The sequence below is a fragment of the Nocardia cerradoensis NBRC 101014 genome (genome assembly GCF_000308535.1).
GTDB lineage: Bacteria > Actinomycetota > Actinomycetes > Mycobacteriales > Mycobacteriaceae > Nocardia > Nocardia cerradoensis.
Window position 1 is genome coordinate 1 of record NZ_BAFW01000063.1, and the last position, 47,202, is coordinate 47,202.

Below are 47,202 nucleotides of genomic sequence, written 5' to 3' on the forward strand. Positions count from 1 at the left end.
ACCGACCGCAAGGATGCGGCGGTCAAGGTCGAGATCCAGCTCGACGATCTCGACCGCGACATTCGCAAACTCGAGGGCGAGATCGACGCTGTGCGCAAACGTGAGGCGCGCGATCGCGGCATGCTCGAGGGCGGCAACGTCGGCGCGAAGCAGCTCTCGGAGTTGCAGCACGAACTCGGCAGCCTGGAACGCCGGCGCGGGGTCCTCGAGGACGAACTGCTCGAGGTGATGGAGCGGCGCGAGGCGGCCGAGGCCGATCACCAGCACGCGGGCGCCAACCTCTCGCGCGCCGAGGAGGATCTGACCCTGGCACAGAGCCGTCGCGACGACGCGGTCGCCGACCTGGACGTGGCCGCCCAGCGCTGCGGCACCGATCGCGAACAGCTGCTCGCCGGATTCCCGGACGAGCTGCTCGCGATCTACGACAAGCAGCGCGCCCAGCACGGCGTCGGCGCGGCGCTGCTGCAGGCCCGCCGGTGCGGCGCCTGCCGGATCGAACTCGACCGCGGCGAGATCGCCCGGATCGCCAAGACCGATCCGCAGGTCGTGGTCCGCTGTCCCGAATGCGGTGCGATCATGGTGCGCACCAAGCAGTCCGGATTGTGACGGCCCGGCGATGACGGTACGCACGGTGATCGTGGAGGCCGACGGCGGCTCGCGAGGTAATCCCGGCCCGGCCGGCTACGGCGCGGTGATCTGGGATTCCGACCGCGCCACGATCCTCGCCGAACGTCGCGAATATCTCGGCGTCACCACGAACAATGTCGCCGAATACCGCGGTCTCATCGCGGGTTTGGCGGCCGCCGCCGAACTGGGCGCCCGCACGGTCGAGGTGCGGATGGATTCCAAACTCGTCGTCGAGCAGATGTCGGGACGCTGGAAGGTCAAGCACGCGGCCATGATTCCGCTCGCCGAACGAGCCCGGCAGCTGGTCGCGGGCTTCGATCGCGTGAGTTTCCACTGGATTCCGCGCGAGCAGAATTCGCACGCCGATCGGCTCGCCAACGAGGCGATGGACGATGCGGTGGTGGTCGCGGAGGTGCGCGAGGCGGATACCGAGCGGCCGGTGATCGACAGTGTGGCCGAACCGGAATCGGCCGCCCAGGATTCGGCACGCGGCGTCGAAGCCGAGCTGCCCAGCTGGATCGACGAAGCGGCCGACGCCCGTGCCGCGCACGAGGATCCGGTCGTGCAGGAGACGGCCCCCGCGCCCGGTCCGGGCTGGACCGGCGCCCGCGGGCGGCCGACCCGGCTGTTGCTGCTGCGTCACGGTCAGACCGAATTGTCCGTGGAGCGACGGTATTCCGGCCGCGGCAATCCGGAACTCACCGCGCTCGGTCGCGAACAGGCCGCCCGTGCCGCGAAATACCTTGCCGCGAAAGGCGATATCGCCGCGGTCGTGACCTCGCCACTGGGCCGGGCTCGGGAGACCGCGCAGGCCGCGGCCCGAGCGCTCGACGTGCCGGTGCGGGTCCTGGACGCGCTGACCGAAACCGACTTCGGCGCATGGGAAGGTCTCACGTTCACCGAAGCGGCGCAACGGGATCCGCAACTGCATCAGCGCTGGCTCGGTGATCCGTCGCTGCCGGCTCCCGGTGGTGAGAGCTTCGCACAGGTGCGTGAACGTGTCGAGGCCGCGCGCCGCGATCTGCTGGCGCTGTATCCAGAGCAGAACGTCGTCGTGGTCAGCCACGTGACGCCGATCAAGACGCTGCTGCAACTGGCCTTGGAAGCCGGCCCGTCCCTGCTGTACCGGCTGCATCTGGATCTTGCGTCGCTGTCGATCGCCGAGTTCTACCCCGACGGCGGATCGTCGGTGCGGCTGGTCAACGACACCTCGTATCTCTGAACACCGGTCGGGGACACCGGGTTCAGGGGCGCAGCACCGACACCAGGAATTCGGTCTGGTCGTAGACGGCCTTCTCGAACCAGTCGTCGAAGTAGATGTCGAAGTGCCCGATGGGGTATCGCTTCACGATGCCGTGTTTGGTGCGTTCGGCGGCCTTGAGCGTCGGACCCACCGGTGCGACCGAATCGTTGTCGCACACCGCGTAGAACACCGGCACCTTGATGGCCTTCGTGCGCCGCCACGGTGAATCGAACATCACCGACATACCCACGCGGGCAGCCACTTTCGGCTGGTACTGCGCGCTCTCCTCGGCGAGGCGGCCGAAACCCTCGGGCACGTCGGAGGCGCTCATCAACGCCGCCGAACGCTTGCGCCCGGCCAGTCGCACGCCCACCGGCTTGCGGCGGATCGGGCCCACGAGGAGGTCGGCGAGCGCGAGGGTGCCGGTCTTGGTGAGGCTGATCGGCCCCTTCGCCATCGCCGAGGACCAGCCGCTGGTGAACGGGCACTGCGCCACGACCGCGGCCAGATAGTCGTCCTCGTGCGCGATGGACAGGACGTGCCCGCCGCCGAACGAACTGCCCCACAACGCGATTCGGGTCGCGTCGAAACCCTTGAGGGTGCGGGCGAAGGCGATCGCGGCGCGCCAGTCGTCGCGCTGGCGGGCGATGTTGATCAGCTGGCGCGGCTCACCGCCACTGGCCCCGAAATGCCGGTAATCGAAGACCAGCACGCCCATTCCGGCCGCGGCGAACCGGCGTGCGTAGCGATCCAGACCCATTTCCCGGTTCGCGCCCAGCCCGTGCCCCATGATGACCAGTGGACGCGGTTTGGGCGGGCCGTCCGGAAGATAGAGCCACGCTGCACACTGTTCGCTTCCCGAACCGAACCCCACCTCGACACGCTCCATGGGCGAATACCGTACCGGGGCGCGCGCCCGGCCGCAGACGTGGATCCCCGCTCAGGGCACGATTACGGGTGAACAGAACGCAAACACTCGCGAGTCAGATCCTTCGGTGCCGGATAGCCGTCGACCGCCATGATCAGGTCCGCTTCGGCCAGCAGAGAGCGCAGGACGTGCACGATTCCGTCCACGCCGCCGAGCGCCAGGCCGTAGGCGTAGGGCCGGCCCACCCCGACCGCGGTGGCGCCCAGTGCGAGCGCCTTGACGACATCCGCGCCGCTGCGGATTCCGGAATCGAACAGCACCGGCAGACCCTCGGCCGCGTCGACGACCTCGGGCAACACGTCCAGCGCGGGCAGTCCCCCATTGGCTTGGCGCCCACCGTGATTCGAGCAGTAGATGCCGTCCACGCCACCGTCGCGGGCCCGGCGCACATCGTCGGGATGGCAGATTCCCTTGACGATCAAGGGCAGATCGGTGAGCGAGCGCAGCCAGGCCAGATCCTCCCAGCGCAGCGGGTTGCCGAACAGTTGCACCCACCGCAGCACCGCGCTCATCGGATCCTCCTCCGGTGAGCGCTGCAGACCGGAGCGGAAGACCGGATCGGTGAAATAGTTGGCGAGGCAGTGCCCGCGCAGTTGTGGGAAGTTACCGGTGGACAGATCGCGCGGCCGCCAGCCCGTGATCCAGGTGTCGAGGGTGACGACGATGCCCTTGTAACCGGCCTGCTCCGCGCGATGCACCAGGCTGGCCGCGAGATCGCGGTCGGTGGGCGTGTAGAGCTGGAAAAAGCCCGGGGTGTCACCGAATTCGGCGGCGACATCCTCGAGTGGATCCACGGTGAGGGTCGAGGCGACCATCGGCACGCCGGTGCGGGCGGCGGCGCGGGCGGTCGCCAGATCCCCGTGGCCGTCCTGGGCGCAGAGGCCGATCACGCCGACCGGAGCCATGAAAAGCGGTGTGGGAAGCGTCATTCCGAACAGGTCGACCGACAGGTCGCGCTCCTTCGCGCCGACGAACATGCGGGGGATGAGCCCCCAGTGATCGAAGGCGGTGACATTGGCGCGCTGGGTACGCTCGTCGCCCGCGCCGCCGGCCACATACGACCAGATCGACGGCGGCATGGCCGCCTGTGCGCGCTCTTCTAGTTCGGCGAACGCGACCGGGTACTCCGGCACGACACCGCGCAGCCCCTGGAAGTAGATCTCGTTCTGGAAGTCGCCGAACCCCATGTGCGCTGCCCTTCTGTGCCGTCGGTTCGCCGGCGAGTATGCGCGCTCGCCGGCGAATGCGGGCTTCACTGTATGCGTAACCGGCGGTACCGCGCCACGATCTCGCCGTCGCCCGGGCCGAGCCGCGTTCGCCCCCGCGACACCGACGCCGGCCGTGGTCGTCGGCGGGGGACGCGACGTCCGAGCCGGTGGCGCGAGCACGCCGGTGCGATCGCCGGGGTGGCGTGCGCTCGGCGCCGCTCGCACGGCACAATGGTGCGCGACGAGTCGGTCGGGCGACCGCGTCGACGGGAACGGGCACGGTTGTGCCGCTGCCCGTCGCCGAGGAAAGTCCGGACTCCACAGAGCAGGGCGGTTGTTAACGGCAACCCGGGGTGACCCGCGGGACAGTGCCACAGAAAACAGACCGCCGGCGGTCTCTCCGGAGGTCCGCCGGTAAGGGTGAAACGGTGCGGTAAGAGCGCACCAGCGCCCCGGGTGACCGGGGCGGCTCGGTAAACCCCGCCCGGAGCAAGGTCGAAGGTCGCACTCTCGCGAGTGCGGCTGCGCAGGTGCCCGAGGGCTGCTCGCCCGAGCCTGCGGGTTGACTGCTCGAGGTGCCCGGTGACGGTGCACCCAGATGGATGGTCGCCTCCCGGTGCGAACCGGGAACAGGATCCGGCTTACAGACCGACTCGTCCCCTCCGGGGATTCTCGTTCGCGGCGTGAGACGCTGACCGCATGGATGCGACGCCTCGGCAGATCATCGTCACCGGTTACCTGCGGGTGGACCCCGCCGATCGCGACCGCTATCTGGCGACCTGCGTCGAGGTGGTGAACGCGGCCCGGCAGACCCGCGGATGTCTCGATTTCGCGTTGTCGGCCGATCTGGTCGACGCCGGGCGCATCAATATTCTGGAGCGGTGGAGCGATCGTGCGGCGCTGGACGCATTCCGCGGCGCGGGGATTTCCGGCGAGCAAGGCGCGATGATCCGCGAAGCGCAGGTCACCGAGTTCACGGTCGGCGACGAAACCCTGCTGCGCTGACCGGCCTTCCCGGCTAGCGTGCGCAGCCCTCGCCGTTGTCCGGATGTTCGTTCGGAGTCGGGTACGGCCCGTTGCACAGGGTGTCGTGCAAGGCGTCCGAGATCGCCGCCAGATTGGCGCCGGTGCGCTGGAAGGCGCGAGCTACAGCCGAACTCGGGTGACGCAGCGATGCGAGGACGAGATGTTCGGTGTCGAGGGCGGTGTGGCCGGCCTCGCGCGCGATCCCGGCGGCTTCGTCCAGTGCGCGTCGCAGGCCGGGGGCGTGCGGTAGCGGTTCCGCAGTCATGCCTCCATGATCACCCGCGCCGAGCACTTCAGCGCATATTTCGCGACTATTCGGCAACCGGAGGTTCGGCCGCCGACCGGTCGGCGTCGGACCCGCGTCTACGGGTGCAGCGGTGTGCGCCGAGGGCGCACGATGCGATGGGTGATCTTCCAGCCGGCGCCGATGCGCTGGATGGTGTCCTCGTAGGTGACACTGCCGACCGTGCCGTCGGTCAGGACGCCGAAGCCCTTGGACAGGGCGCGGACAGTGCCGTCGGCGACCTCGTTGACGACGATGTTGGTGACGTGGTGGGCGACGGGGTTGTTCTCGCCCAGTGCGAGCGCGGAGTCCCGGCACGCGGGGATACCGACCAGGACGCCGCCGCCCATGGCGGTGACGTCGTAGACGACGTCCTCGGCGAACAGTGCGGGCCAGCCGTCGAAATCGCCGTTGTCGGTCAGGTGGCCGTGCAGGTTGATCAGGTCGGTGATCGCGAAGCGGTCGTCCGCGGACAGCATGGCGGGTCCTCCGGTCGAGACGAGGGAGTGATCAGTGGAAGCCGGTGTCGGCGGCCCAGGGTTCGAGCTCGTCCAGATCGGTGAGGCGCTGGGTCAGGGTGGCGCGGATGCCGGCGAAGGCCTCGGGGCCGAGCGGCAGCCGCAACGGCGGTTCGTCCATGGCGACCGCGCGCAGAATGGCCTCGGCGGCGCGGGCCGGATCGCCGGGCTGGGCGCCGTCCTGAGCCTGGAATCGCTCGCGTTCCTCGGCGAAGATCGGTGTGTATTCGGGCATCGGTTCGGCCCACTGGATGGACCGGCCGGCGAAGTCGGTGCGGAAGGGCCCCGGCTCGACGATGGTGACCTTGATGCCGAACGGCGCGACCTCGTACGACAAACCCTCCGACAGTCCCTCGACCGCGAATTTGCTGAGTGCGTAAGGCGTTCCGCCGAGACGGGCACGCACACCGCCGACGGAGGACAGCTGCACGATATGCCCGCTGCGTTGCGCCCGCATGAGCGGCAGGACCGTCCTGGTGACCGAAATCAGGCCCCAGACATTGGTTTCCATCAGTGTGCGCAGTTGCTCGTCGTCGCATTCCTCGAGCGCGCCGCGCAGTCCGTACCCGGCGTTGTTGACCAGAACGTCGATGCGGCCGAACCGAACTCGCGCCTCCTCGACCGCCGCGGTGATCGACGCCGGATCGGTGACGTCCAGCTGTGCCACGAGGACCCGCTCCGGATCGCGATCTCGAAGGTCGGCAAGGGATTCGGGTGTGCGCGCGGTGGCGACCACACTGCCGCCCTCGGCCAGCACCGCCTCCGCGATCGCACGGCCGAAGCCGCTACTGGTGCCGGTGATGAACCAGACGTGATCGGTGGTCATGGTGGAGGCCTCCTGTGTCGGATCGTCGTCGAAGCCGGGCCTTGCGACCGCATGCGGTGCCCGCGGGGGCCGCCGGCACCGGTGCGGTCGCGCGATGATCAGCCGGCGGGGTTGATCACCAGAATCTGGGCCCAGTAGGCCGCCTGCTCGGGACCGACGAGAGGCAGCAGGTAGTCGAAGACGATGGACGACATGCGGTGTGGAACTCCTTGTACTCGAGGAACTATTACTCGACGACTCTCGCCGCGCGGCGCACTCTCGTTACTGCACGGACCCCCGAATCCGTGGGTACGCCGTGGCCTGTCACCATCGGCAACAGTAACAGCGCGCTCGGACAGTCGCAGGCCCAGCGGAAAACGGACTCGACGGGGGGATTCGGCGTACGGTAGCGTGATCTGGACGCAGGTCCGAGTCGTCTGAGTTATGACTGTTCGCTCTGAATGGTGCGATATTTCCTTCCGGAATGATCCGGTTCGGCGACCGTCGCGGGCCGTGTTCGAGCCGATTCGTCGACCCCCGTTGCGCTCGTGGAAACCGCATTGCCGCGGTCGCGGTGGGGAAGCGCGAAATCGCAGGCACCGACGGTACGGGCGGTCCACGCCTCGGTTTCGGCCCGGTGCGGTGGGCGGGCGCATTCTCGGCAAATGCGGGCGAATCGGCTGGTCTCGGCGTGTCCCGTGCGACGAACCGCCCCGGAGTGGCCGGAACCGTGATCGACGTCATAAAGTGTTGGCCGTTGGAAGTGTCGCTGCCGGGGGTGGCAGTGGCTATGGGTGCTACGAGTGTCGGAAAGCAGGTTCTGTATATATGCGAGTAGTTCGCAAGTTGGCGGCCGGTGCATTGATCGCCGCAGCTGCGTCGGGTGTTGCGGTGCTGGGCGCGGGATCGGCGTCCGCGGTCGCGGTCACTCCGTTGCCGGGTGGCGTCCAGGTGGACCTCAGCCCGGGTGACACCCAGTGGGTCCACCAGTCCCACGTCGGCCAGACGATCGCGGTGCTGCCGCACCCGTCGGCGGCCTCGTTCGGCCAGGCTCTCGATGCCGCGGCGACCCTGTCGTCGCAGTACCCCGACGGCCGCGTCGTCTTCACCGTGTACGGTCCGTTCGATCAGCTGAACGGCACCATGCTGGCGCTCAAGTAAGGTTCAGCGCCCCGCGTGGAACTGCATCCCAGGATCGTCTCGGCACCGGTGGACTTCGGTGTCGTGCGATCCGAATTCGGACTCGCCTCGGAATATCCCTCCGAGGCGGTCTCGGAGGCCCGCGACGCAGCCGATGCGTTCGCGGGCGTCCGGGCCGATCGCACCGACATCCCGTTCGTGACGATCGACCCACCCGGCGCCATGGATCTCGACCAGGCGCTGCATCTCGAACGCACCCCGACCGGATTCCTGCTGCACTACGCCATCGCCGATGTGGGCGCGGTGGTCGCGCCCGACGGCGCGCTCGCGCGGGAATCCCTCGCCCGGGGCCAAAGCTTCTATCTCCCCGACGGCACCGTGCCGCTGCATCCGCCGGTGCTCTCGGAAGGGTCGGCCAGTCTGCTGCCCGGCGCGGTTCGTCCCGCCGCCCTGTGGACCATCGACTGTGACGACAAGGCCGAACCACAACGCTTCTCGGTGCGGCGCGCCCTGGTTCGTTCCCGCGCCCGCCTCGACTATCCCGGTGTCCAGGCCGACGCCGACGCCGGCCGCCTGCATCCCTCGATCGCCGCACTGCCGGAATTCGGCCGCCTGCGCATCGAGGCCGGCCTGGCCCGCGGCGCGATCGAACTGCGGCTGCCCGCGCAATCGGTGATCCCCGACGGCCGCGACCACGACACCGAACACTGGCAGTTGGCGGTCGAACCGCGTACCGCCGCCGACGACTGGAACGAACAGGTCTCCTTGCTCACCGGCATCTGTGCGGCCCGAATCATGCTGGCGGACAACGGCTCCGACCCCCGCGTCGGATTGTTGCGCACCATGCCGGCGCCACCGGCCTCCGCGATCGCGTCCATGCGCCGCACCGCCGCCGCGCTCGGCGTGCACTGGCCGGCCGGGATGCCGGTGGGCCGGATGCTGGCCGGACTGGATCCCAACACCCCCGCCGCGCTGGTGCTCAACTCCGAGGCGACCAGTCTGCTGCGCGGCGCGTCCTACACCGTGCTCGACGGCGAAACGCCGGATGTGGTGCAGCACAGCGGCATCGGCGCGGCCTACGCCCATGTGACGGCGCCGCTGCGTCGCCTCGCCGACCGGTACGCCACCGAAATCTGCCTGGCTCGCTGTGCCGGCACCCCGGTACCGCACTGGGTTCGCGACGGACTCGGCGCCGCGGCGGACACGATGCGGCGCAGCGACGCGGTCGGCGGCAAACTCGAACGCGCCTGCATCGACCTCACCGAATCCACCGTTCTCGCACCACGTCTGGGCGACGTCTTCGAGGCGGTGGTCATCCGCGAGGGCAACGGCAACCGATCCGCCGAAATCTTCGTCGCCGATCCGCCGGTCCTCGCCAAATGCGCCGGATCGCCGCCGGAGGGGCAACGGGTGCGCGTGCGCCTGGACATCGCGGACCCCGATAAACGCGTAGTGGGCTTCACTTTTCCGGCGGAATGACTCGTTCGTCGCCAGGGGGTTGCTCCGGATCCAGCCACGGCATCCGGCTCACCAACTGATCCCGCAGGCGCGTCAACCGGGCGATGCGCTCGTTCAGCTCCGCCACCCGTGGCGGACCGACCACCGCGTATCCCGAGGCACACCGTGGTTCGTAGGGAAAGACGTCGGGCAGCTCCCTATCCAGATAGGGAGCGAAGGCCCGCACGTCCTCGACGGTGAACCCGAGATGAAGCAGTTCCCGGATGTTGCGCACCCGGGCCACCGCGTCCTCCTCGTACTCGCGGTATCCGGCGGCGGTGCGCCCGGACGTGAGCAGTCCCTGTTCCTCGTAGAAGCGCAGCGCCCGGGTCGTGACTCCGGTGCGGGCCGCCAGTTCGCCGATCAACATCGCGCGTATCCTCTCCGCCGTCTCACCCTCGTGCTCAACGCGCCAGCCGCACCACAACCTTCCCGGTGTAGCGCCCCCGGACCGTATCCAGCAGTGCGCGCGGCGCGTTCTCGAGTCCGTCGACGACGGTTTCGGTACGCACGATGTCTCCCGCTGCCGTCCACTCCCGCAGCTTCCGGCCGAATTCGGGCGCCAGGTCCAGGTGGTCGAGAGTGGTGAATCCGCGCAACGTCAATCGCTTGCCGATCACGGCCAGCAGATCACCCGGACCGGCATCCGGCTCGCCGCCCGCACTCTGCCTGGCCAGGGCCCCGCAGAGTGCGATGCGTCCGCCGACATTCATCACCTCGATCGCCGCACGCAACTGGGCGCCGCCGACAGTGTCGAAATACACGTCCACGCCGTCGGGCGCCGCGGCCCGCAGCCGATCGACGAGAGGTTCGTCGTGGTAGTCGACAGCGGCGTCGTAGCCGAGATCGTCGACGATGTGAGCGGCCTTGCGCGCCGAGCCGACGCTGCCGACGACGCGACCGGCGCCGAGCAGTCGAGCGATCTGCCCGGCCAGGCTCCCGGTCGCACCGGCGGCGCTGGACACGAAGACGGTATCGCCGGCGCGCAGGCCGGCGACCACGGTCAACCCGACATAGGCGACCAGACCGAAGCCCAGATATCCCGACGGCGAGGAATAGGCATCCGGATCCACCACGCGCACCGTCCGCGCATCGGCGAGGGCGTGTTCGCGCCAACCGAGCCGATGCAGGACCAGCGCGCCCTCGGGCACGGCCGGATCACCGGATTCGATCACCTCGCCGATCGCGTCGCCGGACAGCGCTTCACCGATCGCGAACGGCGGCAGCGGAATCCCGGGATAGGCGCCGATCTGCATGAGGCTGCCGGGGTCGATCGACATGAAGAGATTGCGGATCAACACCTGGCCGACCGCGGCGGCCGGCATCGGGTGGTCGACCGTTCGGAAATCGGTGAGTTCGGGAAACCCGCCGGGGCGAGCGGCCAGGTGGATCGAGCGGGTGGTCGCGGGAGTGGAGGTCATATCGCCGACCGTAGGGATTGACGTATACGTGAAGGTCAAGCCCGATCAGGACAGGTAGTCGTAGTTCAGGAATTCGACGAGGGACGGGTACTGGGCGAGGGCGGTGCGGGCGGCTTCCACTTCGGCGGCGCACAGCAAATCGTAGGGGGCGGTATCGGCGCCGTGGCCGCGCACGATCTCCGCGCGGGCGGTGATGGTGGCCAACGCCTCGATGGCGTCGCGGTGGTCGCCCAGGACGCCCTGCACCTTCTTCGCGCGGCGGGCCAGATCCTCGGCCGGGCCGTCGAGGATATCGGTGGCCGCTTCGGCGCTGTAGCGTAAACGCTTGGCAGCCTTGCGGATATCGTGCAGCGCCTCCACGCGGTCGGTCTCCTCGACGTCGCGTTCCGCGTCGACGTGTGCTTTCAGCCGGCGCAGGTCCGCGCGCACGGCCGCGGTGAACACGCGGTCGGCGTCGCGGCGGGCGCGCTTGCGGCGCAACGGCGGATCGGTGCGCAGGCCGACCACCCGCGCCCGCAGCAGCGCATAGCGCTCACCGTCGAGTTCGCGCAACACGGTGCGGTGGGCGTCGGTGTAGGCCGCGCGTTCCGCGCTCACCAGCCGTCGCCCGAGATGGCGTTGCACATCGGGGTATTCGTCCAGCAGCGCGGCGAACCGGTCGGCGCGCACCTCCGCGTCGCGGGCGATGCCGAGCAGACCCGCCAGCCAGCGCAATTCGGTACGGATCGCGTCTATCTCGTCGCGGTGGAACACTTTCCGATAGGACCGCAGCACCGATCGCAAGCGGCGGGTGGCGACGCGCATCTGATGGACCGAATCCGGTTCGTCGGCGCGGACCTTCGGCTCCGCGGCCAGCAGCCGGTCCACGTCCTCGCCGAGGGCGGCGACGACCGCGGGACCGGCTGCCCCGCTCATCGCCGATCCCGGAATTCGTCGGTGGCCTCGATCAGATGATGGGTGGTGCCGGGTTCGGCCGCGGCGTGTCCGGCATCGGCCACCAGATGCAGCCGCGAACCGGGCCAGGCCCGATGCAGATCCCAGGCGCTGACCGCCGGGCAGACGACATCGTGGCGGCCCTGCACGATCACCACCGGAATATGCGCGATCCGGTCGATATCGCGCAACAGCTGGCCCTCTTCGAGGAATCCGCCGTGCACGAAGTAGTGGTTCTCGATGCGGGCGAAGGCCAGTGCGAAGCGGGGTTCGGCGGATTCGGCGACCCGTTCCGGTTGCGGCAGCAGCGAACTCGTCGCGCCCTCCCAACTGGACCATGCCACGGCGGCGGCCGCCGCCACCTCGTCGTCGGGGGAGTGCAGCAGCCGGTGATAGGCCGCCACCAGATCCCCGTCGCGCTCGTCCGCAGGAATCGGCGCCAGGTACTTCTCCCACTCGTCGGGATAGACGAATCCGGCGGCGCCGTTGTAGTACCAGTCGATTTCCTTGCGCCGCAACAGGAAAACGCCCCGCAGCACCATCTCCGTGACACGCTCGGGGTGGGTCTGGGCGTAGGCCAGCGCCAGTGTCGAACCCCAGGACCCGCCGAAAACCTGCCACCGCTCGATACCCAGATGGGTGCGCAGCCGCTCGATATCGGCGACCAGATGCCAGGTGGTGTTGACCTCGAGGCTCGCCCCGTCGGCCACGTGCGGCGTCGAACGCCCGCAGCCGCGCTGATCGAACAGCACGATCCGGTAGGCGGCGGGATCGAAGAACTGCCGGTGCGTCGAATTGGTGCCGCCACCGGGGCCGCCGTGCAGGAACACCACCGGTTTGCCCTCGGGATTGCCCGACTCCTCCCAGTAGAGGTGCTGCCCGTCGCCGACGTCGAGCATGCCCTCTCGGTAGGGCTCCAGCGGCGGGTACAGGGTGCGCATCAGAAGGCGATTCCCGAGGCGAGATCGGGCAGTTCCAGCGCCTGCAGCGCCTGATTTCGAGTGTCCGAGCAGGTCTTGGTGGTGATGCGGTCCACCACGGCCTTGTCGCCGAGCACCGCGAGGTTGATGCCGCCGTTCTCGGCGGCCCACTGATGCACGGTGATGTTGAGCGCCACCTTCCCCAGCGTCGGGCCCTGCACCCGCCAATCCGACAGCTGCGGGGAGATGGCGTCGCACAGCTTCTGCGCGACCGGGTCGGGAACCTGCACGGGGCTGGTCTGTCCCGGTTTGGCGGTGACGCCGGCCGAACCGCTGGGACGCGCGGCCGTCGACGTCGCCGAGGCGCCGGATTTCTCGGGCCCGGCCGAACCCGTGCTTGCGCCACCACATCCGGCGACCAGCGCGACGGCCAGCGCCGCACCGACGGCGAGCGCTCCGCGAGTCATCCAACGGCTCTGCGACATCTGTTCCCTTTGTTCGATTCCGGAGTTGATCCGAAGTTCCTGCTGTGGTCCTACGAGTCTGCCACCTCGCCGCGGGTGGCCGGGTGGCTCAGGCGAAGTTCGCGCGCAGCCGGTCCAGCATCTCGGTGACGAAGGGCGCGAACCGTTCGGCCGGCCGGCCCGGCGCGGTGTCGATGGTCAGCCACGAATGCAGGGTGGTCAGGGGCGCGAGGCGTTCGGCCAGTTCGATCTCACGGTCGGTGACGGTGGCCAGTTCGCGCCAGGCGTCGAAGTAGGCCGCTCGCTGTGGGTCCCGGAACGTGCGCACCGACAGGAAGGGATGGGTGATCAGCGCGTCACCCCAGTCGAACACCGCGGCGGTGGTGCGGAAGACGTGGCCCGGATACAGGTCGTTGTGTTCCACGCTCAGCCGGTCGTACCGCGCGAGTTCGGCGGCGGCCGACTCGATCGCGGACTCCAGGCGAGGGGCGCGATCGGCGAAATGGCGATAGACATCGATCAGGCGCGCCGGAGGCAGGTACGGAGTTCCGGTGTCGCGCAACGACTCAGCGTGTGTGCACAGGGTGTGCTGCAGGGCGGCATAGGAGCGCAGCACCGATTCCCAGCCCGGCGGCCGCGGCGGTGGCGCGTCGGAACCGTCGAGGGCGAACTGCCGGTCGAGCGGCCCGGTTCGCATGGTCTCACCACCGTCGCGTGCCAGAAACCATCCGTTCTCACGGTGTACCGCAAGAGGTTTCGGCACCGCATCCGGCACGAGCCGATCCAGCGCCTCCAGCAGCGGGCCCTCGTGGGCGAACGCACGCGCACTCGCCTTCGCCCAGACGGCTCCGGCGTCGGTGTCGATGCGCGCGAGCAGCGTCCAATCCCGGCGCCGCATCTCCTGCGCGCCGGTCACGGTCCGTCCCAGGTTCCCGAGTTCCGCGGTGGCCCAGTCGATCAGCGGTTGCAGTGCTTGATCGGCCACCGATACAGGCGCGTTCACCGGGACAACCTAACGTGCTCACCGACCGTCGGTGCGACCGGCCGAAGCCGGTCTCGCGCAGCCGATCACAGTGTCAGGTACTCGCCCAGCTCCCACGGCGTGACCTGGGCCCGATAGGTGGCCCACTCGTGGCGCTTGTTGCGCAGGAAGAAGTCGAACACGTGCTCGCCCAGCGTTTCGGCGACCAGTTCCGACCGTTCCATCGCCCGCAGCGCCTCGTCCAGGGTCGAGGGCAGCTCGCGGAAGCCCATCGCGCGACGTTCGGCGGTGGTCAGCGACCACACGTCGTCCTCGGCCTCGGGCGGCAGCGTGTACCCCTTCTCGATCCCGCGCAGGCCCGCGGCCAGCAGCACCGCGAAGGCCAGATACGGATTGCAGGCCGAATCGGGGCTGCGGATCTCGACTCGTCGCGAGGACTGCTTGTTGGGCGTGTACATCGGAACGCGGACCAGCGCAGAACGATTCGACCGGCCCCAGGACGCGGCGGTCGGCGCCTCACCGCCGTGGATCAGGCGCTTGTAGGAGTTCACCCACTGGTTGGTGACGGCGCTGATCTCGTTGGCGTGTTCGAGAATGCCGGCGATGAACGCGCGGGCGGTCTCGGACAGGTTGTTCGGGTCGTCGGGATCGGCGAAGGCGTTGTGCTCACCCTCGAACAGGCTCATGTGGGTGTGCATGGCCGAACCCGGGTGATCGGAGAAGGGTTTGGGCATGAACGAGGCCCGCACGCCCTCGTCGATGGCGACCTCTTTGATGAGGTAACGGAAGGTCATCACGTTGTCGGCCATCGACAGCGCGTCGGCGTAGCGCAGGTCGATCTCCTGCTGGCCGGGCGCGCCCTCATGGTGGCTGAACTCCACCGAGATACCCATCGATTCGAGCGCGTCGATGGCGTGGCGGCGGAAGTTCGGCGCCTCGTCGTGCACGGCCTGGTCGAAGAAGCCGCCGTTGTCGGCGGGCACCGGGCGGCCGTCCTTGAGTGCCGAACGGATCAGGAAGAATTCGATCTCCGGATGCACGTAGCAGCTGAAGCCCAGGTCACCGGCCTTGTTCAGCTGCCGGCGCAGCACGTGGCGCGGATCGGCCCACGACGGCGATCCGTCGGGCATCGCGATATCGCAGAACATGCGCGCCGAATGCTGATGTCCCTTGCTGGTGGACCAGGGCAGCACCTGGAACGTCGACGGATCGGGCTTGGCGACCATATCGGCCTCCGAGACCCGGGCGAAGCCCTCGATCGCCGAGCCGTCGAATCCGATGCCCTCCTCGAAGGCGCCTTCCAGCTCCGCGGGGGCGATCGCCACCGACTTCAGATATCCCAGGACGTCGGTGAACCAGAGTCGCACGAAGCGGATGTCCCGCTCCTCGAGCGTCCGCAGCACGAATTCCTTCTGGCGATCCATACGCGCGAGCGTAGGCACCCGCGGTTAAATCCGTGTTACATCGTGCAACAACCGCCGGTCCGCATGTGTGGCGTCAGCCGCAGGTGAGCCCTTCCGGGGGTGTCTTCAGGTCCGTGAGGTAGGCGAACACGGCATCGTCGACGCACGGCACGCCGCCGGAGAGGAACGCGGTGTGGCGGGTTCCCTTGTTGGTGATCAGCGCCGCGCCCAGCTGGTGGGCCAGATCGACCCCGGCCTGATACGGCGTGGCCGGATCCGCGGTCGTGGAGATGACCACGGTCTTGGGCAGGCCCGGTGCGGAAATGTTGTGCGGGGAGCCGCTGTTGGGCACGGGCCAGAACGCGCACATCTCGAGCGGCGCCTGCCCGGTGGCGTGGCCGTCGTCGAGGAACGGGGCAACCTTGCGGTATTCGGCGTCCTGCTTATCGGTTTCGGTGCGATCCTTGATGGCCGGATCGTCGACGCAGTGGATGGCCAGGAACGCGTCCTGCGAATTGTCGTAGGTGCCGTCCTTGCTGCGGCCGTCGTAGAGATCGGCGAGCTGCAGCAGGATGTCGCCCTTGCCCTTGGCCAGCTGAGCCAGGCCCGCGCTCAGCACATTCCAGCTGTCCTCGGCGTAGAGCGTGTTCTGCACACCGGTGACGGCGTCGCTGTAGGTGAGGCCGCGGCCGTCGCGGGTCTCGGCCGGGTGGTTCCAGAGCGGGTTGACCAGATCGTGGAACCGGGCCACCGCCTGGGTCGCGTCCTGGCCGAGTGGACAGTCCGGTTTGCTCGTACAGTCGGCGGCGTAGGCGTCGAACGCCTTCTGGAATCCGGCGGCCTGCTGCACCGATTCCTTCTCCGGGTCGGCATCCGGATCGAGAGCGCCGTCGAGCACCATGGCCCGCACCTTGTCCGGGAACTTCTCGGCGTAGGTGTAGCCGAGCCGGGTGCCGTAGGAGTAGCCGACGTAGTTCAGCTTGTCGTCGCCGAGCACGCCCCGGATGATGTCCATGTCCTGCACGACCTCGCGGGTGCCGACGTGGGCGAGGAATTCGTTGCCGGTCTTCTCGGTGCAGTGCGCGGCGAAATCCTTGTTCTCCTGCTCGGCGGCCGCGATGCCGGCGGGGGTGTAGTCCTTGGGCGGTTCGGCGCGCTGCTGATCCCACTGCTGCCCGGTCAGGCATTCGATCAGCGGTGTGGACGCGCCGACGCCGCGCGGGTCGAAACCGATGCGGTCGAACCGCTGCGCCAGCGGGGTGTCCTGGCCCTGCGCGGCCATCCACAGGCCGGCCTGGCCGGGACCGCCCGGGTTGAACAGCAGCGATCCGATGCGCTGCCCGGTCGCCTTGATCCGGGAGACCGCGATCTGCGCGGTCGCGCCCTCGGGCTTGTCGTAATCGATCGGCACCGAGATGTGCGTGCATTCGGTGCCCTGCGGGAACCGGGTCGAGGAATCGCCGAATCCGTCACAGCTACCCCAGCTCGGAACCTGGGTGTAGTACTTCTGCAGCGCGGCCGGACTCGGCGCGGACGGCTGGGGGACGGGGTGATTCTTCGACGTCGACGAGCAGGCGGCGGCTACACACATCAGGGCTACCGCGGCTGCGACGCGACCGGATCGCGACAAGGACATGCGCGCCATCCTTCCATCTCCGGCTGTGTCCTCGGCGGTGTCCGCGGCGACCTCCGTGGTTGCGCGGGCTGCCTCCTCTCGCCAGGTCGCTCCCACCGCTGTGACAAATCCCATCCCGGGCACGCCTTAAAAGCGGCCGTGCCGCGGTGGCAGACTGGACGGGTCATAGCAACCCGGGGACCCGTTCGGGCCTCGAGGACAGACGAAAGGGACGATGATGTCCGCTGCTCAGGACAATCCTGCTTCCGAAACCACCGCTTACGGCGCCGCACCGACAACTTCCCGGCGGAAGACGCGAGTACAGCACCTGCAGCAATGGAAGTCCGCGGGCGAGAAGTGGGCGATGCTCACCGCCTACGACTACTCCACCGCGAAACTGTTCGAAGAGGCCGGCATCCCCGTGCTGCTGGTCGGCGATTCGGCGGCCAACGTGGTCTACGGCTACGACACCACCGTGCCGATCACGATCGAGGAACTGCTGCCACTGGTCCGTGGCGTGGTCCGCGGCGCGCCGCACGCCCTGGTGGTGGCCGACCTGCCGTTCGGCAGCTACGAGGGCTCTCCGGAACAGGCGCTGGCCAGTGCCACCCGCTTCATGAAGGAGGGGGGTGCGCACGCGGTGAAACTCGAAGGCGGAGAACGCGTTTCCGAGCACATCGCCCGGCTCACCGCCTCCGGCATCCCGGTGGTGGCGCATATCGGCTTCACCCCACAGAGCGTGAACACCCTCGGCGGTTACCGCGTGCAGGGCCGCGGCGACGGGGCCGAACAGCTGATCGCCGACGCCATCGCGGTGCAGGAGGCCGGCGCCGTGGCCGTGGTGATGGAGATGGTGCCCGCCGAGCTGGCCGGGCAGGTCACCAACAAGCTGACCATCCCGACCGTCGGCATCGGCGCCGGCAGCGACTGCGACGCCCAGGTCCTGGTCTGGCAGGACATGGCCGGCTATACCAGCGGTAAGACGGCCAAGTTCGTCAAGCGCTTCGGTCGCGTGGGCGACGAATTGCGCAGCGCTGCCGCGGAATACGCGCGCGAGGTGGCGCAGGGGACCTACCCGGGGCCGGAACACAGCTTCTGAGGAATGGGCCGACCGCGGGCTGCGTGCGCGCGGCCCGCGGTCGATTTCACCGCACCGCTGACGCCGATGCCGCGTCTCGCACCGGCGCCGGCGGCCCGGGGCGTTCGGCGTGATGATCGGAGCGAGGCCGGGATCGCGACGCATACAGCTCGCCCACGGTCCCGGTGACCCGCGGGCGGGACTGCGCTCCTACGGCTTCGCCGAGGGGAATCGACTCGGCCATGAAGGCCGGCCGAGCACTCCCGCCACGGCCTGCGAGCAGGCAACTTCCGCATGCTCGGCCGTAACGGTAATTTGAGAGAATGGTCCGGCCACCGACTGCACGTCCCGCAGTGCCCGGTGCCGGTCGGCTGGGATTGCTGGAGCCGACGGCAGCCGCGTCGTTACGAGAGCTCGCCTGGGACAATGTCGACAGCGTCTCGTTGCTGTGGGCGTTGTCGCGGTCGCCGGATGCCGATCTGGCGCTGCTGACCCTGATCCGCCTGCGCGAGGCGCTCGGGTCCGATTGGGCCGCACTGGATTCCGCGGTGCGCACCGATCTGTCGTTGCGTGGCAGGCTGTTCGCGTTGATCGGCTCGTCGAGCGCGTTCGCCGATCATCTGGTCGCGGATCCGGCGAGCTGGCAGCTGCTGCGGCGGGAACTGCCCAGCACACGAGAGATCCTCGACGATCTGCTCGACGCGGTCGGCGCCACACCCGAGACGGGGCCGAACGCCGCCCCGATGCTCTATCGGGCCGCCCACGCCGGACCCGATGCGATCGCCTTGCTGCGCAAGCGATATCGCGATCAGCTGATGGTGCTGGCCGCCCACGATCTGGCCGCCACCGTCGAGAACGAGCCGGTGCTGCCGTATCAGCAGGTCGGCAATCATCTCACCGATCTCGCCGACGCCGCGCTCACCGCCGCGCTGTCGGTGGCCGTGACGCGGATCTGCCCCGACGAGCCGGTTCCGGTCCGGCTGGCGGTGGTCGCGATGGGCAAATGCGGTGCGCGCGAACTGAATTACGTCTCCGATGTGGATGTGGTGTTCGTCGCCGAACCCGCCGACACCACCGCGACCCGGCTGGCGGCGGAGATGATGGGAATCGCGAGCAGCGCGTTCTTCGACGTCGATGCCGCGTTGCGCCCGGAAGGCAAGGCCGGAGCGCTGGTGCGCACCCTGGATTCGCACATCACCTACTACAAGCGCTGGGCGCGCACCTGGGAATTCCAGGCGCTGCTGAAGAATCGCCCCGCCACCGGCGATCTGGAGCTCGGCAGACAGTACGGCGAGGCGCTGATGCCGATGGTGTGGAGCGCCTCGGAACGACCGGATTTCGTCTCCGACGTGCAGGCGATGCGCCGCCGGGTCGAGAGCCTGGTGCCCGAGGACCTGCGCGAGCGCGAACTGAAGCTCGGCCACGGCAGCCTGCGCGACGTCGAGTTCGCGGTGCAGCTGCTGCAGTTGGTGCACGGTAAGGCCGATGAATCGCTGCACGTGCCGGGCACGGTCGAGGCGCTGACCGCGCTGGCCGCGCGCGGCTACGTGGGCCGCGACGATGCCGCCAACCTCACCGCCTCCTACGAATTCCTGCGCCTGCTCGAGCACCGCCTGCAACTGCAGCGGCTCAAGCGCACCCACACCCTGCCCGCACCCGACGACGAGGAGGGGATGCGCTGGCTCGCCCGCGCCGCGCATATGCGTCCCGACGGCCGCCAGGACGCGGTCGGGGTGCTGCGCAGCGAGATCAAGCGCAACACACTGCGGGTGCGCCGGCTGCACGCGAAGCTGTTCTACCGCCCGCTGCTGGAATCGGTGGCCCGGCTCGACGCGGCCGCGTTGCGGCTGAGCCCGCAGGCCGCGGTCCGTCAGCTCGCCGCGCTCGGCTACGCCGCCCCGGAAAACGCCCTCGGCCACCTCAAGGCACTCACCGGCGAGGTCGGACGCAAGGGGCGCATCCAGGCGCTGCTCTTGCCGACCCTGCTCGAATGGCTCGGTGACACACCGAATCCCGATGCCGGGCTGCTGGCCTACCGGCGGGTGTCGGAGGGCCTCGACGATCAGATCTGGTTCCTGCGCGAACTGCGCGACGAGGGCGCGATCGCGCAGCGGCTGATGATCGTGCTCGGCTCCTCGGCCTATCTGCCGGATCTGCTGATCAACGCGCCCGAGACCATCCGGATGTTCGCCGACGGACCCGACGGGCCGCTGCTGCTGAGCCCGAAGGCTGAGGACGTGCGTTCCAGCATCCTGGCCGGTGCCGCCCGCTACGACGAGCCCCGGCGTGCCGTCGCCACCGCCCGCTCGCTGCGACGCCACGAGCTGGCCCGCATCGCCTCCGCCGATGTGCTCGGCATGCTGGAGGTGCCGCGGGTGTGCCGGGCGCTGTCGTCGGTGTGGGTCGCGGTGCTCGAGGCGTCACTGCAGGCCGTGATCCGGGCCTGGGAGGCCGAACACGAGGCACCCGCGCCCGCGGATTTCGCGGTGATCGGCATGGGCCGGCTCGGCGGAATGGAACTGGGCTACGGATCCGACGCCGACGTGCTGTTCGTCTGCGATCCGCGTCCCGGCGCGGACGAGACGGTCGCGGTGAAGTGGGCGATCGGTGTGGCCGAGCAGGTGCAGCGGCTGCTCGGCGCGCCCAGTACCGATCCGCCCCTGCAGGTGGACGCCGGGCTGCGGCCGGAGGGACGCAACGGTGCCCTGGTCCGCACCCTGGCCGCGTATCGCGCCTACTACCAGCAGTGGGCGCAGCCGTGGGAGGTGCAGGCGCTGCTGCGCGCGCATCAGGTCGCCGGTAACGAGGAGCTGGGTCTGCGGTTCCTGCATTCCATCGATCCGGTCCGCTATCCCAAGGGCGGGGTCTCCGAGGAGGCCGTGCGCGAGATCCGGCGGATCAAGGCGCGGGTGGACTCCGAGCGCCTGCCGCGCGGCGCGAATCCGGCGACCCATACCAAACTCGGCCGCGGTGGTCTCGCCGATATCGAGTGGACCGTGCAGCTGCTGCAACTGCAGCACGCGCACGAGGTGCCCGATCTGCACAACACCTCCACTCTCGAATGTCTCGCGGTGATCGAGCGCGAGAAACTGCTCGACGCCCTCGATGTGGAGCTGCTGCGCGACGCCTGGCTCACCGCGACCAAGGCCCGAAACGCCCTGGTGCTGGTGCGCGGCAAACCCGCCGACCAGCTGCCCGGGCCGGGGCCGTTGCTCTCGGCCGTGGCCCGGGTCGCGGGCTGGCCGACCGACGACGGCAGCGAATTCCTCGACCACTACATGCGCGTCACGCGGCGGGCGAAGACGGTCGTCGAGCGCGTCTTCGGCGGGTGAGCGGGGCGTAGATCCGTCGCGGCCGGGTACGCGATGGCTGACACCGATGCGTGATCGCGGCGGTAGCGGTGGTCGCGGGGCTCGTCCGGGGCGATAGGCGGCGTTTTCGCGGACCGGCGATGAATTCTCGCGATACGGGCGGGTCTGCGCCGAAAAAGTGTTGCGGGGAACAGACCGGGCGCGATATCGGTTGGTACGGAGTGTGCTGTGCCGTCGTGACCATGCGAGGGGTCCCGCAGAGCCGGAACGAGCGTTCCGCATACTGTATCCGTACGCGACCATTCGGAAGGACCGCCATGGTGAGGATGTTCGTGGACGTGCACTACGCCCACCCGCTCGACGACACACGTGATGCGCCGTGTGATCGGAGACCGTGATGGCTGAACTCAATTCGGCCGTCACCGGTTACCGCACCTATCGGCACGCCGCCCTGAATCCGACCCGCGCCGTGCGGGTTCCGTTGATCGTGGTGCTGCTGCTGGTCGGGGTGGTGCTGCTCTACGCGGCCGACCGCGCCTCCCGCGAAGGGGTCAATCGCGGCTGGTTCGTGGCGGTGTCGCTGTCGGGCCTGTTCGTGGCGCGCGGTCTGCATCTGCGGCGGCCGATCACCCTGCCGCACTTCACCGTCGCGGTGATCGTGCTCGGGGTCTCCAACATCGCCTACCGCAGCGACCACGGCACGGTCGGCTTCGTCTGCCTCGCTTCGACCGGCCTGATCCTGATGCTGCCGCAGAGTTCGCGTCCGCAACCGGATCAGCGGCATCGCATCGCCGCACTGGTCGACCGCACGGTCGAGGATCCGCTGGCCCCGTTCGCCCTGCACTCGGCGAAATCCTATTTCTTCAGTGCGGATTCGAACGCCGCGATCGGATATCGCGCGCGCTTCGGCATCGCGGTCGTCGCGGGCGACCCGGTCGGCAACTGCGCCGAATTCGGCCGGCTGATCGCCGAGTTCTCCGAATTCGCCTCCGCCCGCGGCTGGCGGATCGCGGTGCTGGGCGCCAGCCCCGCGGTCACCGAACTGTGGCGCACCCGCGCGGCCGATCATCATGGCCTGCACGCCATTCCGATCGGTCGCGACGTGGTGGTCGAGGTCGACTCGTTCGATATGGTCGGCCGCAAATTCCGCAACCTGCGCCAGGCGGTGAGCCGCACCCGCAACTTCGGCGTCAAGACCGAGGTGATCCCTGAACGCGAACTCGACCGGGAGATGCGCGAGACGCTGCTGGGCATCGTCGACGAGTGGGGAAGCGGTCATCAGACCCGCGGCTTCTCGATGATCCTGGATCATCTGCTCGACGGCCGGAATCCGGGCATGCTGGTGGTGATCGCCCGCGACGGTGAGGGCCGGGTCGCCGGATTCCAGCGCTACGGGTCCTCCAATCACGGCAGCGAACTGAGCCTCGACGTGCCGTGGCGGCGCAAGGACGCGCCGAACGGCTTGGACGAGCGGATGATCGTCGACCTCGTCGACTACGGCCGCGACAACGACGTGCACCGCATCTCGCTGGCGTTCGCGGCGTTCCCCGAACTGTTCGCCGACAAGGAACGGTCGCGCTCCAAACAGGCCATCTATGTGCTGGCCCGCACGCTGGACCCGTTGATCCGGCTGGAATCGCTGTATCGGTTCCTGCGCAAGTTCAACTCCTTCGGCAATCAGCGCTTCGTCCTCATTCGCTGGCGTGAGATCGTCTTCACCGCGCTCGCGCTGCTGACCCTGGAATTCGTTCCGCACCGCAAACAGGGCTGAGCTGCGATCACGCCAGATTGCCCTCGTAGCACAGGCCGGTTCCGCGCCAGGTCGGTTGCGGCGCAACGGTTCCGCGATCGAAGCGCCAGGCGCTGACCGGTTCGGTGGCCTTCCAGAACAATCGGCCGTCGTGGCCACGCACCACCTGATACACGTCGTCGGTGCCCTCGACCAGTTGATTGCCGACGCAGTAGTCGTTGTAGGCGGTGCCGGGTTGGCGTGCGCCCAGGCTGAAGTGGGCGGCGGGGTCGCCGGCCGAACCGGGGTTGGCGACGGTATCGCGCCGGTCCGACGTCGCGCCGGCCGACCACATCGGAGTGCCGCGGCCGTCGGCGCCGCAGGTGTAGCCGCGTCCGCCCGCGATGACGGTGGCACCGGCGGGGTGGGTGGTTCCGGCCCACAGGCAGCCGGTGGCGGGTCGGGCGGCCGATCGCCTGGATTCGGCTTCGGCGGGCGCCGCGGTGAAGCCGAGGCCCGCGGCGGTGAGCGCCGCCAGGGCGGGAAGGGTGAACGATGCGCGGGGGTGTCGGGGCATGGTCTCGGCCTCTCTGCTCGCCGTCGAGCATCTACTATCTACGTAGGTAAATAGTAGTTGAACGAACGGTGTGCGCGCCATGTCGTGGGCGTCACCGTGCGACGTCCGTGCCGATATCGAGATATACGTTGCGCATTCGCGTAGGCGCCCGATTACGATGTGAGCGCTCGGGAGACGGGGGGACCGCTGTGCGGAATCCGGATCGTCGTCGGTCCGGGCGTCGACAGTGGTATTCGGGGAGGGCACGACATGAAGTACGACAGGCGGCTGCGGCTGGCCGCGACGGCCGGGCTGCTGGCGCTGGGTGCGGTATTGGCCGGATGCGGCACCGATGCGAAAACGACTGTGGCACATGATGTTGCCGCGACGAACGAGAATCCCTGGGCACTGAGCGGCGCCGCGCCCAACGCCTCCGGGCCGAGCGGTCCGCGACCGGGTGTGCCCGACGCGCCGCTGCACGCCGACAACGGCGACGGCGGCGAGATGGACCGCCTGGCGCTCAACACGCTGGCGGATCTGCAGGACTATTGGGGCGCCGAATACGGCAAGAACTTCCCGGGCACCTTCAAGCCGGTCGACCACTTCATTTCCTGGGATGCCAACGCGCCCAAGGAACAATCGGTCACCTTCTGCCGCTCCAGCACCTACCACGTGGTGAACGCGGCCTACTGCAAGGTCGACAAGACCGTCGGCTGGGATCGCGGCAAACTGCTGCCGCTGATCTCGGACAAGTACGGGAAGATGGCGGTGGTGATGGTGCTCGCGCACGAGTACGGTCACTCGCTGCAGGATCAGGCCCGGCTCAACGGATTCTTGACGCCCGGAATCGTGCTCGAACAGCAGGCCGACTGTTTCGCGGGAGTGTTCCTGCGGCATGTGGCCGAGGGCGGTTCGGCGCATTTCACGCTGAACACGACCGACGGGCTCAACGGAGTCCTGGGTGCGGCGGTCGCCGTGCGCGACCGCGACCCCGACAATCCGAAGAATGTGCACGGGTCGGCGTTCGAGCGCGTGACGGCGGTGCAGATCGGCTGGTCCGACGGTGCGGCCGGATGTAAGGGCATCACCAAGAAGGAGATTCAGGAGCGCCGCGGCGGTCTCCCGACGACCTTCGAACCGGGCGACGAGGAGAACCAGATGGGTCTCGACGTCGACGGTCTCAATGCCGTCGCCGCCGCGCTCGGGCGCATCTACCCGCTCCAGCACCCGCCGGCCTTCGACTACTCCGGCATCGTGAAACTCTGCCTGAAAAACCAGGCGGTGGAACCGGTTTCGTACTGTCCGTGGATGAACCGGATCGGAACCGATGTGCCGGAGCTGGCCAAACGCGCCGGGGCGCAACCCGGTGACGACGAACCGCTGTCGGCGGTCGTGGACGGCAACTACAACGCCTACGTGGTGTTCATTTCCCGCTATGCGCTCGCGGTGGAGAACGAGCGGCATCTGTCGCTGTCGGGGCCGGAGACCGCCGGTCTGCGGACGGCATGTCTGTCCGGGGTGATCACCACCAAGCTCAGCGATCCGGCCAGTGATCCCCGCTTGACCGCCGGTGATCTGGACGCGGCGGTATCCGGCCTGCTCGCCGACGGACTGGCCGCCAGTGATACCGACGGCAAGGTCGTGCCCAGTGGTTATCAGCGACTCGACGCCTACCGCACCGGAGTGCTCGACGGCGAGGCCGCCTGTCTGAACAACTACAAGTGACGCCGATGGGCGACCGACAACCGGTCGCCCATCCTCGTCAGTTCTCTCGGACCGCGCCGGTGGGGAGGGTGCGCAGGGAGCTGAGCGTGGTCGCGACCGCGCGGGCGGCCTCGGCGCCCTTGGTGTGGAAGTGCTTGGTGAAGTAGTCCACGTGCTCGCTGTGCTCGTGGAAGTGGTGCGGGGTCAGCACCACGGAGAACACCGGGACGTCCGTCTCGAGCTGCACCCGCATGAGCCCGTCGACCACGGCCGAGGCGACGAAATCGTGCCGGTAGATGCCGCCGTCGACGACCAGCGCCGCGGCCACCACCGCCGCGTACCGGCCGGTGCGGGCCAGTCGCTGCGCGTGCAGCGGGATCTCGAACGCGCCGGGCACGTCGAACACCTCGACGGCATCCGCCGAATACCCCAGATCGCCGTACTCGGCCAGGAAACCCTCGTGGGCCTGGGTGACGATGGACTGGTGCCAGTTGGCCCGGATGAATGCGATGCGTCCCTGGTCGGTATTGCTCATCCTCGGATGTTACTGCGCTCCGGTGTGCTCCTCCAACCAGTGCACCAGGTCGCCGAGCACCTTCTCACGCTCGGGTTCGTTGAATATCTCGTGATAGAGGCCCGGATAACGCAGCACCGTGAGATCGGTCGCGGTGGCTCCGGCCTCGATCCGATCGGCGCCCACCGGGGCGGCCAGGGCATCGGCGCCGCCGTGCAGCACCAGCGTCGGCACCCGCAGCGCGTCGAGGTGGCCGAGGACGAAGTCCGCGCCGCGCAGAATTTCGGTCGCCGTGCGGGCCGGCAGTTTGCCGCGGTAGACCAGCGGATCCTGATCGTAGGCGCGCACCACCTCCGGATCGCGGCTGATCTGCGCCGAATCCAGTTGCAGCACACCGAAATTCGGTGCCCAGCGGCTCAGGGCCGGGGCGAGCAGCCGCTGCACCGGGTTACCGGCCTCGATCACCACCGGCGGCGCCGACACGGCGATCCCCGCGACGTCCAGCGGCGCCCGGGTGGCCAGATACAGCGTGATCAGGCTGCCCATGCTGTGGGCGAGGACGAACCGGGGCAGGTCCGGATGCTTCGCGCTCGCGATATCGAGCATGGTGTTCACATTGTCGGCGGCCGCGTCGATCGATTCGATGTTCGACCGCCCGCCGCCGGAGCGGCCGTGCCCGATGTGGTCGAAGGCGTAGACCGCGAAACCGCTGTCGGCCAATCGTTTTCCCACGTGGTCGTAGCGCCCGGAATGTTCGGCGACGCCGTGCACCAGCACCACGACGGCCCGCGCCCGGTCGGGCAACCAGGCCCGCCAGAAGACCTGTCCGCCGCGGGCGTCGAATTCGCCGGTATCGCCTGTTGTCATCGCTGCCTCCGTCTGCGCCGTCGCTGCGCCGCCATTGTCGCGCACGGCGGGCCGCGGCGTCGCGCATCGGCCCGCCGCGCCGTGATCGGCGGTCAGCCCAGGTCGTAGTCGAACCAGATCCGGTGGGTGCCGTCGGCGTCGACCGCCAGTCCGCCGGTCCCGGTGATCTCGCTCAGCTCACCGGTGCCGCTGCTGGGCACGATGGTGAAGAATTCCGCGCTGCGGTCCGCACCCGCGGTGGTCGCCGAATGGGCGAAGTTGAACGTACCGGCCAAACCGTTGAGCGAACCTTCGAACGACTCCATCGCCACATAGGTGCCCCGGCCCGACAGCTGGTCGAACGCGGCGGTGAACAACGTCGCCGAGCGTCCGACCGCCTCACCCTCGAAATGCTTTTCCAGCCGGGCGATTCCGACCGGCGTCGCGGTGGGGATGTCCGGATCGGGAAGGACGTCCGTGGCGACGAAGGATTTGACGGTGAACGTTGCTGTAGCTCGCACCCGCTGAGCGTAGCCGCGAACACCGACATTCCCGGCATCAGCTTCCGGGGCTGGTGTAGTGCGCGAGGACGCGGCGGTTGAATTCGATCAACCGCGCGTAATTGGCCCGGGAGAGCCGTTCGTCGGTGCCGTGGATGCGCTCCAGATCCGCCGCGTCGACCACGATCGGCGCGAAGTTGCATCGGGTGGTGGCCAGCCCGTCGTAGTGGCGGGAGTCGGTGGCGCCGGGCACGATGCCCGTGGTGACCACCGCGTCGGGCACCACGGCGCGGGTGATGTCGGCGATCACGTCGAAGGCCGGTCCGGGGCCGGTGATCCGCGAGGGTTCGGACGCCGTGCCGAGCACCTCGATCACGACGCGCGGGTCGGCGACCACGCGGCGGCAGTGGTCGAGCACGCCGGACACCGAATCACCAGGCAGGATACGGAAATTCACCAGCGCCTCGGCGCGCTGCGGCAGTACGTTCGCCTTCACCCCGCCGCGGATCACGGTCGGTGCGGTGGTAGTGCGGACCAGGGCTTCGGTCTGCGGCCGCGCCGCCATCATGCGGGTGATCACCCCGCCCGCGATCGGTGCGAGCCGCAGGGCGGACCGGCGTGGTTCGGCCATGGCGGGCCGCATCCGGGCCAGCATGTCGGCGATCACCGGCGTCATGCGCAGCGGCATCGGATGGTCCTGGATGCGCGCGACCGCCCGCGCGATCCGGCCCACGGCGGTTTCGCGGCCGGGCATCGAGGAATGACCGCCGGTGTCGGTCGTGCTCAGTTGTACGGTGGCCCAGCCTTTTTCGCCGAGCATGATGGAGGCGACGGGTGCGGTGGCGCCGTCGGCGACGCCCTGGGTGATCACCCCGCCCTCGTCGAGCAGCAGGTCGGCGCGCACCTCGAGTTCGCGCAGCCGGGCCGCCATCCGGGTGGCGCCGGCGCGGCCGAAGATCTCCTCGTCGTGACCGAAGGCGAAATAGACGGTGCGGCGCGGCCGGCGGCCCTCGGCGAGCAGCGATTCGGCCGCCTCCAGGATGGCCAGCACCCGGCTCTTGTCGTCGATCGCGCCACGGCCCCAGATGAATTCGTCGTCGACCACACCGGCGAACGGGGGATGGGTCCAGCGTTGCTCGTCGTCGACCGGAACCACATCCTGATGCGCGAGCAGCACGGCCGCCGTTCCGGGCTCGGTGCCCGGCCAGCGATACAACCGGCTGTGGCCGAATCGCTCCAGTTCCAGGTGTGTGTGCACCAGGGGGAATTCGGTATCGAGAAGGCTTGCGAGCCGGTCGAATTCGACCTCGTCGGCATCGGCGTCGTCGCGCGAGACGGTGACGCAGCGCAGGGCGGCCGCGAGCCGCTGCGCGGTCGCGTCGTCGACGGTGGTCGCGGTCGTGCCGGTCGCTGTCATCGATCTCCTCGTCGTTGCGGGAAGTCCACGGTCACACCGGAATCGCGCAGGATCTCCGGCGCGATCGTGGTGACCCGGCGGGCACGCCATTTGCCCAGTGCCTCACTGCTGCCGCCGGTCAGATCGAAGTTCCGGGTGCCGGTCAGCAACGGCAGCTCGACGGTGCCGGAACGCACGCTCACCCGCGCATTCGCCGGGGGGTGCGCCCACACGGTGTCGACCACGTCGGTGATCCGCACGCCGATCCGGTGTCCGGCCGGCACGGTCCAGTCCTGGGCCAGCAGCCGGATGGTCGCGGACTCGGCGACCGGCGCGATGCCGCGGGTGATCACGGTGCTGAAGCCGTCGGGTGCCACATCGTAGAGTTCCGCGGCGACCGTGGCGTTCGCCGGACCGCTCAATGCCAGGGTGGCGGTCGGGATTCCGGACAGCTGCTGATCGGCCGGCAGCGGCTGCGACAACGACCAGTACTCGCGGTCCGGCCCGGGGAGCAGTCCGCGATCGGTGTACTCGCCGGGGCGGACCGGCATCGCCACCCGTGCGGAATCGGCGGGCGGCCATGCCTTTTCGCCGCGCCAGCGGCCGTCGAAGCTGCCGACCGTCACCCGCGGGCCGGGCACCGTGACATCGCGCCGGGCCACATACTTGTCGAAGAAGGCCAGCAGCTCACCGTCGAATTGCGGTGTGCCGCAGCCCTCGTGGCAGTTCTGGTGCCCCCACTGGCCGAACCAGCCCTTGTCCTCGGGCAGATCGTGGTTCTTCCAGACGTCGAAGACCCGGTAGGGGCGGGTGTTGTAGTCGAGGAAACCCTGGCCCAGGAACAGCGGAATCCTGCTGCCCCGCACGCGATCGGTCAGATCGCGGTCGCGCCAGAACTGCGTGCCGCCGTCGTGGTCGGTGATACCGGCCAGATACGGCTGCGCGCATTCGATCGGCAACCGCGCGGCGTTGGCCTTGTACTCCGGGGAGTCGGAGGGATGGGCGGGGGTGGAGGAGATCAGCAGATGTTCGAATCCGGCCATATCGCCGGGGCGAATGCCGTCCTCGGTCACCGGTTTTCCGGAGAACTTCCACGAGATGCCCTGCATGTACAGATAGCTGTAGGGATCGACATCGGGTTCGAACGCGGCCACCGCCGCCAGCCCCTTCGGGTTGGTGGCCAGGCCCATGATGCCGGTCCACGCCTCGTAGGAGGTGCCGGTCAGACCGACCCGGCCGGTCGACCACGGTTGTGCCGCAGCCCATTCCACGGCGGTCCGCACATCGCTCTGCTCGCCGGGACCGCCGAAGTCGGGGCAGCCGCTGGACCCGCCGAACCCGCGCAGATCCACGATCACATAGGTGTAGCCGGCGTCGAGGAACAGTTCCGGATACAGATCGCGCAGCGACGGCCCGCCCTCCGGATAGACCTCGGTGAGAAACGCCAGGTGATTGCGGTAGGGGCTCACCGTCATGACGACCGGGGTGCGCACGTCGTCGGCCATGCCCGCGGGCCGCAGGATATCCGCGTGCAACCGCACGCCGTCGGGGGTGGTCAGGAACTCCTGGCGCCACTGATACGCCGGCGCCGGTGCGGCGGTCGCGGTGACCGGCGCGGCCGCGGCGATCAGGAGGACCAGCCCGCACAGCACACGCGTGAGCACGCGCCGGGCGCGTGGCGATGAATTCTCGAGCACCATAGGACTATCGAGTCTGCACCGCCACCCGTCCAGACCTCAGAACCGGGGTCGGGAAACCGGCCGGTCACCCGGCCACGGCGCCTCGATCACATCGGGCGCAGATCGAGCACCTTGCGCAGCCGGGCGCGGTCGCGCTCGAGTTTGCGCGCCTCGTAGGCGATGGGGAAGTAGCGGATCCGTTCCGGCAGCAGCGGAACCAGCCGCGCCAGTACCCAGCCCAGGATGCGCAGGTTGCGCTCGTCACGCGCGGTCCAGGTCAGTCCGAGTTTGCGGCGCGCCGGTTCGGGCGTGGTGCCGACGGTGCAGAAGTACTGCATGCGGCCCAGCGGGGAGGCGGCCAGCTTCCACAGCGGCACCAGCGGTTTGGGCAGCGACGTGGGCGGGGCCACGTGGCGGATCGTCTTCAGGTAGTCGCGCGCGGTGTCGGTGGCGACCAGGTGGTTCTCCACGGTGTCGGCGAAGAAGACCTCGAACTCGGCGTAGGTCGGCGGAATCTCCTTGGGCGCCACCGAGAACATGCGCAGCAGCTGCAGCACCTCCTGGTAGTACTGCTCCTTCTCCGCGTACGTGAGCGGGGTGCGGCTGAAGTACTTCGAACCCTCGTTGAAGGCGTAGGTGCCGGTGTGCAGCACCCAGGCCCACGGGCCGGAGGCGAGCGCGGAGTGGCGTTTGCCCTGGGCGTCGACGGTGTTGAGCGAGGCGTGCATATGCCGCAGGCGATCGGCCTCGGCGACGGCCTCGTGACCGCCGTAGGTCCAGGTCATCACGGCCGCGAGACTGCGCATCGCGCGGCCCATCGGATCGGTGCGGAAGGTGGAGTGTTCATCGACGACCGCGGAGATCGTCGGTTCCATGGTCTGCAGCAGGAACGCCGATCCGGCGGTGAGGGAGAAGGTGATCAGTCCGACCTCGTCCCACATGCGGGTTCCGGGCTCGATCGGCTTCCGGGGGCCGAGTTCGTGTTCGGTGCGCTCGGCGCGGGCGACGGAGGCGGTCATCCGTGATCTCCTTTGACCACTCGACATGATGAGAGGATTGCAGGCGAATCATCTCACTCTCTTTCGATCTTGGCAACCGGTCGCCTTCCGCCGACTTGCCGAGGCAACCAGAAGTGAACACAACCTGAAATCTCGGTGAACTGATGGGAGAATGGGATCCTCGCCGCACGACAGTTCAGGGAGGAGGGATCCAGCCATGATCCACACTCACGCCCACCCCTCGTTTTTGGGGACCTTGCGTACCTACGCCCGCCGGGCGCTGGCCCGCCATACCCTGACCGCCGAGGAACGCCGCAATCTCGCTGCCGCCCAAGCGCATCCGGCCGTCTACAGCGCGTCCCTGGGCAGCCACCCGCATCTGTGACGAGCCCGGAACGCACCGAAGCCCCAGCCGAATCCGGCTGGGGCTTCGTGAATTCAGCTGTGCCGTAACGACTTACACGTCGTAGTACAGCTCGAACTCGTAGGGGTGCGGACGCAGGTTCACCGGCGCGATCTCGTTGTCACGCTTGAGCTGGATCCAGGTCTCGATGAGGTCGTCGGTGAAGACGTTGCCCTCGGTGAGGTACTCGTGGTCCTGCTCGAGGCGGTCGATGACCGAGGCCAGCGAGGTGGGGGCCTGCGGGATGTTCTTGGCCTCCTCCGGCGGGAGCTCGTAGAGGTCCTTGTCGACCGGGGCCTTGGGCTCGATCTTCTTCTTGATGCCGTCCAGGCCGGCCATCATCATGGCGGCGAAGGCCAGGTACGGGTTACCCGAGGAGTCCGGCGCGCGGAACTCGATGCGCTTGGCCTTCGGGTTGTTGCCGGTGACCGGGATGCGAACCGCGGCGGAGCGGTTGCGCTGCGAGTACACCAGGTTGATCGGGGCCTCGTAGCCCGGTACCAGACGGTGGTAGGAGTTCACGGTCGGGTTGGTGAACGCCAGCAGCGACGGCGCGTGGTGCAGGATGCCGCCGATGTAGTGGCGGGCCAGGTCGGACAGGCCACCGTAGCCTGCCTCGTCGTGGAACAGCGGCTTGCCGTCCTTCCACAGCGACTGGTGCACGTGCATGCCCGAGCCGTTGTCACCGAACAGCGGCTTCGGCATGAAGGTGACCGACTTGCCTTCCTGCCACGCGGTGTTCTTCACGATGTACTTGAACAGCTGCAGGTCGTCCGCGGCCGACAGCAGGGTGCCGAACTTGTAGTTGATCTCGGCCTGACCGGCGGTGCCGACCTCGTGGTGGCCGCGCTCGAGCTCGAAGCCCGCGTTCTGCAGGTTGGTCGAGATCTTGTCGCGCAGGTCCACGTAGTGGTCGTAGGGCGCGACGGGGAAGTAGCCGCCCTTGTTGCGGACCTTGTAGCCCAGGTTGCGGGAACCGTCGGGGTTGAACTCCTTGCCGGTGTTCCACGAACCCGAGACGGACTCGATCTCGTAGAACGAGCCGTTCATGCCCGATCCGTAGCGCACGCCGTCGAAGATGTAGAACTCGGCCTCGGCACCGAAGAACGCGGTGTCGGCGATGCCGGTCGAACGCAGGTACTCCTCCGCCTTGCGCGCGATGTTGCGCGGGTCGCGGGAGTAGGCCTCACGGGTGAACGGGTCGTGCACGAAGAAGTTCAGGTTCAGCGTCTTCGCGGCACGGAACGGGTCGATCCGGGCGGTGGAGAAGTCGGGCAGCAGCAGCATGTCCGACTCGTCGATCGACTGGAAACCGCGCACCGAGGAGCCGTCGAACGCCAGGCCCTCTTCGGCCAGGTCGGAAGTGAACGACTTCGCCGGGATGGAGAAGTGCTGCTGAACGCCAGGAAGGTCCGAGAAGCGTACGTCGACGTATTCGACGTCCTCCTCCTTGATGTACTTGATGACCTCGTCGGCCGTGCTGAACGCCACTTAGTACTCCTTACGGATCGGTTCCCAGCCTGTGCCGATTGCTGGGTTTCAGCGCTGAACGGTATGGATGCGGTGTTTCCCCGCAATCAAGGCTGTGTTTCGCCAGTGTTACACGTGCTGCTGGACGGGTCGGCGGCCTCCCCGGGCAACACCACGCGACGGTTCGTTCACGATGCGGTGCCGGACCAGCACCGTTATCCTGCCACCACGGCATCCGGCGCTCGATTCGAGGACCGCGCATCGTCGCCGATCGGTGCGCGCGACCCCGAGAGTTTCCCGCCCGCAACCGCTTTGGCGCATCGCTGCGGCGGGGCATCGTGCTGCCGCCGGTTCGGGCCCCGCGAAGCCGAGGGGGCGGGGCGGCGCGCGGGCGGTGGCATCCGATCGCCGGTGTCACGCGTGGGTGCGTGCGCGGTCCGGGTGTGACGTAATCCTCACCGTCGATACGCCTACGCTGGGAGCATGGCGCGAATTACCGGTTCCTGGCTGTCCGGCCCGAATGCGGCCCACCCCGGCGAGCCGCAGCCCGACGACTATCCCGGCAAGCTGCTCGGCCTGCCGCAGGAGGGTGTGGGGTCGCTGGCGCCCATGTCGCGCCGCATCTTCGCGCTGTTCGTCGACTACTTCATCGCCATGGGGATCGCCGCGCTGATCGTGCGCGGCGCCGGTTCGCTCAACACCGTCACCTATCTGATCTGGTTCGTGATCGGCGTGGTGACGGTCATGCTGTTCGGGTTCACGCCCGGGCAGTACTTCCTGGGAATGCGCACCGTCCGGATCGATGCGTCGGCGCCGGTCGGATTCGTGCGCTCGGTGGCGCGGCAGGTGTTGCTGACCTTCGTGGTGCCCGCGTTGTTCACCGACGGGGATCGGCGCGGTATGCACGACCGGGCGACCGGGACGGCGCTCATCCGCGCTCGGTGACGATCGTCGCCCGGCCCGGACGGGCGGGGCTCGAGCGCAGGCCGTCGAGCAGGAGGTCGAGGAGGCGGTCGATCTGCCCGCGGTCGATACCCGCCAGCGTCGCGCCCGCCATCGCCGCCGTCACGTCCTCGGGCCGGACGTCGTCGCGCAGTGTGCCGTCCTCGATTCCCGCATCGAGGACGGAACCGATTGCGGCACTGAGCCTTTCGCGCGTCTGCGCCGATGTCACCGCCCCGGAGGTGATCACCTCGCGCAGTGCTTCGGCCATGCCGCGCTTGGTCGCCACGAAGTCGGCGTAGCGGCCGAGCCAGATCCGCAGCGCGACCTCCGGGGTGTGGTGGCCGAGCAGGATCGCGGCCTGATCGCACAGCTGTTCCAGTTCGCTGCGGTAGACGGCTTCGATGAGCGCTTCCCGTGACGGGAAGTGCCGATACAGCGTGCCGATGCCCACCCCGGCGGATTTCGCGATCGATTCCAGGCTGACCGTGCCTTCTTCGCCGGTGAACGCGGTGAGCGCGGCGTCGAGGAGTAATTGGCGATTGCGCTGCGCATCACGGCGTCCGCGCGGCTGTCCGGACAAAGTGGAGGGTTCTCCGTTTCTGGACTACACTGACTGTAAGCGGAGGTTCCTCCGTTTACGTACAGGGTAACAAGGGAGACCCGAATGACGGTCATGACGCAACCGCGCGACGGCGAACTGGCGGGACGTGCGGTCGGCCGGATCGGCTACGGCGCGATGCAGCTGGAATCCGGCGCGGACGGGGTCGCGGTGCTGCGCCGGGCGGTCGAGCTCGGCGTCGGCCATATCGACACGGCCGGCTTCTACGGCAACGGCTCGGTGAACGCCCTCCTGCGCGAGGCGCTGCATCCGTACCCGGACGATCTGCTGCTGGTCGACAAGGTCGGCGCCGTGCACACCGATGGCGGGCTCGTGCCCGCGCAGCAGCCCGGGCAACTGCGGGCCGCGGTGGAAGCGGACCTGCGGGCGCTGGACGCGGAACAACTGGCGGTGGTCAACCTGCGCCGGGTCGACGCCCCGCCCGGAATCGTGGCGACCGGTGATCAGATCGTGAATCTCGATGATCAGCTGGCCGAACTGACGGCGTTGCGGGACGAGGGCAAGATCGGGGCGATCGGGCTGAGCAATGTCACCGTCGAACAGCTCCGGCACGCCGCTCCGGCGGGTATCGCGTGCGTGCAGAACCTCTACAACCTGCTGGAACGCGACGAGGAGCCGCTGTTGGCCGAATGTTGTTCGCGGGGAATCGCTTTCGTGCCGTACTTCCCGCTCGGATCGGGATTCCCGGGCCGGCCGAAGGTAGCCGACGACGACGTGGTGCGCGATATCGCCGGCCGCCTGGGAACGACGCCGAGTCAGGTGGGTCTGGCGTGGTTGCTGGCCCGCGATCCGCACATCCTGCTGATCCCGGGCACCCGCAGCCTCGACCATCTGGAGCAGAATATGGCGGCGCGAGAGGTCGAGCTGGATGCCGCACTGCTCGCCGCGCTCGACAGCCGGGCCTGAGCGGAAGCTCAGAACATCATCTGCACCGTCTTCTCCTCGGTGTAGGCCTCGATTCCGGCCGCGCCGAGCTCGCGGCCGATACCGCTGCCGGCCCGCCCGCCCCACGGCGTGGTCATGTCGGGGATGCCGAAGGCGTTGATCCACACATTGCCCACGCGGAGATCGCGCGCGGTGGTCTGCGCGGTGTGCAGGTCCTCGGTGTAGATGATCGCGTTGAGCCCGAAATGACTGTCGTTGGCCAGCGTCAGCACATCGGTGGTGTCGGAGAAGGGGATGATCGTGGCGACCGGGCCGAAGATCTCCTCGCGCGCGATGCGCTGGTCGTGGCGGCCGAGGAAGACGGTCGGCTCGACGAAATAGCCGGGCCGCCGGGCGAGTGAGCCACCGGTCACCAGTTCGGCGCCCTCGGCGACACCCAGTCCGAGATAGCCGCCGATGCGCTCGTGCTGCTGCCGGTTCACCACCGGTCCCATGGCGACGTCGGCGTCGAACGGGTCGCCCAGCGTGAGGGATTCGGCATGGTCGGCCAGCCGCCGCGTCACCTCCGCGACGAGGCTGTCGTGCACGTAGACGCGGGTCCCGGCCGCGCACACCTGGCCCTGATGCAGGAAGTTGCCGACCGCGATGAACGGCAGTGCGCGGTCGAGGTCGGCATCGGGAAAGACGATCTGCGGGTTCTTCCCGCCCAGTTCGAGGGTGACCTTGCGGAACTGACCTCCGGCGTGGGTGTTCATGAGGGCGCCGACCTCGGGGCTGCCGGTGAAGGTCAGCTTGGCCAGTCCGGGGTGGCGGGCGAGGGCGGCGCCGGCGGTCGGGCCACGGCCGGGCACCACGTTGAACACGCCGTCCGGCACGCCGGCCTCGGCGAGGATTTCGGCCAGCCGCAGGATCGACAGCGCCGCATCCTCCGGCGGCTTGATCACCACGGTGTTGCCCGCGGCCAGTGCCGGGGCGATCTTCCAGCCGGCGACGACGATCGGGTTGTTCCACGGTGTGATCGCCCCGATCACGCCCAGGGGCTCGCGCAGGGTGTAGTTGAGCCGGTGCCGGCCGGCGTAATCGGGTAGTTGCACCGTCGAGCCGTGCAGTTTGTCCGCGTAGCCGGCGTAGTAGCGGAACGTGGCCAGTGTGGCCGGAATGTCGCCGAAAACGCCGTCCCTGTACAGCTTTCCGACCTCGAGGGTTTCGAGTGCGGAGAGGTACTGGGTGTCGGCCTCGATGAGATCCGCTGCGCGGAACAGGATCCGCCCCCGCTCGGCGCCGCCCATCTCCTTCCAGCCGCTGCCGTCGAACGCGGCCTGCGCCGCGCGGACCGCGTCGTCGACGTCCTCGGCGGACGCGTCGGCGATATCGCAGATGTGCTCGAGGGTGGCCGGATTCTCGGAGCGGTAGGTCGCGCCGCCGCTCGCGCCGCGCCAGCGGCCGCCGACCCAGAGCCGGCGGGGCGGGAACGTGGTCGGAACCTGCGCGCCGTCGGCGCGGGCGGTAGAGGTGTAGTCGGACACGGCTGCTCCTGACGACTGAACGAAGTGTGAGCAGGCTAGCGCGGTGATCGAATGTTGTGAAGAACTTTCCGATTATCGGACAGCGCTGGGTCGGGCAATCGGCTGGGGGTTTATGCGAGTGTTCAGCCCAGTGCGGTGTAGAGCCGCTCGGCGGCCCGGCGCACCGCGTCGGTCATCGCCGGAGTTTCCTGCCCGACCAGGGTGACCACGCCGACTGCCGCCGGGGGACCGGGCAGGCCGGGCAGCGAAGCGACGACGCCGTGCGCGCCGGGCACCAGCTTGCCCTCGCTCTCGAAGATCCCGCGCTCGCCCCGCCGCGACGCCTCGATCGCCTCGCCGAGGGCGCCCTGACCACGCGCGGTACGGGCGCCGACCCGATAGGCGACATGGAAGGTGGTGAACGGCGGCTCGACGACCGCGACCGCGAGGACGTCGTCCCCGTCGGCGACACAGAAATGGGCCGTGGCCTCCACCTCGCGCGCCAGCTCCTCGAGGATCTCGCGGGTGGCCTCGCGCACCGAGCCGAGCACGTGCTGAGTGAGCACGAGCGCGCCCGCGGAGACGCTGACCGTGCCGTCCTCGGCCCGGCGCACCAGCCCATGTTCGACCAGCGTGCCGACCAGGCGGTAGATGATCGTGCGCGACAGCCCGAGCTCCTGCGCCAGTTGCGCGGGGGTGCGGGCATGGGGGCTGCTGGCGAGCAACTTCAGCACGTCGAGTCCCCGGCTCAGGGTCTGCGAGGTGTCGGGAGCCGGCATGGCAGGAATCCTACGTGGGGCGCGCCGCGATCAGCTCATGCTCGGCGGCCCACTGCTCGACGTATTCGAGGCAGGTGCGCAGATGGCCGGGCTGTCCGACGTAATAGTGTGTGGCGCCGGGGATTACGCGATAGGTGCGGTCCGGGGTGGCCAGCGCGTCGCGCACGATCGGGTTGTGGGTGGCGGGCACCGCGTCGTCGGCGGAATTCTCGATCTGCAACACCGGGCCCTTCGTGATCCGCGCGGCATTGCGTGCCCCGCCCGCCACCGAATGATCCAGACTCCACTGACTCAGCCACGACCGCAGCGTCGTGTACCGGGCCAGGCCCACCGGTCCGACGTTCGCGGTGCGCGGATCGCCGAGGTAGCACCAGTTCGGACGGCGGTCGTTGGGGTCGACGGCCGGATCGAGCCAGCGCACATCGCACATCGTGCGGTGGACCAGGAATGGCTGCTCCTGTTCGGGCCCGCCCGCGGCGCGCAGGTCGGCCAGCCGGGTGAGCGCCCAGTCCGAGATGCGACGATTGCGGGCGCGCTGGGCTTCACGGAAACCGGCGACGTACTCGGGATCGTAGGGCGGGCGGTGCGGCGCGTCGTCGGCATAGATGTCCCAGGTGGCCTCGCGGCGGTGTGGATCGGTTTCGTCGATCACCGACGGGTCGAGCCATTCGGTGAGCGTTTCCGCCCGCGACAGATGAGCCGCGATGAACACGACCCCGTCGGCCGGCGAAAGTCCCGCTCCCACAACATCGACCGGATCTCCGGCGGGCGTATGCGTGATGCTCGGATCCCATGCCTCGGCCTGATACAGCAGCGACAGCGATCCGCCGCCGGACCAGCCGACCAGCACCACACGGTCGTAGCCCGCGACCTCGCGCGCCCAGCGCACCCACGCGCCGAGGTCGAGGACCACCTTCTCCATCACCAGCGCGGCATCGTTCTTCGGGTAGCGGCTCGCCCCGCACAGCACGTGATGCCCGCGGGCGGCGAGTGCGGTCGGCATCGGCAGCAGATTCAGCGTCGAGGTCGGATGCTGGAAGAGGAAAACCGTTGCGCCCGAACGCCGATCGCCGGGCGGGCGCAGCAATTGCCCCTCCAGCACGATTCCGTGACCGCCGGTGAATCCGTAGGTCTCGCGGACCGCAGGCTGCTCCTCGCTGTGCAGGATCACCGGGATCCGCTCGAACGACTCACTCACCGTGGCCTCCCTTCTGTTGTGGCCGACCGGCATACGGTTTGTCCGACCAACTCCACGGATAACCGGGCACATCGCTCGCGGTGCCGCCTTCGGCCACCTCCAGCGGGCGGAAAGTGTCGACCATGAACGCCATCTCGTTCGGTTCGGTGAAATCGGGGGAATCGAGATAGGCCCGGCGCCGGGGGCCGTGGGTGTACGCGGCGGGATGCAGGCTCACCGAACCGGTCCGGATGCCGGAACCCTTGCGCGCGGCGGTCTCTCCGGCGAAGTAGAACATCACCTCGTCCGAGTCGACGTTCGAGTGGTAGTACGGCACCTTGATCGCCCCGGGCGCGAATTCCAGGGGGCGCGGGACGAAATTGCACACCACGAAACCCGGCCCCTGCAGCACCTGATAGGTCGGCGGCGGTTGCAGCACCGCGCCGACGACGGGGGAGAAGTCGCGATAGTTCAGCGCGTACGGATACAGGTGCCCGTCCCAGCCGACCACGTCGAACGGGTGATGGTCGTAGACGACCACCGTGCCGTGCAGGCCCGAGGCGGTGCGGTGTTTGACGTAGACCTCGGTGTCGGCATCGACCAGCTCGTCCGGCGCGAGCAACGGTCCGGCCGGTCCGCGCAGGTCACGTTCGGTGATCGGGGAGCCCTCGAGGAATTGGCCGTAGCGCGTGCGGTGTTTGTCGGGCGGCTGGACGTGCCCGGCCGCCTCGACACACAGCAGCCGCAACGGGCCCGCGTCGGTGTGCGGCAGCCAGCGATGGATGGTGACCCGCGGTATGACGACGTTGTCGCCCTGCTGCACCTCGACCCGGCCGAAGAGGCTCTCCAGGGTGGCCGCGCCGGCCTCGACGAAGATCACCTCGTCGCCGATGCCGTTGCTGTAGAGCGGAGAGGGCTCGTCGGCCACGACGTAGGAAATGCGGACGTCGGCGTTGGCGAGCACCGGGCGACGGTGCCGGACCGCGTCCCGGCCGACGGCGTTGTGGAACAGGTCGGGCAGGTGAAAATGCCGGGGCAGCAGCGGGGTGTTCGCGGTGAGGGATTGATCGCCGAGGTGCCACTCGCGGGCATCGACCAGCGCCGACGGGACGCGACGGTGATAGAGCAGCGAACCGGTCCCCGAGAACCCTTCCTCTCCGATGAACTCCTCGAATGTCGGCGTGCCGTCCTCGAGGCTGAAGGCGATATGGCGTTGCCGGGGGAATTCGCCGACGGCCCGGTAGTAGGGCATCGCACCTCCTGAACTGCTGTCCGACATTCGTGGTTGATTGTCCGATATATGAACATATGGGACGTGGCGGGGTCCTGTCCCCGGTTCGACGGAGATACGGCTGTGGGGCGGCGGTAGTCGGACGCGTCAGGACGCCTGGGCCGGGCAGTGAACGAAAATCGCCGCCACACCCATGCGGTGGGTGTGGCGGCGATTCGGTACTTCAGCGGTGCGACGGCCTCCGCATGCGGCGGTGCTGCCGAGCGGAGGTCAGCGGCGGCGGATGGTGCGCTGCACTCCGCGCATTTTCGCGCCGGCCGGCAGCGGGCCCTTCGGCAGGGCCGGTCCGCCGCGGGTGGCCAGGGCGGTGAGGCGGCCCTCGATGAGGTCCATCCGCTTGGCGTCGATATTGCGGGGGAGTTTGGTGAGGTGACGCTGCAGGCTCTTCAGCGGAACCTGGCCCTCCTCGTTGCCGATCACGATGTCGTAGATCGGAGTGTCGCCGACCAGGCGGGCGGTCTTCTTCTTCTCCTGCGCCAGCAGCGACTTCACCCGCTGCGGCGAACCCTCGGCCACCAGGATCACGCCGGGCAGGCCGATCACGCGGTGGACGGCGTCGAGTTGGGTGGTGGCGGCGACGGCCTGGGTGGCGCGCCACTTACCCTGCAGGTTGTCCAGCACCCACCAAGCCGCACCCGCTTGCCCCTCGGCCTTGGCGTAGACGTTCTTCTGCACCCGGCGTCCGAAGATGATGAAGGCGACCAGCGCGCCCAGCAGAATGCCGACCGGCAGCAGGAACCACTGCATGTCGAAAAGGAAGCCGATGAGGAACAGCACCACGGTGATGCCGACCAGCGCGCCGATCATCAGCGGCAGCAGCAGTTTGTCCTCTTTGCGCACCATCTGGAACGTCTGCCAGAGCTGCTGACGCCGCTCCTTCGACGCCTGCCTGCGCGCCGCCTTCGCCGCGGCCTTCGCTTCCTTCGACGGTGTGCCGCCCTTACCTGCTGCCATACCTCTCAGGATAGTGGTCGAGCGGGACATACCCCGCACGGGCCGGGAACAGGTGCCACGCTCGCCTCAGACGGTGGCTTCGCTGCGACTGCGCAGGTCTGCGGCGATCTGACTCGGCATCGGTTCGTGCCGCACATAGTCGCGGTCGAACTGGGCGGCGCCGCGCGAGAGGGAACGCAGGTCGATGGCGTAGCGGCTCAATTCCAGTTCGGGGACCTCGGCGCGGATGACGGTGCGCCCGGCGGTGGCGGGTTCGGTGCCCAGCACGCGGCCGCGGCGGCCCGCCAGATCGCCGAGGATGGTGCCGACGAAATCGTCGGCGACGGTCACCCGCACCTCGGCGATCGGTTCGAGCAGATCGATCCGCGCGGCGGCGGCCGCCTCCCGCAGGGCCAGCGCCCCCGCGGTCTGGAAGGCGGCGTCGGAGGAGTCGACCGAATGCGCCTTACCGTCGAGCAGAGTCACCCGCACGTCGACCAGCGGATATCCGGCGGCGACACCGCGCTCGGCCTGCGCGCGCACGCCCTTCTCCACCGAGCCGATGAACTGGCGTGGCACCGCGCCGCCGACCACCTTGTCGACGAATTCGATCCCGGACCCCTCCGGTAGCGGTTCCACCTCGATATCGCAGATCGCGTACTGGCCGTGGCCGCCGGACTGTTTCACATGCCGCCCGTGCCCGGAAGCCTTGCCCGCGAACGTTTCTCGCAACGCCACCCGATACTCGTCGACATCGACCTGCACCCCGAACCGGGACCGCAGCCGTTCCAGCGCGACATCGCGATGGGCCTCGCCCAGGCACCACAGCACCAGCTGATGGGTGCGCGGATTCTGTTCCAGGCGCACCGTCGGATCCTCGGCGACCAGACGGGACAGGCCCTGCGACAGCTTGTCCTCGTCGGCCTTGCCGTGGGCGCGCACCGCCACCGGCAGCAGCGGTTCGGGCAGCGGCCATGGCTCGATCAGCAGCGGAGAATCCTTGGCCGACACGGTATCTCCGGTCTCGGCGTGCCCCAGTTTGGTGACGTAGGCGATATCGCCGGCGATGGCCTGGCCGATCGGGAACTGTTGTTTACCGAACGGCGCCGTCACCGCGCCGACCCGTTCGTCGACATCGTGCCCGTTGCCGTCGTTGTGCCCGCAGATGTGCACCGTGTCGTCGGCGTGCAGGGTGCCGGAGAACACCCGCACCAGCGACACCCGGCCCACATACGGATCGGAGGCGGTGCGGATCACCTCGGCGGCCAGCGGCGCACCCGGATCGCAGGACAGCGGCTGCGGCGCCGCCCCGTCGGTCGGGCAGCGCGCCGCGACCGTGTGTTCGGCGGGCGTGGGAAAGCCGCGGGTGATCAGCTCCAGGATTTCGACCATGCCCAGACCCTCGCGGGTGCCCTCGGGCGGCGGCGCCGCGACGAGAATGGGGTGGAAGCGGTCGCGCGCCACCGCGCGTTCCAGATCCGCGATCAACGTGGTGAGGTCGATCGGTTCGCCCTCGAGGTAGCGGTCCATCAGGGTTTCGTCTTCGCTCTCCGCGATGATGCCCTCGATGAGCCGGTTGCGCGCGGTCTCGATCTGCGCGGTCTGTTCGGCCGTGGCGTCGGTGCGGGTGTGCGCCCCGCCGGAACAATCGAAGACCTGCTCGGTGAGCAGGTCGATCACTCCGGTGACCGGGCGGTGCCCGTCGGGGCCCTTCGGGCCGTACACCGGCAGCTGCAGCGGCAGGATCGCGTCGGAATCGCCGTCGCCGAGCAGATCCGCGCAGGTCTGGGCCATCAGATCGAAATCGGCGCGGGCCGCGTCGAGATGGGTGATCACCAGCGCCCGCGGCATCCCGACGCTCGCGCACTCCTCCCACAGCGCCAGGGTCTGCCCGTCCACACCGTCGGCGCCCGCGGCGGCCGAGACCACGAAAAGGGCCGCATCCGCAGCTCGCAGACCGGCCCGTAGTTCGCCGACGAAATCGGCATATCCTGGCGTATCGATCAGATTGACCTTGATGCCGTTCCAGGCGACCGGCACCACCGACAACTGAACCGACCGGTGTTGCCGCTGCTCGATATCGTCGTAATCCGACACACAGGTGCCGTCCTCCACGCGGCCGGCTCGGGTGAGCGCCCCGGCCTCCATGGCCAGTGCCTCCACCACCGTGGTCTTGCCGGAGCCGGTGTGCCCGACCAGGACCACATTGCGGATACCGTCCGGCTGCGACGCCTCGAGGACTCTGCCGGCGGAACTGTTACGGGCGGCGGTGCTCGCTTTCTCGGCCATGTCTCTTCACTTCCCGGAGTCGACACGTGCGGTTGCTTCGAGCTTCCCACCGGCGCGCGGCTGTGTCACCCGTTCCGGGGATCCGCACCCCATCCGTGGTGAATCCGCACCCCGTACGCAACGAACGACCGGCCGAAGACGAATTCGGCCGGTCGCTGCGAGTTGGCTGGGGGTCGGTTCAGCTGCCGAAACGGGCGAGGACCGAGCTCGCCTCCTGGCTCGCCGAGCCCTCCTCGGCCAGATGCGCCATCTCCGGTGCGATCTCCCGCCCGTGATGCGCCATCGCCTGCGCGTACAACCGGCCGGCACGGTAGGAGGAGCGCACCAGCGGACCGGCCATCACGCCGGCGAAGCCGAGTTCGGTTGCGACGCGGGAATGTTCGACGAATTCCTCCGGCTTCACCCAGCGGTCCACCGGATGGTGGCGCGGCGAGGGCCGCAGGTACTGGGTGATGGTGAGGATGTCGCAACCGGCCTCGTGCAGGTCACGCATCGCCTGGGTGACCTCTTCGGGGGTTTCGCCCATGCCGAGGATCAGATTCGACTTGGTGACCAGACCGGCCTCGCGGGCCGCGGTCAGCACCGCCAGCGACCGCTCGTAGCGGAACGCCGGGCGGATCCGCTTGAAGATGCGCGGCACGGTCTCCACGTTGTGCGCCAGCACCTCCGGCCGAGCGGAGAACACCTCGGCCAGCTGATCGGGCTCGGCGTTGAAATCGGGGATCAGCAACTCCACGCCGGTGTGCGGGTTGAGTCGCTTGATGGCACGCACGGTTTCGGCGTACAGCCAGGCGCCGCCGTCTTCGAGGTCGTCGCGCGCGACACCGGTGATCGTCGAGTACCGCAGGCCCATCGCCTGCACGCTCTCGGCCACCCGGCGCGGTTCGTCGCGGTCGAGCGCGGCGGGCTTACCGGTGTCGATCTGGCAGAAATCGCAGCGGCGGGTGCACTGTTCGCCGCCGATGAGGAAGGTGGCCTCGCGGTCCTCCCAGCATTCGAAGATGTTGGGACAGCCCGCTTCCTCGCAGACCGTGTGCAGCCCTTCGCGTTTGACCAGGCCCTTGAGTTCGGAGTACTCGGGGCCCATGGTGGCGCGGGTGCGGATCCACTTCGGCTTGCGTTCGATCGGGGTCTGCGCGTTGCGGGCCTCGATGCGAAGCAATTTGCGACCGCCTGATTCCCGTACCAGGGAATCGGAGGACGAAGTGGCCGGCGCGGCGGTGTGTGCCGTGCCGCTGTTCGATGTCGGGGTATCGACGGAGGTCACTCGAACGACTCTACGCCCGCCGAAATCGGGCCCGGCAGCGTGCGCTGCATCAAGGTCAGATCCATCCAGCCGCCGAACTTGTGACCGACCTCGGGCAGCTGGCCGACGATCCGGAAGCCGAACTTCTCGTGCAGCAGAATCGAGGTCTTGTTGGAGGTTTCGATCGCGGCGATCACGGTGTGCACCCGCCCGGACTCCTCGGCCCGTCCCAGCAGGGCCGTCAGCAGCGCGGTCGCCGCGCCACGGCGCTGGAACCGCTCGGAGACGTACACCGAATTCTCCACGCAGTACCGGTAGCCGGACTTGGGCCGCCACTGCGCGTAGCTGGCATATCCGGCCACCTGACCGTCGATGATGGCGACGAGCACCGGATATCCGGCGGCCACCCGGTCACGCCACCAGTGCAAACGATCGTCGAGATCGACCGGCTGGGTGTCCCAGATGGCGGTCGTCTCGGCCACGGCGTCGTTGTGGATGGCGAGGATGGTGGGGATGTCGCGTTCCTCGGCATCGCGAATGCGCGGTCCACCCGATTGGATATCGGTCACCGCCTCAAACTATCGGCAACCTTGGGCGGCGGCGAGCCGATCGGGCTCGAACGCGCGCGGTGTCCGTGCAGGTGTGAGCGGTTTCACCCGCGCTCGGCACCCTCCTCAGTCGATCACCGACGCCAGCGCCTGCCCGATGGTTTCGTGACGGAAGGTGTAGCCCGCGTCCTCGAGCACGGTGGGAATCGCGCGCGGGCCGCGCAGGATCGCCTCCTGGGCCAGTTCCCCGACCGCGGCGTGCAAGGCGACGGCGGGCACGATGAACGGCGCCGGACGACGCAGCGCCCGCGCCAGCGCGCGATTGAATTCGGCATTGGTCACCGGTGCCGGGCCGACCATGTTGACCGGTCCGCGCACCGACGGGTCGGTCAGGACGAACGAGATGCCGGCGACCTCGTCGTCGAGTGAGATCCACGGTTGATATTGGCGCCCGCTGCCCAGGCGCCCGCCCAGGCCGATCGAATACAGCGGCCGTAACAGGGCCAGCATGCCGCCGTGGCGAGACAGCACCACCGCACTGCGCACCTGCACCACCCGCACCCCGGCGTCGACCGCGGGCTGGGTGGCGGCCTCCCAGTCCCGGCACAGCGTCGCCAGGAAACCCGTTCCGGCGGAATCGGATTCGGTGATCACCCGGTCGCCGGTGTCGCCGCCGTAGAAATGCACGCCGCTGGCGTTCACCAGCGTCGGCACACCGGCGGCGGCGACCGCGGTGGCCAGTACATCGGTCGGGCCGATGCGGCTGTCGCGCAACTGCTGTTTGTAACTGCCGTTCCAGCGCCGCGCGCCGAGTCCGGCGCCGCACAGGTTGACTACGGCATCGGCCGCGCGCAGGGCCGGTGCGGGCACCTGCGCGCGCACCGGATCCCAGCTGAACTCGTCCTCGGCCGCGGCGGGACGGCGCACCAGGCGGGCGACCTCGTGCCCGTCCCGGCGCAGCGCGGCGACCAGCGCCGTCCCGACGAGTCCGGACGAACCGGCGATCACAACCTTCATGTCGTCACCGAATCGTCGTGTCGCGCAGCGTTTTACAGACCGAGATCGGCCTCGAACGCAGCCTCCTCCAGCCGGTGCCTGATGGTGGTCAGGAAGCGGCCGGCGTCGGCGCCGTCGATGAGGCGGTGATCGTAGGTCAGCGGCAGGTAGCACATCGAGCGGATGCCGATGAACTCGCTGCCGTTGTCGGAGATCACGATCGGGCGCTTGACGATCGCACCCGTGCCCAGCATCGCCGCCTGCGGCGGAAGCAAGATCGGGGTGTCGAACAGGGCGCCCTGGCTGCCGATGTTGGTGATCGTGAACGTGCCGCCGGCCAGCTCGTCGGGCTTCAGGCCGCCGGTGCGGGCGCGGTTGGCGATATCGGCGATGGCGCGGGCCAGTCCGGCCAGCGACAGGTCGCTGGCGTTGTGGATCACCGGCGAGAGCAGACCCTGCTCGGTGTCGACCGCGATGCCCAGGTGCACCGAGGAGTGGTAGGTGATCTCCTTGGTGTCCTCGTTGTAGGAGGCGTTGACGTTGGGGTGCACGCCCAGCGCCTCCACGGCGGCCTTCGCGAAGAACGGCAGGAACGTCAGGTTGACGCCCTCACGGTCGGCGAACGCGCTCTTGGCCTTGGCCCGCAGTGCCGCGATCTTGGTGACGTCGACCTCGTGGGTCTGGGTCAGCTGCGCGGTGGTCTGCAGCGATTCGCGGGTCTTGGTGGCGGTGATCTGCCGGATGCGGTTGGCCTTCTGGACCGTGCCGCGCAGTGCCTGCAGCTGCGGACGG

The 47,202-nt window shown here is 68.7% G+C and carries 44 protein-coding genes and 1 other RNA gene; 13 read left to right on the plus strand and 32 right to left on the minus strand.

All coding sequences use genetic code 11. From position 1 onward, the window contains the following. Together ON23_RS07775 and ON23_RS07780 are read left to right on the plus strand one after the other, a co-directional pair. Positions 1-606, plus strand: a 606-nt coding sequence (locus ON23_RS07775) for a zinc ribbon domain-containing protein (RefSeq protein WP_039777182.1), incomplete at its 5' end; no start/stop codon positions are given. 10 nt (positions 607-616) lie between these two features. Beyond that, positions 617-1,849: a bifunctional RNase H/acid phosphatase gene (locus ON23_RS07780; RefSeq protein ID WP_039777183.1), complete on the plus strand. Its 1,233-nt coding sequence runs from the start codon at positions 617-619 to the stop codon at positions 1,847-1,849. A 22-nt stretch (positions 1,850-1,871) separates the two neighbouring features. Here ON23_RS07780 and ON23_RS07785 read toward each other — a convergent pair whose 3' ends face one another. Together ON23_RS07785 and ON23_RS07790 are read right to left on the minus strand one after the other, a co-directional pair. Further along, positions 1,872-2,759: an alpha/beta hydrolase gene (locus ON23_RS07785; RefSeq protein ID WP_039777184.1), complete on the minus strand. Its 888-nt coding sequence runs from the start codon at positions 2,757-2,759 to the stop codon at positions 1,872-1,874. 62 nt (positions 2,760-2,821) lie between these two features. Further along, positions 2,822-3,985, minus strand: coding sequence for a lactate 2-monooxygenase (locus ON23_RS07790; protein WP_039777185.1), 1,164 nt, complete (start codon positions 3,983-3,985; stop codon positions 2,822-2,824). Positions 3,986-4,248: 263 nt separating this feature from the next. On the opposite strand from ON23_RS07790, the gene rnpB reads away from it, so the two are divergent. Together rnpB and ON23_RS07795 are read left to right on the plus strand one after the other, a co-directional pair. Then, positions 4,249-4,666, plus strand: an RNA gene (rnpB, locus tag ON23_RS35835) — RNase P RNA component class A. 39 nt (positions 4,667-4,705) lie between these two features. Then, entirely contained in the window at positions 4,706-5,011 is a 306-nt protein-coding gene (locus tag ON23_RS07795; RefSeq protein ID WP_039777186.1) for a putative quinol monooxygenase, read from the plus strand. Positions 5,012-5,024: 13 nt separating this feature from the next. Here ON23_RS07795 and ON23_RS07800 read toward each other — a convergent pair whose 3' ends face one another. From ON23_RS07800 to ON23_RS07810, 3 genes are all read right to left on the minus strand, one after another. Next, the gene (locus tag ON23_RS07800) at positions 5,025-5,297 is read right to left on the minus strand and encodes a Clp protease N-terminal domain-containing protein (protein ID WP_039777187.1); all 273 of its coding nucleotides are present in this window, start codon (positions 5,295-5,297) and stop codon (positions 5,025-5,027) included. Between the two features lie 98 nt (positions 5,298-5,395). Next, complete coding sequence (locus tag ON23_RS07805; protein ID WP_039777188.1) at positions 5,396-5,794, minus strand: nuclear transport factor 2 family protein; 399 nt, start codon at positions 5,792-5,794, stop codon at positions 5,396-5,398. Positions 5,795-5,825: 31 nt separating this feature from the next. Beyond that, on the minus strand, positions 5,826-6,659 hold the full coding sequence (locus ON23_RS07810) for an oxidoreductase (RefSeq protein WP_039777189.1): 834 nt from the start codon (positions 6,657-6,659) through the stop codon (positions 5,826-5,828). An 807-nt stretch (positions 6,660-7,466) separates the two neighbouring features. Here ON23_RS07810 and ON23_RS07815 point away from each other — a divergent pair. Both ON23_RS07815 and ON23_RS07820 read left to right on the plus strand, forming a co-directional pair. Then, positions 7,467-7,799: a hypothetical protein gene (locus ON23_RS07815; protein WP_036499952.1), complete on the plus strand. Its 333-nt coding sequence runs from the start codon at positions 7,467-7,469 to the stop codon at positions 7,797-7,799. A gap of 15 nt (positions 7,800-7,814) precedes the next feature. Further along, complete coding sequence (locus tag ON23_RS07820) at positions 7,815-9,257, plus strand: RNB domain-containing ribonuclease (RefSeq protein ID WP_083903768.1); 1,443 nt, start codon at positions 7,815-7,817, stop codon at positions 9,255-9,257. Here the strand turns inward: ON23_RS07820 and ON23_RS07825 are convergent. The 8 genes from ON23_RS07825 to ON23_RS07860 all read right to left on the minus strand — a co-directional run bounded on the left by ON23_RS07825 (position 9,238) and on the right by ON23_RS07860 (position 17,043). Further along, positions 9,238-9,645, minus strand: a complete 408-nt coding sequence (locus ON23_RS07825; RefSeq protein ID WP_039777190.1) for a MerR family transcriptional regulator — start codon at positions 9,643-9,645, stop codon at positions 9,238-9,240. The genes ON23_RS07820 and ON23_RS07825 overlap by 20 nt on opposite strands. Positions 9,646-9,679: 34 nt before the next feature. Next, on the minus strand, positions 9,680-10,696 hold the full coding sequence (locus ON23_RS07830; protein WP_039777191.1) for an NADP-dependent oxidoreductase: 1,017 nt from the start codon (positions 10,694-10,696) through the stop codon (positions 9,680-9,682). A 45-nt stretch (positions 10,697-10,741) separates the two neighbouring features. Beyond that, positions 10,742-11,611, minus strand: coding sequence for a CHAD domain-containing protein (locus tag ON23_RS07835; RefSeq protein WP_039777192.1), 870 nt, complete (start codon positions 11,609-11,611; stop codon positions 10,742-10,744). Next, positions 11,608-12,570: a prolyl aminopeptidase gene (gene pip / locus ON23_RS07840; RefSeq protein ID WP_039777193.1), complete on the minus strand. Its 963-nt coding sequence runs from the start codon at positions 12,568-12,570 to the stop codon at positions 11,608-11,610. Before pip ends, ON23_RS07835 begins: the two co-directional genes overlap by 4 nt. Next, a complete protein-coding gene (locus ON23_RS39160; RefSeq protein WP_244969787.1) occupies positions 12,570-13,016 on the minus strand; it encodes a hypothetical protein in 447 nt (148 codons plus the stop codon). Before ON23_RS39160 ends, pip begins: the two co-directional genes overlap by 1 nt. 106 nt (positions 13,017-13,122) lie before the next feature. Beyond that, complete coding sequence (locus tag ON23_RS07850; protein WP_039777195.1) at positions 13,123-14,016, minus strand: hypothetical protein; 894 nt, start codon at positions 14,014-14,016, stop codon at positions 13,123-13,125. A gap of 65 nt (positions 14,017-14,081) precedes the next feature. After that, on the minus strand, positions 14,082-15,419 hold the full coding sequence (gene glnA / locus ON23_RS07855; RefSeq protein ID WP_030515350.1) for a type I glutamate--ammonia ligase: 1,338 nt from the start codon (positions 15,417-15,419) through the stop codon (positions 14,082-14,084). A 73-nt stretch (positions 15,420-15,492) separates the two neighbouring features. Beyond that, positions 15,493-17,043: an alpha/beta hydrolase gene (locus ON23_RS07860; protein ID WP_086006859.1), complete on the minus strand. Its 1,551-nt coding sequence runs from the start codon at positions 17,041-17,043 to the stop codon at positions 15,493-15,495. Between the two features lie 205 nt (positions 17,044-17,248). Here ON23_RS07860 and panB point away from each other — a divergent pair, with 205 nt between their 5' ends. The 3 genes from panB to ON23_RS07875 all read left to right on the plus strand — a co-directional run bounded on the left by panB (position 17,249) and on the right by ON23_RS07875 (position 23,173). Beyond that, positions 17,249-18,112 carry a 3-methyl-2-oxobutanoate hydroxymethyltransferase gene (gene panB / locus ON23_RS07865; protein WP_086006860.1) on the plus strand — a complete coding sequence of 288 codons (864 nt, stop codon included), beginning with the start codon at positions 17,249-17,251 and terminating at the stop codon, positions 18,110-18,112. Between the two features lie 302 nt (positions 18,113-18,414). After that, positions 18,415-21,423 (plus strand): bifunctional [glutamine synthetase] adenylyltransferase/[glutamine synthetase]-adenylyl-L-tyrosine phosphorylase, encoded by a 3,009-nt coding sequence (locus ON23_RS07870; protein ID WP_039777196.1) that lies wholly within the window; start codon positions 18,415-18,417, stop codon positions 21,421-21,423. A gap of 376 nt (positions 21,424-21,799) precedes the next feature. Next, a complete protein-coding gene (locus tag ON23_RS07875; protein ID WP_039777197.1) occupies positions 21,800-23,173 on the plus strand; it encodes a bifunctional lysylphosphatidylglycerol flippase/synthetase MprF in 1,374 nt (457 codons plus the stop codon). Between the two features lie 7 nt (positions 23,174-23,180). On the opposite strand, the gene ON23_RS07880 is transcribed toward ON23_RS07875, so the two are convergent. Beyond that, on the minus strand, positions 23,181-23,708 hold the full coding sequence (locus tag ON23_RS07880) for a hypothetical protein (RefSeq protein WP_039777198.1): 528 nt from the start codon (positions 23,706-23,708) through the stop codon (positions 23,181-23,183). Between the two features lie 249 nt (positions 23,709-23,957). On the opposite strand from ON23_RS07880, the gene ON23_RS07885 reads away from it, so the two are divergent. Next, the gene (locus ON23_RS07885) at positions 23,958-25,412 is read left to right on the plus strand and encodes a neutral zinc metallopeptidase (RefSeq protein ID WP_039777199.1); all 1,455 of its coding nucleotides are present in this window, start codon (positions 23,958-23,960) and stop codon (positions 25,410-25,412) included. A gap of 37 nt (positions 25,413-25,449) precedes the next feature. Here the strand turns inward: ON23_RS07885 and ON23_RS07890 are convergent, their stop codons facing one another. The 6 genes from ON23_RS07890 to ON23_RS07915 all read right to left on the minus strand — a co-directional run bounded on the left by ON23_RS07890 (position 25,450) and on the right by ON23_RS07915 (position 31,345). Continuing rightward, entirely contained in the window at positions 25,450-25,926 is a 477-nt protein-coding gene (locus tag ON23_RS07890; protein ID WP_039777200.1) for a 6,7-dimethyl-8-ribityllumazine synthase, read from the minus strand. A 9-nt stretch (positions 25,927-25,935) separates the two neighbouring features. After that, positions 25,936-26,772, minus strand: a complete 837-nt coding sequence (locus ON23_RS07895; RefSeq protein ID WP_039777217.1) for an alpha/beta hydrolase — start codon at positions 26,770-26,772, stop codon at positions 25,936-25,938. A 92-nt stretch (positions 26,773-26,864) separates the two neighbouring features. After that, the gene (locus ON23_RS07900; protein ID WP_036500003.1) at positions 26,865-27,272 is read right to left on the minus strand and encodes a DUF3224 domain-containing protein; all 408 of its coding nucleotides are present in this window, start codon (positions 27,270-27,272) and stop codon (positions 26,865-26,867) included. A gap of 37 nt (positions 27,273-27,309) precedes the next feature. Further along, positions 27,310-28,668, minus strand: a complete 1,359-nt coding sequence (locus tag ON23_RS07905; RefSeq protein ID WP_039777201.1) for a M20/M25/M40 family metallo-hydrolase — start codon at positions 28,666-28,668, stop codon at positions 27,310-27,312. After that, the gene (locus ON23_RS07910; protein WP_245555917.1) at positions 28,665-30,344 is read right to left on the minus strand and encodes a CocE/NonD family hydrolase; all 1,680 of its coding nucleotides are present in this window, start codon (positions 30,342-30,344) and stop codon (positions 28,665-28,667) included. Before ON23_RS07910 ends, ON23_RS07905 begins: the two co-directional genes overlap by 4 nt. An 89-nt stretch (positions 30,345-30,433) precedes the next feature. Then, the gene (locus tag ON23_RS07915; protein WP_051042220.1) at positions 30,434-31,345 is read right to left on the minus strand and encodes an oxygenase MpaB family protein; all 912 of its coding nucleotides are present in this window, start codon (positions 31,343-31,345) and stop codon (positions 30,434-30,436) included. Between the two features lie 196 nt (positions 31,346-31,541). On the opposite strand from ON23_RS07915, the gene ON23_RS37790 reads away from it, so the two are divergent. Next, complete coding sequence (locus ON23_RS37790) at positions 31,542-31,709, plus strand: hypothetical protein (RefSeq protein ID WP_157104288.1); 168 nt, start codon at positions 31,542-31,544, stop codon at positions 31,707-31,709. Between the two features lie 72 nt (positions 31,710-31,781). Here the strand turns inward: ON23_RS37790 and glnA (ON23_RS07920) are convergent, their stop codons facing one another. Beyond that, positions 31,782-33,218, minus strand: a complete 1,437-nt coding sequence (gene glnA / locus ON23_RS07920; RefSeq protein WP_036500008.1) for a type I glutamate--ammonia ligase — start codon at positions 33,216-33,218, stop codon at positions 31,782-31,784. A 462-nt stretch (positions 33,219-33,680) separates the two neighbouring features. Here glnA (ON23_RS07920) and ON23_RS07930 point away from each other — a divergent pair, with 462 nt between their 5' ends. After that, complete coding sequence (locus ON23_RS07930) at positions 33,681-34,142, plus strand: RDD family protein (RefSeq protein ID WP_039777204.1); 462 nt, start codon at positions 33,681-33,683, stop codon at positions 34,140-34,142. On the opposite strand, the gene ON23_RS07935 is transcribed toward ON23_RS07930, so the two are convergent. Then, on the minus strand, positions 34,126-34,722 hold the full coding sequence (locus ON23_RS07935) for a TetR/AcrR family transcriptional regulator (protein ID WP_039777205.1): 597 nt from the start codon (positions 34,720-34,722) through the stop codon (positions 34,126-34,128). The two genes, ON23_RS07930 and ON23_RS07935, sit on opposite strands and share 17 nt — an antisense overlap. 84 nt (positions 34,723-34,806) lie before the next feature. Between ON23_RS07935 and ON23_RS07940 the strand changes: the two genes are divergently transcribed. Next, positions 34,807-35,667, plus strand: a complete 861-nt coding sequence (locus ON23_RS07940) for an aldo/keto reductase (RefSeq protein WP_039777206.1) — start codon at positions 34,807-34,809, stop codon at positions 35,665-35,667. An 8-nt stretch (positions 35,668-35,675) separates the two neighbouring features. Here ON23_RS07940 and ON23_RS07945 read toward each other — a convergent pair whose 3' ends face one another. The 10 genes from ON23_RS07945 to sucB all read right to left on the minus strand — a co-directional run. Beyond that, the gene (locus ON23_RS07945) at positions 35,676-37,172 is read right to left on the minus strand and encodes an aldehyde dehydrogenase family protein (protein WP_039777207.1); all 1,497 of its coding nucleotides are present in this window, start codon (positions 37,170-37,172) and stop codon (positions 35,676-35,678) included. A gap of 122 nt (positions 37,173-37,294) precedes the next feature. Further along, positions 37,295-37,930 carry an IclR family transcriptional regulator gene (locus tag ON23_RS07950; protein WP_039777208.1) on the minus strand — a complete coding sequence of 212 codons (636 nt, stop codon included), beginning with the start codon at positions 37,928-37,930 and terminating at the stop codon, positions 37,295-37,297. Positions 37,931-37,940: 10 nt separating this feature from the next. After that, positions 37,941-39,128, minus strand: coding sequence for an alpha/beta hydrolase family protein (locus ON23_RS07955; protein ID WP_039777209.1), 1,188 nt, complete (start codon positions 39,126-39,128; stop codon positions 37,941-37,943). Further along, positions 39,121-40,359 (minus strand): homogentisate 1,2-dioxygenase, encoded by a 1,239-nt coding sequence (locus ON23_RS07960; protein ID WP_039777210.1) that lies wholly within the window; start codon positions 40,357-40,359, stop codon positions 39,121-39,123. Before ON23_RS07960 ends, ON23_RS07955 begins: the two co-directional genes overlap by 8 nt. 249 nt (positions 40,360-40,608) lie before the next feature. After that, the gene (locus ON23_RS07965; RefSeq protein WP_039777211.1) at positions 40,609-41,352 is read right to left on the minus strand and encodes a DUF4191 domain-containing protein; all 744 of its coding nucleotides are present in this window, start codon (positions 41,350-41,352) and stop codon (positions 40,609-40,611) included. Positions 41,353-41,418: 66 nt separating this feature from the next. Further along, positions 41,419-43,620 (minus strand): elongation factor G-like protein EF-G2, encoded by a 2,202-nt coding sequence (locus ON23_RS07970; protein ID WP_039777212.1) that lies wholly within the window; start codon positions 43,618-43,620, stop codon positions 41,419-41,421. A 178-nt stretch (positions 43,621-43,798) separates the two neighbouring features. Further along, complete coding sequence (lipA, locus tag ON23_RS07975) at positions 43,799-44,809, minus strand: lipoyl synthase (RefSeq protein WP_039777219.1); 1,011 nt, start codon at positions 44,807-44,809, stop codon at positions 43,799-43,801. A gap of 74 nt (positions 44,810-44,883) precedes the next feature. Further along, complete coding sequence (locus ON23_RS07980; protein WP_276326885.1) at positions 44,884-45,435, minus strand: GNAT family N-acetyltransferase; 552 nt, start codon at positions 45,433-45,435, stop codon at positions 44,884-44,886. A 105-nt stretch (positions 45,436-45,540) separates the two neighbouring features. After that, positions 45,541-46,431 carry a TIGR01777 family oxidoreductase gene (locus ON23_RS07985; protein WP_039777213.1) on the minus strand — a complete coding sequence of 297 codons (891 nt, stop codon included), beginning with the start codon at positions 46,429-46,431 and terminating at the stop codon, positions 45,541-45,543. Positions 46,432-46,463: 32 nt separating this feature from the next. After that, on the minus strand, positions 46,464-47,202 hold a 739-nt coding region (gene sucB / locus ON23_RS07990), incomplete at its 5' end, for a 2-oxoglutarate dehydrogenase, E2 component, dihydrolipoamide succinyltransferase (RefSeq protein WP_039777214.1).

What these genes read in the sequence shown, in the direction of transcription:
- ON23_RS07805 (WP_039777188.1), bottom strand. Translation starts at nt 5,794, where the DNA reads ATGCTGTCCGCGGACGACCGCTTCGCGATCACCGACCTGATCAACCTG.
- ON23_RS07970 (WP_039777212.1), bottom strand. Translation starts at nt 43,620, where the DNA reads ATGGCCGAGAAAGCGAGCACCGCCGCCCGTAACAGTTCCGCCGGCAGA.
- ON23_RS07880 (WP_039777198.1), bottom strand. Translation starts at nt 23,708, where the DNA reads ATGCCCCGACACCCCCGCGCATCGTTCACCCTTCCCGCCCTGGCGGCG.
- glnA (WP_030515350.1), bottom strand. Translation starts at nt 15,419, where the DNA reads ATGGATCGCCAGAAGGAATTCGTGCTGCGGACGCTCGAGGAGCGGGAC.
- ON23_RS07875 (WP_039777197.1), top strand. Translation starts at nt 21,800, where the DNA reads ATGGCTGAACTCAATTCGGCCGTCACCGGTTACCGCACCTATCGGCAC.
- ON23_RS39160 (WP_244969787.1), bottom strand. Translation starts at nt 13,016, where the DNA reads ATGACTCGCGGAGCGCTCGCCGTCGGTGCGGCGCTGGCCGTCGCGCTG.
- ON23_RS07965 (WP_039777211.1), bottom strand. Translation starts at nt 41,352, where the DNA reads ATGGCAGCAGGTAAGGGCGGCACACCGTCGAAGGAAGCGAAGGCCGCG.
- ON23_RS07895 (WP_039777217.1), bottom strand. Translation starts at nt 26,772, where the DNA reads ATGACAACAGGCGATACCGGCGAATTCGACGCCCGCGGCGGACAGGTC.
- ON23_RS07905 (WP_039777201.1), bottom strand. Translation starts at nt 28,668, where the DNA reads ATGACAGCGACCGGCACGACCGCGACCACCGTCGACGACGCGACCGCG.
- ON23_RS07930 (WP_039777204.1), top strand. Translation starts at nt 33,681, where the DNA reads ATGGCGCGAATTACCGGTTCCTGGCTGTCCGGCCCGAATGCGGCCCAC.
- ON23_RS07795 (WP_039777186.1), top strand. Translation starts at nt 4,706, where the DNA reads ATGGATGCGACGCCTCGGCAGATCATCGTCACCGGTTACCTGCGGGTG.
- panB (WP_086006860.1), top strand. Translation starts at nt 17,249, where the DNA reads ATGATGTCCGCTGCTCAGGACAATCCTGCTTCCGAAACCACCGCTTAC.
- ON23_RS07815 (WP_036499952.1), top strand. Translation starts at nt 7,467, where the DNA reads ATGCGAGTAGTTCGCAAGTTGGCGGCCGGTGCATTGATCGCCGCAGCT.
- ON23_RS07810 (WP_039777189.1), bottom strand. Translation starts at nt 6,659, where the DNA reads ATGACCACCGATCACGTCTGGTTCATCACCGGCACCAGTAGCGGCTTC.
- ON23_RS07890 (WP_039777200.1), bottom strand. Translation starts at nt 25,926, where the DNA reads ATGAGCAATACCGACCAGGGACGCATCGCATTCATCCGGGCCAACTGG.
- ON23_RS07985 (WP_039777213.1), bottom strand. Translation starts at nt 46,431, where the DNA reads ATGAAGGTTGTGATCGCCGGTTCGTCCGGACTCGTCGGGACGGCGCTG.
- ON23_RS07785 (WP_039777184.1), bottom strand. Translation starts at nt 2,759, where the DNA reads ATGGAGCGTGTCGAGGTGGGGTTCGGTTCGGGAAGCGAACAGTGTGCA.
- ON23_RS07950 (WP_039777208.1), bottom strand. Translation starts at nt 37,930, where the DNA reads ATGCCGGCTCCCGACACCTCGCAGACCCTGAGCCGGGGACTCGACGTG.
- ON23_RS07830 (WP_039777191.1), bottom strand. Translation starts at nt 10,696, where the DNA reads ATGACCTCCACTCCCGCGACCACCCGCTCGATCCACCTGGCCGCTCGC.
- ON23_RS07860 (WP_086006859.1), bottom strand. Translation starts at nt 17,043, where the DNA reads ATGGCGCGCATGTCCTTGTCGCGATCCGGTCGCGTCGCAGCCGCGGTA.
- ON23_RS07800 (WP_039777187.1), bottom strand. Translation starts at nt 5,297, where the DNA reads ATGACTGCGGAACCGCTACCGCACGCCCCCGGCCTGCGACGCGCACTG.
- ON23_RS07870 (WP_039777196.1), top strand. Translation starts at nt 18,415, where the DNA reads ATGGTCCGGCCACCGACTGCACGTCCCGCAGTGCCCGGTGCCGGTCGG.
- ON23_RS07915 (WP_051042220.1), bottom strand. Translation starts at nt 31,345, where the DNA reads ATGACCGCCTCCGTCGCCCGCGCCGAGCGCACCGAACACGAACTCGGC.
- ON23_RS07825 (WP_039777190.1), bottom strand. Translation starts at nt 9,645, where the DNA reads ATGTTGATCGGCGAACTGGCGGCCCGCACCGGAGTCACGACCCGGGCG.
- pip (WP_039777193.1), bottom strand. Translation starts at nt 12,570, where the DNA reads ATGCGCACCCTGTACCCGCCGCTGGAGCCCTACCGAGAGGGCATGCTC.
- ON23_RS07940 (WP_039777206.1), top strand. Translation starts at nt 34,807, where the DNA reads ATGACGGTCATGACGCAACCGCGCGACGGCGAACTGGCGGGACGTGCG.
- ON23_RS07885 (WP_039777199.1), top strand. Translation starts at nt 23,958, where the DNA reads ATGAAGTACGACAGGCGGCTGCGGCTGGCCGCGACGGCCGGGCTGCTG.
- ON23_RS37790 (WP_157104288.1), top strand. Translation starts at nt 31,542, where the DNA reads ATGATCCACACTCACGCCCACCCCTCGTTTTTGGGGACCTTGCGTACC.
- ON23_RS07780 (WP_039777183.1), top strand. Translation starts at nt 617, where the DNA reads ATGACGGTACGCACGGTGATCGTGGAGGCCGACGGCGGCTCGCGAGGT.
- ON23_RS07835 (WP_039777192.1), bottom strand. Translation starts at nt 11,611, where the DNA reads ATGAGCGGGGCAGCCGGTCCCGCGGTCGTCGCCGCCCTCGGCGAGGAC.
- ON23_RS07960 (WP_039777210.1), bottom strand. Translation starts at nt 40,359, where the DNA reads ATGCCCTACTACCGGGCCGTCGGCGAATTCCCCCGGCAACGCCATATC.
- ON23_RS07790 (WP_039777185.1), bottom strand. Translation starts at nt 3,985, where the DNA reads ATGGGGTTCGGCGACTTCCAGAACGAGATCTACTTCCAGGGGCTGCGC.